The following is a 55,867-nucleotide window of genomic DNA, read 5'->3' on the forward strand; positions in this document are numbered from 1 at the left end:
GGCCAGATCCAGGATCGGGTTGTCCGCCTCCTGCCGGTGGATACGGTTCAAAACCAGCTTGCGCGACTCGGGCAGGCCGTCAAAGACCATGGCACCGGACTGGTTCACCGGCGCCAGCTGGGCCGGATCGCCAAACAGCAAAAGGGTCGGGAAAATCTCTTTCAGATCCTCGAACTGGCGGTCATCCAGCATCGAGGCCTCATCCACGAAACCGACGTCCAGGGGTTCTTCGCGGCGTTTCCAGCCGGTGATGAAATCCGAGCCGCGCAGGCCCGCGGCCGCCAGGGCACCGGGGATCGATTTGTTGCGCTCGTAGAAGGCGGCAGCGCGGGCCAGGGCCTCGGGCGTGAGACCCTCGATCTCGGGCTCATCGCCATTGCCCGCCAGCCATTCGGCGATGCGTTCGAATTCGGGGTCATAGACGGGGGTATAGAGGATCCGGTGGATCGTGGTTGCTGGCACGCCGCGCAATCGCAGCACGCTTGCGGCCTTGTTGGTGGGCGCCAGGATCGCCAGGGTCCGCTTGCCGCTTTTCTTGCGGCTTTCGTAATCGCCCGAGACCACCTCGACACCGGCCTGTTCCAGCGCCTTGTAGAGTTCGGCCAGAAGCAAAGTCTTGCCCGATCCCGCTTTGCCGATGACCGCCATGACTCCGGCGTCGCCACGTGGCGGATGCAACAAGCCATCGTCCAGATCCACCCCGGCCTGACGCAAAAGCTCGGCCACGCTGTCATAGGCGGAGGCCTGGTCATCGGAGAATTGGATAGGCGGCTGTGTCATGCCGCGACCCTACATCCCAAGGGTCGGCTGCACCAGCGGCAACCGACCCAGGAACAAGCAGGGATACTGATACAGGCGGGACCTCAGCCGGTCATCGCCATCGGTGTTACCGGGCCGGATTCGCCAAAGGCACGGTCGAACCACAGGCGCGACAGTTCCGGCGCAATCCCGGCGCGCTTGGCCACCACCTCGTAGCTTTCCGGCGTGAACTCCCACAGGCCGACACTGATCTGGTCGCGGCCTTCGCCTTCGCTGCCCAGGACCTCGGGGCTGGAGCCGATGGCACGATAGATCCGGATCATCCGCTTGTCGAAGACACCGACGAAATGGCGCACCCCGAAGTTGCGCATCAGCTCGCCGCCGCCCAGCATCAGGGCCCCGGCCACCTTGGACGGCGCATTGCGTGACAGGCAGAAGCGGGTGCATTCCCAGATCAGCGGGCTGACGACCGGGCAGTCGCCCGTCAGATGGCCGAAGATCTCGTTCACCATCACCCGCCCGGTGGTGGGCAGAAACCGCATGGAGCCACCGTGGCTGCCATCGGGCATCTCCCAGATCACATAGAGTGGATCCAGCGCGTCATACTGGTCGCGCTCCTCACCATTGGCATCCACATTGACCTCCCACCCCAACCGGGTGCGGAACTGGTCGGCACGATCCGTGAACATGGAGTGGGCCAGTTCCGGGTGTTTGTGAAGATCATGTCCGTAGATATAGCGCAGCATTTGCATTGTCCCCTTTAGCTTGAAATGCAGCACCAGACTACGCGTTTAGGTCAGCATGCCAAAGAGTTTAGATAAATTTTAGAGGCAAGAATCCGCTTATTTTTCAGTCGCTTAAACGACAATCAGGCCGCAGCTGAGCGCCCTCGCAATCGCATGCGTGGTGTTCAGCGCGCCAAGCTTAAAACGTGCACTTTCAATGTAGACACGCAAAGTATGTTCGGAAATTGACAAGGTTTGTGCGACCTGCGCACGACTGTAGCCAATGGCCAGCAGCGTCAGTGCATCAATTTCACGCGGCGATAGGGTTTGTGCTTTTTCTGGTCCGCGATCCGGTTCGAACTCCAGCGCCTTGCGGTTGAAGTAATGCGCCATGAGAATCAGTTCGCGGCTGTGGTCGTCGGTAAATTCAGCCCATTCTTCGTCCTCGCAGTTGTGATTTACGGTAAACAGCGCGAACTGGCCGTTGGGACCGCGAATCGGGATCGAGTACCCCTGATTCCCGACGCCATGCGCCAGTGCATCCTTGAGGAAAATGCGCGCTGATCTTGTGGACCAGTCCAGCCGCTTCCAATCGACCGGATGGAACCTCTGGTAGCAGCCGATGATGACCGGATCGGTGCGCAGGTAGCCCTGTTCGAGATAGCGCTGGACCCAGACATCGTCGTAGGTGCCGACGCCATATTGCTCGCCGGCGCTGTCGACCCAGTGATAGACGATATGATCGATCCCGAAGGCATCGCGCACGCGTTCGGTGATCTGTTGCAGACCCTCATGTGTCGTGGTGGCATCCAGATCCTCCAGAATGCCGTCCAGATCTACCTTCTTCGCCATAAGATCGCGCACCGTTGTCGTCAGTCTGAGGAGAAATCTCCGCATAAGCGACATCCCAAGCTGTATCCAGCTGGTCGCTCAGCCCCCTCAAACCTTTTGCAGCGGCAACCTCCCTCAGGTCAACGAGAACGTCCAAAATCCATTCATTTTCTCCCATTGCGGCCCCCTGAGGCTTTCCAAGTGATGACCGCATCGTAATTTCATAACAAAAACACGCATATTCGCGGGTTCATCTTCCCCCAAAATGGGGAGGCCCGCGCCCGTAACAGATTGAATTGTCTATATTTGATGTTTCAACACGAAAAAAGGAGCGAACCATTGGAAATGATTCGCTCCTTCAAATGTCACTGATTCGACCGTTGGTCGGCCGGGCTTATTTGCCCGCGTCGAGGACCTCGCCCAGGGTCCGCATGCCGGTTTTCGGCGCCTGCACCAGTACCGACATATTGCCCGGCAGGTGTTCGTTGCGCAGCATTTTCATGTGGGCTTCGGGCAGGTCGTTCCAGGTAAAGACCTCGGACATGCAGGGATCAAGGCGACGCTCGACCATCAGCTTGTTGGCCGCCGAAGCCTGCTTCAGGTGGGCAAAGTGCGAGCCCTGCAGACGCTTCTGGTGCATCCACATGTAACGCACGTCAAAGGTCAGGTTGTAGCCGGTGGTGCCGGCGCAGATCACGACCATGCCGCCCTTTTTCACCACGAAGGTCGAGACCGGGAAGGTGGATTCACCGGGGTGTTCGAAGACCATGTCCACGTTCACACCCTTGCCGGTGATGTCCCAGATCGCCTTGCCGAACTTGCGGGCTTCCTTGAACCACTCGTTGTATTCCGGGGTGTTCACCGTGGGCAGCTGGCCCCAGCAGTTGAAGTCCTTGCGGTTCAACACGCCCTTGGCGCCCAGGCCCATCACGAAGTCGCGCTTGCTCTCGTCCGAGATCACGCCAATGGCGTTGGCGCCGGCGGTGTTGATCAACTGGATCGCATAGGAACCGAGGCCACCGGAGGCGCCCCAGACCAGAACGTTCTGGCCCGGCTTCAGGTCATGCGGCTCGTGGCCGAACAGCATCCGGTAGGCGGTCGCCAGCGTCAGCGTGTAACAGGCGCTTTCTTCCCAGGTCAGGTGCTTGGGGCGCGGCATCAGCTGCTGAGCCTGCACATTGGTGAACTGCGCGAAGGAGCCATCGGGGGTCTCATAGCCCCAGATGCGCTGGCTGGGGGAGTACATCGGATCGCCACCGTTGCATTCCTCGTCGTCGCCATCGTCCTGGTTGCAGTGGACCACGACTTCGTCGCCCACTTTCCAGCGGGTCACCTTGGAGCCCACCGCCCAGACGATGCCCGCGGCATCGGAACCGGCGATGTGATAGGGGGCCTTGTGGCCGTCGAAGGGCGAGATCGGCTTGCCGAGGGAGGCCCAGACGCCGTTGTAGTTCACACCGGCGGCCATCACCAGCACCAGCACCTCGTGGCTGTCCAGCTCGGGCACGTCCACCACTTCCTCGACCATGGCGGTGTTCGGCTCGCCGTGGCGCTCCTTGCGGATGGTCCAGGCGTACATTTTCTTGGGGACGAAGCCCATCGGGGGGATTTCGCCCATCTCATAGAGATCCTTCTCGGGCGCCTCGTAGGACATAACGTCGGTCTGCGTGTCCAGAGCCATGATGGCCTCCTTCGTATGAAACATTTCGCCGCAATGCAGAATCGCGGGCCTTTCTAGGAGATAGAAATGTGAGGGTAATAATGCAACCCCATTTGAGGTTGTTTTGAAATTTTATGACCTCGCGGACGCAGAATACCCCTTAGCATCCGCAGCATTTGTAGGCAAAGAGGCCGCCGGAACCAGGTGCCGGATGGAGTTGGCGTAGTAGATCAGCAGGTCCCGTTTGGCGGGCACGGGCAGGTAGTACCCCCGCTCGAGCTGCACCAGGCCACGCTGGAGGAGCAGCCGCAGCGCCGCTTCCACCGCATAGGCCAGGCTGTGGCGCGGCAGATGCACATGCGCCATCGGCATCCGCTCCAGCAAGGCGCCCAGCCGGTGCTCCAGCGCGCTGCGTGACATCGCCCCTTCGGACAGCAGCAGCCAGGCTACCGCGGGTACCGGCAGGACCGGCACGATCTCTCCGATCCGCCCCATCAGCTCCTGCGACAGCGGGGCGGGCAGATCCTCGGCCCCCTGCCCTTCGACCGGTTGCGCTGCCGTGAACTCCGCCAGGCTCAGCGGGCGGCCAAAGTTCACCGCCGCATAGCCAAAGCGGTGATAGCGGCCGGTCATCCACAGCCACAGCTGCCGCAGCATCCGCGCCATGATGACCCCGATGCGGGCCTTGAACCGGCGTTCTCCGGCGCGCCCGGCAGAGGTCAGGATCTTGTCCTCCAGCACCCAATCATAGTTCAGCCCCACCGGGATGAAGATCACATCGCGGCTGGGACCTGCCGCGTCCTTGGCCGCGACGATGTATTTCAACAGCCCCATGCGCGGCTCGGCCAGCGCCCCGTCCAGGCTCAACCCCCCTTCGGGGAACAGGGCCTGGGTGGCGCCGCCCTGCGTGGCCAGGCGCACATAGGTGGCCAGCACCCGGCGATAGAGTTCGTTGCGGGATTTGCGCCGGATGAAATAGGCGCCCATGGCCCGGATCAGCCGCGACAGGGGCCAGACCCGCGCCCACTCCCCCACCGCATAGGACAGGGCCGAGCGCCGCGCCGCCAGATAGGTGATCAGCACGTAGTCCATATTGCTGCGGTGGTTCATCACGAAGACCAGCGTCGCCTCCGGGTCGATCCGGCGCAGGGCCTCTTCATCCTGATGACCCAGCCGCACCCGGTAGATCGCGTTGGACAGCCAGCGCGTGACGCGAATGGCAAAGCTGAAATAGGTGAAGGCGGAAAAGGAGGGCACGATCTCGCGCGCATAGCGGCGCGCCTCCTCAAAGGCGACATTATCAGGAATACCCTGGGCCGCCGCGTGATCGGCCACCGCCTGCGCCACCTGCGGATCGTAGATCAGCCGCTGGATCATGTCATAGCGCCGCGCCAGCCGGAACGGCTCGATCGGGCGCTCCAGCCGCCGGTTGAGCCGCGCCACCGCCCGCTCTAGCCGCCGTCGGAAGAACCAGCGCACAGACGGGAACAGGAAATGCGAGGCAAAGGTGACCGCCGCAAACAGCAGGATCAGCACGAAGAGCCAGAGCGGGATCTCGACGGTCGCGGTCATGGGATGACTGTGGCAGCAAAGCGGGTTTACGGCAATTGTGACGCAGGATCAGAGCCGCCCGCGCGCCTTCGCCGCGTTGCAGCGAATTGACATGGGTTTATTATTCCGCTTTACATCGCCGCAGCGAAATAAAATTACCCATCTCAGAATCGTGAGGCCCGCCCATGTCGCAGACGCAGAATGACCGCAAAGCCGACCGTCCCTGGCTGATCCGCACCTATGCCGGCCACTCCACCGCCGAGGCCTCCAACGCGCTTTATCGCTCGAACCTGGCCAAGGGTCAGACCGGCCTGTCGGTCGCCTTCGACCTGCCGACCCAGACCGGCTATGACAGCGACCACGTGCTGGCGCGCGGCGAAGTCGGCAAAGTGGGCGTGCCCGTCTGCCACCTGGGCGACATGCGCACCCTGTTCGACCAGATCCCGCTGGAGCAGATGAACACGTCCATGACGATCAACGCGACCGCGCCCTGGCTCTTGTCGCTTTATATCGCCGTGGCCGAGGAACAGGGCGCCGATGTCAGCAAGCTGCAGGGCACCGTTCAGAACGACCTGATCAAGGAATACCTGAGCCGCGGCACCTATATCTGCCCGCCCAAGCCCAGCCTGAAGATGATCGCGGATGTGGCTGAATACTGCTACACCAACGTGCCCAAGTGGAACCCGATGAACGTCTGTTCCTACCACCTGCAGGAAGCCGGTGCGACACCCGAGCAGGAACTGGCCTTTGCCCTGGCCACCGCACAGGCGGTTCTGGACGAGCTGCGCCCGCGCATTGCGCCCGAAGATTTCCCGGCGCTGGTGGGGCGGATCTCCTTCTTTGTGAACGCGGGCATCCGCTTTGTCACCGAGATGTGCAAGATGCGCGCCTTTGTCGATCTCTGGGATGAGATCTGCGAGAAACGCTATGGCGTGGACAACCCGAAATTCCGCCGCTTCCGCTATGGCGTGCAGGTGAACTCCCTCGGCCTGACCGAGCAGCAGCCGGAAAACAACGTCTACCGGATCCTGATCGAGATGCTGGCGGTGACCCTGTCGAAAAAGGCCCGCGCCCGCGCGGTGCAGCTGCCTGCCTGGAACGAAGCCCTGGGTCTGCCCCGCCCCTGGGATCAGCAGTGGTCCATGCGCATGCAGCAGATCCTCGCCTATGAAACCGACCTTCTGGAATACGAAGACCTGTTCGACGGCAACCCGGCAGTGGACCGCAAGGTCGAAGAGCTGAAGGAAGGCGCCCGCGCCGAGCTGGCGAACCTCGATTCCATGGGCGGCGCCGTGGCCTCCATTGAGTACATGAAATCGCGCCTGGTGGATTCCAACGCCGAGCGCCTGAACCGGATCGAGCGCAATGAAACCGTCGTGGTCGGCGTCAACCGCTGGACCGAGGGCGAGCCCTCGCCGCTGCAGACCGAGGATGGCGGCATCATGGTTGTCGACCCGGCGGTGGAGCAGCAGCAGATCGGTCGCCTGAACGACTGGCGCGCCCAGCGCGACAATGCGGCAGTCCAGGCCGCCCTGGCCGCCCTGCGCAAGGCCGCCGAAGAGGGCAGCAATATCATGGAGCCCTCGATCGCGGCGGCCAAGGCAGGCGTCACCACCGGCGAATGGGCCGAGGAGATGCGCCGCGTGCATGGCACCTATCGCGGCCCGACCGGCGTGTCCGGCTCGCCCTCGAACAAGACCGAAGGGCTGGATGATCTGCGCGATGCGGTCAACGCGGTCAGTGACCAGCTGGGGCGGCGCCTGAAATTCGTGGTGGGCAAGCCGGGCCTTGATGGGCACTCCAACGGCGCCGAACAGATCGCCTTCCGCGCCCGCGACTGCGGCATGGACATCACCTATGACGGCATCCGCATGACCCCGCAGGAACTGGTGGATCAGGCCAAGAAGGACGACGCCCATATCGTCGGCCTGTCGATCCTGTCGGGCAGCCACCTGCCCCTGGTCGAAGACATGATGAACCTGATGCGCGATGCGGGCCTTGGCCACATCCCGGTGGTGGTGGGGGGAATCATTCCCGATGACGACGCCGCGCGGCTAAAGGAAATGGGCGTTGCCCGAGTCTATACGCCGAAGGATTTTGAGCTGAATACAATTATGGGAGATATTGTGGAACTCGCCAAACCTCCGGCGATTGCGTCGTAAAGGCGAAATCACAGTATTTTTCCCGCAGGTCAAAATTCCCCCTAATACTTTTGGGTGAAAGCTTGCATATTCCAGTATCGGGGTCGCGCGGAGAATTCCGCGTGACCCATAATGCACCGGAGTATCAAAATGAGCATCGATCTGTCTTCCATGTCCCGCAGTGAACTCGTTCAGCTAAAGGCGGACGTTGAAACTGCAATTAAATCAGCCGAAGTGCGCGAGCGTCAGGAAGCCCTGAAAGCCGCCGAAGAAGCAGCCGCCAAATTCGGCTTCTCGCTGGAAGAGATTGCCGGTGCAGCCCGCAGCGGCGCGAAAAAGCAAAAAGCGGCCGCAAAATATCGCAATCCCAACAATCCGGAAGAAACCTGGAGCGGCCGCGGACGCAAACCTCATTGGGTTCATGCAGCCTTGACCGCCGGCATGGATATTTCCGATCTGGAAATCTGATCAGTCTCAGATTGGAATGGGATCATGACAATTCATATTGGTGCCGAAAAGGGCGATATTGCCGAAACGGTTTTGATGCCCGGCGATCCATATCGAGCCAAATGGGCCGCAGAGACCTTTTTACAAGACGCACGCCTTGTAAATAACGTGCGCGGCATGCTCGGGTTTACCGGCCACTGGAAAGGCAATCCCGTCACCATTCAGGGCAGTGGCATGGGAATGCCGTCGCTTTCCATTTATGCCAATGAATTGATCCGTGATTTCGGGGCAAAAACCCTGATCCGGATCGGCTCCTGTGGCGGCATGCAGAAAAGCGTTGCGGTCCGTGATGTGATCCTTGCCATGACGGCCACGACTGCAGGCTCACCCTCGGCCAGCATCTTCAAGGAGGTGAATTTCGCCCCCTGCGCTGACTGGTCCTTGCTCCAGGCCGCCGCCAAGGCCGCTGGCTTGCGCGATGTCACCACCCATGTGGGCGGCATCTATTCCTCCGACACCTTTTATGACGAACGCCCCGATCTCAATGAACAGATGGTGCGTCACGGCATCCTGGGCGTCGAAATGGAGGCGGCCGAGCTTTACACCCTCGCCGCCCGCTATGGCTGCCGCGCCCTGGCGGTGCTGACCGTCTCGGATCACCTGCAGACCGGCGAGGCCCTGCCCGCTGACCAGCGGGAACGCAGCTTTGGCGACATGGTGGAGATCGCTCTGGAAGCCGCCTTCAGCTGAACCAGCGCTGATAGCTGAAACAAGACCGGGCAGTGGAAACCTCCGCTGCCCGTTTTCATGTCCATCCCACAAGCGGTGACACAGCGCGCCGCAGGCGCGCTGCCGGGCCCAAGGCTCTGTGCCGCCCCTTCTAGGGGCGGGCGCACAGGCGCGGGAGCCTCCACGCTATCGTCCGCCCCTATCGTCCGTGACTGCGATCGTAGCCGTTGACGGCGGGGCTCTGCCAAGGGTCAAGCGCATCGGGGGCAGGCGCAAAGACCTCCACCAGCAGCGGATAACACGCTGCCGCGTCGCTGGAGTGCTCCGCCGAACAATCCCCGCCCGGACAGGCGCTCAGCGCACCCAAAAGATCGATCTCGGCAAAGAACTCCAGATAATCACCGGGGCGCACCGGGCTGGCCTTCATGAAATACTGGCCGGTATCGCGGGTGAAGCCCGTGCACATGAAGACGTTGAGCACGTCATGCACATGAGCTTCGGCCTCTTTGAGGCTCAGCCCCCTATGGTCCGCCAATGCGCGCGTCAGGTTGGAGTGGCAGCACTGGTGATACTGGCTGCCTGCCAGCAGGTTGCCGGTGTAGGGATCGCAGCGGGTGCCGATCACATCGTGGACCGACCCGCCAAATTCATCCATACCGTACCAGCCCAGGGTATCCTCGGTGATGGTGGCCATCGGGCGCAGATACGGAAAGCTGGTCCACATGCGCTCGCCGGTGCTCAGATGGGTGCCATGCAGCGCGCGGCTCTTGCCGGAATAGAAGCGTTCGGACAGGTCATTGCGGTTCCACAGGTTCAGATCGCCCACCTGCGGCCCTTCGGCCGAGGAGATGCGGAAGAAATGTCCGGCGGGCACCTCGAAACAGGCCGCATCCCGGGGCGGCACCAGCACCTCGCCGGTCTTCGTGGCCGCCTGCCGCACCGCCCGGTACAGCGCCAGGTCCGGCACTGGCAGGGTCTCGTTCGGGTAGCAGATCACCGGTTTGACGGCCCTGCGCTCTGCCGCGTCTGCCGGGGTGGGAGGGTGGGGGTGCGTCATGGCAGCAACCTGTCCTTCTGTTTCAGGGTCGGGTGAGAGGGTCGTCCCCGAAAAGGCCAAATAGGAAAAGAGACCCCATAAAGAGACCGACGCTGTTATCGGCGCAAGCAAATGCGCAAAGGCGTCCGGGCACAAGTCCCGAACGCCTTTGCTGTCATCAAAATCTGCTGAGCGGATCTGCTCAGATCACCACCACATCCAGCGGCGGGAAGCCGTTGAAGCCGACCGAGGAATAGGTCGAGGTATAGGCGCCACAGGCGTGGATCACCACGCGGTCCCCAGCCTTCAGGCCCAGAGGCAGCTGGTAGGGGTGTTTTTCATAAAGCACATCGGCGCTGTCGCAGGAGGGACCGGCCAGCACGCAAGCGCCGGTGGGCTCATGGTCGCGCTCGGTGGTGATACGGTAGCGGATCGCCTCGTCCATGGTTTCCGCAAGACCCGAGAATTTGCCGATATCGAGGAAAACCCAGCGGTGCAGGTCATCCGCGTGCTTTTTCGAAACCAGCAGAACCTCGGCCACGATCGCGCCTGCCTCGGCCACCAGGCCGCGGCCCGGCTCGGCCATGACTTCGGCGGCATCGGGGAAACGGGCATTGACCTGCGCCATCACCGCGCGGGCATAATCGGTCGGGCCCATCACGGTATTGACATAGGAGGCCGGGAAGCCGCCGCCGATGTTCAACAGGCGCATGGTGTGACCGGCATCCTTGGCGGCCTGCCAGACGGTCTGGACCTGATCCAGCGTCACGCCCCAGGTCATCGGATCGCGGGTCTGCGAGCCGACGTGGAACGAGAGGCCATCGGCCACCAGTCCCAGATCGCGGGCGCGGTCCATCAGGGTGAGGGCCATATCCGGGGTGCAGCCAAACTTGCGGCTGAGCGGCCAGTCGGCGCCGGTGGCATTGACCAGCAAGCGGATGCAGACATGGGCACCGGGGGCGTGTTCGGCCAGTTTCTCCAGCTCTTCCATCGCATCCGCGGCAAAATGGCGGATGCCGATCTCATAGGCAAAGGCGATGTCGGCGGGGCGTTTGATGGTGTTGCCAAAGGTGATCTGATGCGGCGCGGCACCGGCGGCCAGGCACATTTCGATCTCCGCACGGCTGGCGGCATCGAAGTTGGACCCCGCACGCACGAGGCGACGCAGCAGGGCGGCTTCGGGGTTGGCTTTCACCGCATAGTGGATGCGGGCGCGGCCCAGACCGGCGGCCAGCGCCTGGTACTGGCGCGCCACGGCGGCGCCGTCGACCACCAGGGTCGGACGTGCGAAAGCGGTGTTCGCGATATACTCGATGTGGCGTGCTGCAGGTACGACTTCACAACCGCGGGCGATTTGCCCGGTTACGTATGCGTTCATGGTCATCTCCAAAAGACCCGGCCATCTATGACCGCTCACTTCAATCAGAGACGTTACCGTCGCTACGTAACCCTAGGGCTGTTAGCCCTTTCGACAGAGGCGCGTGCGTTGGCGTCTTATTCGCGCATATCGGGCAAAGTTTTGAGTCGTGCAAGAGGTTTTCTGCGCCCGGACTCATTTTTCTGGCCATGGCAAACAGGGGGCAAAACGGGGAAGAGACAAAACGGGGGGCTCCCGCGCCTGCCTGGGTGCATCAAAGATGCCCCCGTCCGCCTTGGGCCCAGCGCCGCGCTTTGCGCGGCGCCACGCCCAACCGCGACCGGCAGCCTTTGGCTGTCAGGGAGTGGGCGGGAGCGCCCCCGTCAGCGATACAGTCAGAGCAACTCTCAGTGCCCGCCCCTGCGTGATCCAGCAGGGTTCAGACAGTGGCGCGGCTGCGCCTCACCAGGCTGCACGGCGCCACAGGAGGTGCAGCGCCACTGGCCCTTGCTGCGCTCGGCGCGCCAACGGCAATGGCGCGTCAGGGTGGAGGTCCGGTTTCGCCAGATGAAATAGGCAAGGACACCGGCCAGAAGGATCAGGAGCAGAATGGGCATGCGCGCTGTCTAGCGACCGCGCGCAGCAAGGGTCAATGGCTGGGTACCGACCCGGCTACCCGGTGTCAGGCTGCCTGGTAGTAAGGGGCATAGCCCAGAACCGGCTGCTCCTCCGGGGTCTGAGGCAGCGGGGTCGGCGTGTAATAGGCCCAGGCCTGTTCAAGATCCTTCAGGGCGGCAGCGGCCTTGTCCTGGGATGGCTTGGCGGTGTGTTCGACAGAATGTGTCATGGAAACATGTCCTTGTCTTCAGGATGTTTCCTCCCTGCCGCCGAAGATAGGCGCGCCGCGGTGCAATGTGCAGCATGCATTTCTGCAGTCTCGCCATGCAGGAAATGCAAGCCTGGCCGCATCGTGCAAAAGAAAACCGCCCCGAAGGCAACCCTCCGAGGCGGCATTGGTTCTGTCAGGCCATCAGGCCGGGATCAGACCACGCGTTCCACCATCATATGCTTGATATGGGCAATCGCCTTCGCCGGGTTCAGACCCTTCGGGCAGGTCTTGGCGCAGTTCATGATCGTGTGGCAGCGATAGAGCTTGAAGGGATCTTCCAGCTGATCGAGACGCTCACCGGTGGCCTCGTCACGACTGTCGATGATCCAGCGGTAGGCGTGCAGCAGGGCGGCAGGGCCGAGGTAGCGATCACCGTTCCACCAGTAGCTCGGGCAGGAGGTGGAGCAGCTGGCGCACATCACGCATTCATAGAGACCGTCCAGTTTCTTGCGGTCCTCGATGGACTGCTTCCACTCTTTCGCGGGGCGGTTGGTCTTGGTTTCCAGCCAGGGCATGATCGAGGCGTGCTGGGCATAGAAATGGGTGAGATCGGGGATCAGGTCCTTCACCACCGGCATATGCGGCAGCGGGTAGATCTTCACGTCGCCCTTCACCTCGTCCAGGCCATAGATACAGGCCAGCGTGTTGATCCCGTCGATGTTCATCGCGCAGGAACCACAGATGCCTTCGCGGCAGGAGCGGCGGAAGGTCAGCGTGGGATCGATCTCGTTCTTGATCTTGATCAGCGCGTCCAGAACCATGGGACCGCATTTGTCCATGTCCAGGAAATACGTATCCACCTGCGGGTTCTTGCCGTCATCCGGGTTCCAGCGATAGATCTGGAACTTACGGACATTGGTTGCGCCTTCAGGCTTGGGCCACGTCTTACCCGTGGTGATCTTGGAGTTTTTCGGAAGTGCGAATTCGACCATAGATCTGTCTCCTTGCTTAGCCGCCCATCGTCAGGGACCAAAGCGGTGCCTGCAGACAGGAGATCGGATGAACCGGCGAGAGGCGGGTGCCCTGCCGGAAAGCGAGTGCGGCGCCGAAACCGGCGCCTGGGTTCAGGGGTGCGGGGGCCATCATGCCAGCCCTCCGCGTATCATTGGGGTTTCAGCCGCGACACGGGCCAGCAGGGCCGCATCACCCGGGAACAGCCGCGACAGCCGGTCGGTCAGCGCGGTATCGCGCGCGGCCAGGTGCAGGACGGACTGATATTCGGCATCCGTCGCCATCTGGCGCCAGCGTTGATCGGTCTGAAGATCCTCGGCGCCCTTGGCATTCTTCTGGAAGGAAGAGCCACCGCCATAGCGCTGCACCGTGCCAAGGCTGTTGTCCTGCGCCTCAAGGCCCAGCTCCTCAAGCAGATCCGCGCGATAGGCATCCTCCCGGCACCAACGATCATAGGAAATGCAGGTAACCGCAAGATCCTTTGCCAGTTCCACCATGCCCAACAGGCGGGTGTAGGTGTCCATGGCGCGCAGCAAGATAGCGTTGCGGCGCACCAGGCTGTAGCTGGGGTTGCCTTGCATCTTCTTCAGAAGCGAGGCCGACCAGTTGAGGAAGCTGCGATAGATCAGCACGTTGCGGCTCAGACGGCTCTCATCGAAGCCGCCGGACACCTGTCGGTCTCCGGTGAATTCCGCGGGCGATGTATCCTCGTAGGACATCACCAGAAGCGCGCCGTCACCGGCCGCGCCCGCCACCGAAGCCATATCCCGCAGCGCCTTGTGCTGGGGGGCATGGGCGCCATTGACCTCGATCCCGCGAAAGCTGCGCAAGGGATCCTGGCCCGGCTTGCAATTGTTGAGGAAGACCGAGCGCCCGCCGGGCGCATTGCGCTGCAGCCAGCCCACGATGGCATGGTTGCCCGAGCGGCGCATACCGAACAGGCGCAGGGCAACACCGGGCACGAAGCCCAGTGGTTGCCATGCGGTCTGTTCGATATGCGCTGTGGCCATGCTCAGAAGGTCCGCGCCTTGGGCGCGATACGCTTGAGGCTGATACCGCCCTCGTCCTCGGTGGTGAGCGGATCGACGATCACCGGACGATAGCTGAGGTCCACCTTGTTGCCCTCGACGCGGGCGACCGAGTGGACGCGCCAGTTTTCGTCGTCACGGGAAGTGAAATCCTCATGCGCATGGGCGCCACGGCTTTCCTTGCGGGCCTCGGCGCCAACGATGGTGGCCAGCGCGTTCGGCATCAGGTTGGTGAGCTCCAGCGTTTCCATCAGGTCCGAGTTCCACACCAGCGAGCGGTCGGTGACCTTGAGATCGCCCATCTTGGCGGCGATCGCGGTCATCTTCTCGACGCCCTCGGCCATGGTTTCCGAGGTCCGGAACACGGCGGCATCGGCCTGCATGGTGCGCTGCATTTCCAGACGCAGATCGGCGGTCGGAATGCCGCCATTTGCGTTGCGCAGCCCGTCAAAGCGATCAAAGGCCTTGTCGATCTGGGACTGGTTCAGCTCGGGGTTGGGGGTCTCGGGGTTCACAACCTTGCCCGCGCGGATTGCAGCGGCGCGGCCGAACACCACGAGGTCAATAAGCGAGTTCGATCCCAGACGGTTGGCACCGTGTACCGAGGCACAGCCCGCTTCGCCCACGGCCATCAGACCCGGCACCACGGCGGTGGGATCCTCGGCGGTGGGGTTCAGCACTTCGCCCCAGTAGTTGGTGGGAATGCCGCCCATGTTGTAGTGCACCGTCGGCAGAACCGGGATCGGCTCCTTGGTGACATCGACACCGGCAAAGATCTTGGCGCTTTCCGAGATGCCCGGCAGGCGTTCGGCCAGGGCTTCGGGCGGCAGGTGGGACAGGTTCAGGTGAATGTGGTCACCATGTTCACCCACACCGCGGCCTTCGCGGATCTCCATGGTCATGGAGCGGGAGACATAGTCACGCGGCGCGAGGTCCTTGTACTGGGGCGCATAGCGCTCCATGAAGCGTTCGCCTTCGGAGTTGGTGAGATACCCCCCTTCGCCGCGCGCACCTTCGGTGATCAGGCAGCCCGAGCCATAGATGCCGGTCGGGTGGAACTGCACGAACTCCATGTCCTGCAGCGGCAGGCCCGCACGGGCCACCATGCCGCCACCGTCGCCGGTGCAGGTATGGGCCGAGGTGGCGCTGAAATAGGCACGGCCATAACCGCCGGTGGCCAGCACGACCATCTTGGCGTTGAAGACATGCATGGTGCCGTCGTCGAGCTTCCAGCAGACAACGCCCTGGCACTGCCCGTCTTCGGACATGATCAGGTCGATGGCGAAATACTCGATGTAGAACTCGGCGTTGTTCTTGAGGCTCTGACCATAAAGCGTGTGCAGAATGGCGTGGCCGGTCCGGTCGGCGGCAGCACAGGTGCGCTGCACCGCGGGGCCTTCGCCGAATTCGGTGGTGTGACCGCCAAAGGGACGCTGGTAGATCTTGCCTTCTTCGGTGCGGGAGAAAGGCACGCCATAGTGTTCCAGCTCGTAAACCGCCTTGGGCGCTTCACGGGCCAGGTATTCCATCGCGTCGGTGTCACCCAGCCAGTCCGAGCCCTTGACGGTGTCATACATGTGCCACTGCCAGTGGTCCGGTCCCATGTTGCTGAGCGAGGCGGCGATACCGCCCTGTGCCGCAACCGTGTGGGAGCGGGTCGGGAAAACCTTGGTCACGCAGGCGGTGCGCAGACCCTGTTCGGCCATGCCGAGGGTGGCGCGCAGACCGGCGCCGCCGGCGCCCACAACCACGACATCATATTCGTGGGTTTCATATTCATATGCTGCTGTCATTGTTCTTGTTCCTTACCGCGCAGGTTCACAGGGCCGGTTCACAGGGCCAGCTTGACGAGGGCAAAAAGGCTCGCCGCGATCAGCGTGAAGGCAAAGGCCTTGACCGCCACCAGGGTCAGCTTGCCCTTGGTGCCGTGCACATAGTCCTCGATCGCTTCCTGCGCTTCGCACATCAGGTGGTAGATCCCCACAACCAGCGCCAATCCCATGACGATGGCCGGGAAGGGACGGCTGAAATAGGCCAGCACCTCTTCGTAAGAGCCGCCAAGCCCCATGCCGAAGGTGATGACGAACAGCGGCACCAGCACCACCATGATGATGGAGCGGACCATCATCTGCCAATGTTGCTGGGTTCCACTTCCCCCGGAGCCCAACCCCTGGGCTCGCTTGCGGTCGGTCAGATAACGCATGGCTGTCTCCTTACACCACGAGCACGGTAATGATGGTCAGAACGGTGGCGCCGACGAACATGCCGATGCCGAGCTTCTCGGCCACCTTGACCTCAAGGCAATGGCCGAAATCCCAGATCACGTGACGCAGGCGGCCCAGCGTGTGATACCAAAGCGCCCAGGTCGCCCCCAGCAGCACCAGATCTCCGAACCAGCTGGTCAGCACCGCATTGGCGATGGCAAAATACTCGGCCGAGGTCGCGGCAGCCACCAGCCACCAGACCACCAGAAGCGCCACGCCCAGAACCGCGAGGCCTGAGATGCGCACCATGATCGAGGAGATGGAGGTGAGTTGAGGCCGGTAATACGGCCCAATCATAAAGGGCGAAAGCGGGCGATTGCCCCGATTGACATCGGCCATGTTGGCTCCTTTCCGGTTAGCTGACCACGTTTTAGCGGTTTTTTGCGCGCTGTCACGCAAAGGAGCGGTAAAAATCGCGCCATATTTTCACTGCGGTGCAGAAAAGACGAGAATTGTGATCACGGCGGTCAGTTAAGTGATCACAAAACCTTCACTTGCCACAAAAGGCGCAGAATCACTGCGCCGCACAGCTCTGTCCGCTTTGGCGCCACTCTGACCGCATTGCCCCAACCACAGCCTGCCCGGCGCCCTCCCGGATATCCTGGAAAGGCGCCAGAGGTGGCCTGTTACTTGGGCATCAGGGCCCAGTAATCGAGGTCCAGCAGAACCTCGGGCAGGTATTTGCCATCCTCGCCCTTCAGCGCGAAGGGCGCGCCGCCGCTGGTCGCGACCAGACGCAGGCGGATGGCGCCGACGCCCGGGGCCTCGGTATCGGCCTTGTCCAGCACCTCGGACCAGGCGCGGATGGTGGTGCCCGACAGGCAGGGGTTGGCATGCGCCCCGCCATTGAGGCCAACGATCATCTGCGCATTGGCCAGACCGTTGAAGGACAGTGCCCGCGCCATCGAGATCACATGGCCGCCATAGATCAGCCGGGTGCCATCGGGGCGCGCGGTGGCGTCGAAATGCACCTTGGCGGTGTTCTGCCACAGGCGGGTGGCCAGCATATGCTCGGCCTCTTCCACGGTGACGCCATCGACGTGGTCGATGGTCTCGCCCACCTCGTAATCGCCCCAGCGATGGCCCTCACCGGCAAGGGTGAAATCGTAATTGCTGAAATCCAGACCACCAGGGATTTTCAGATCCGAGGCCGGGATCACCTTGCTGAGTTCGGGGATCACGGTTTCGGGCGCAGGCGCATCGAGGTTGTTCTTGCGCACCATCACCCAGCGCACGTATTCCATCACGATCTCGTCGTTCTGGTTCAGCCCGCGGGTGCGCACATAGACCACGCCCGATTTGCCGTTGGAATTCTGCTTGACCCCGATCACCTCGGATTCCGAACGCAGCGTATCGCCTTCATAGACCGGGAGCAGCCAGCGCCCCTCCGCATAGCCGAGGTTTGCGACGGCGTTGAGCGAGATATCCGGCACAGTCTTGCCAAAGACGATGTGGAAGGCCGCCAGATCATCCAGCGGCGATGCGGGCAGACCACAGGCGCGCGCAAATTCATCCGAGGAATAAAGCGCATGGCGCGCCGGATAGAGCGCGTGATACAGCGCCCGTTCGCCCCCCGAAACGGTGCGCGGCACCGCGTGGGCGATCACATCCCCCACCTTGTAGTCTTCGAAAAAGCGCCCCGGATTGGTTTTTGCAGCTGTGGTCTTGGCCATCAGTGCTCTCCTAGTTTTGTGTCAGGTGTATAGGTGCCCTCCACCTCTTTCACCACGGATTGACCACAGCGCATGATGCCCTTGACCGGGTCAAAGGTCTGGGTGGGGGAGCCATAAAGCTCCCATCCCTTGTTCAGCGCATCGGTCACCTTGTGACAAAAGGCGGAAGTGTCGTCTTCGCTCAGGAAGCGGTAGAGTTTCATGGCTCAGTTACCCCGGAAATGGTGAGGGGCCGATCAGCCCGTGTATATAGCCGATCACTGCCAAGAGCACGATCGAGGCGACAAAGAACATGCCATCCTTGGCGATGCTGCCCTTGGGCCCCGGGGTCCAGTCCGGTTCGGCGCGGTTGATCACGATCTTCTCCACGATCGACCAGGCCCAGAGCCCGCCAAAGAGCACGAAAGAGGCCGGATCCCAGTTGACCAGCAGGTGGGCAATCGCCCAGAGGCCAAAACCGGTGAGCATCGGGTGGCGCATCTTGTAAAAGAGCGCGCCCTTGCTGGGTCCGGGGCTGGTGAAGTAGAGCGCAAGCAAGATCAGGAGATTGTTGATATGCTGGAAGAACGGGGGGTAGATCCCCAAGTCATAGCTTTCAGCCGAACGATAGCCGATCACCATCAACACGATGCTGACAACCAGAGCAACGGCGACAATGCCCTTGCCCTTGTCGCCCAGGGATGCGCGCGCACCGGGGGCGATGCGCTTGAACAGATGCGCAGCCCACCACAGTAGGATGCCTAGGACCAAAAGTGCCATATCAGTCTCCGATCAAGGTGTTAAACGTTGTTAACACCTAGGCCGAAATGGCTGCGATTGCATCCGCTTTTGCAAGAATTTCCCGCGCGGTGGCGACGTGCAGGTTCTCGACGATCTTGCCATCGACAACCGCAACGCCCTGCCCCGAGGCTTCGACCTCTTCAAAGGCGGTGATCTGGCGGCGGGCGAGATCAATCTCGGCCTCCGACGGCGCAAAGGCGGTGTTGGTCACATCGACCTGCGCCGGGTGGATCAGGGTCTTGCCGTCAAAGCCCATGTCGCGGCCCTGATCGCATTCCACCTTCAGGCCCTCGTCATCCTTGAAGGCATTGTAGACGCCATCGACGATGATCTTGCCTTCCGCCTTGGCGGCCAGCAGACACAGGCCGAGGCCGGCCATCATCGGCAGGCGGTCGGGGCGGAAGCGGGTCTGCAGCTCCTTGGCCAGATCGTTGGTGCCCATCACCATGCCCTGCAATTTCGGGTGCGCCGCGATCTCACTCGCGTTCAACATGCCGCGCGGGGTTTCCATCATCGCCCAGAGCGGCTTGTCACCGGTGATTTCAGCCAGCGCGTCCAGATCGGCAGGGGAGGAAACCTTGGGCAAGAGGATCGCATCGCAGTCCATCTTGGCAGCGGCTTCGGCATCGGCACGCCCCCATGGGGTGTCCAGCCCGTTGATCCGCACGATGCGCACGCGGGCGCCATAGCCGCCCGTCGCCAGCGCCTCTGCCAGGGTGTCGCGCGCATTGTCCTTTTCCTCGAGCGACACCGCGTCCTCCAGATCGAAGATCACCGCGTCCACCGGCAGGGAACGCGCCTTGTCCAGCGCGCGCGGCTTTGAGCCGGGGATGTACAATACCGAACGATAGGGGCGGGTACGCGGGTCCATCTGAAGTCTCCAAGTCATTTTGTTGCGCAAACCGGTACAGATTCGAATAGATACTTTCAAGATAATTCCCGCCGCAGCGCAGAAACGCCTGCATTTCGCGCAAAAATCGCAAAATCCCCACAAAGAACCACTTGAAATCTGAAGCGAATCGTGAATGCGCACCGGATTAACCAGTTGTCAGCACCTCTTTGGCAGAGTTTTTCTATCGCGCAGCCGGTCCGGGACACAGCAAATCCCTCCATGATCCGCCTGCCCGGGGGCCAGGACGGTCCGTACAGAACGCCGCAAGCCACAGGTGCTGCGGCACTCCTCTGGGCCAAAGGCCCGCATAACGATTACGTCACGCAAAACCGGCCCAGTGTTAGGGACTTCGGAGGAAGGCAGCTTATTGCCTCCTTCCCTGTCAGGCCGTTCGGGAAAGGGTAAAACCCATGAAGAAGACGATGTTCAAAACAGCAGCAGGCCTGGCCGTTCTGGTCCTGACCGCAACCAGCTCCTTTGCACAGGGCCGCAACTGCGCCCCGCGCGAGGTGGTCGTGGAACGACTGGCCGAGAAATACGGCGAAAGCCGCCAGAGCATTGGTCTGGGCGGCCAGGGCATGGTGATGGAGACCTTTGCCTCTCCCGAATCCGGCACCTGGACCATCACCGTCACGATGCCGAACGGGCTGACCTGCCTGATGGCCTCGGGCCAGTCGTATGAGGTTCTGGCCGAAGCCCTGCCCAACACCGACAACGACGCCTGATCCCGGATCCCTACTCGGGGCTGTGTGTGCATCCCATGGATCGGACCGCCTGATGTGCGGCCCGCTCCGGGGTCACGCCAGCCCGTCCCAGATCAGCTTGGCACCGGTCACGGTCAACAGCACATAGGCGATGGCGAAAAACACGCCTTCGGGGATGTGGTGGTGCAGCCGGACCCCGGCCCATGTGCCAAACAGCGCAAATGGCGCCAGCATCAGCCCAAGTGTCAGCGTTTCGGCACTGAACAGGCCAAGGCTCGCATAGGGAACTGCCTTGGCAAGGTTGAGCACCCAGAACACCAGGACCGTTGTCGCCTGGTATTCGGTCTTGGCCCGCCCCCGGCTGAGCAGGTAGACCGCCACCGGCGGCCCGCCCGCGTGGCTGACAAAACTGGTGAAACCGGCAGTCGCCCCTGCGCTCAGCCCGGTGATCCGCCGGGCAATTCCCCTGCCCGATCCCCGCATGTGTGGATCTGACCTTGCCACCCAGCCAAGACGGGCACGCAGCTGCCAGATCACAAATGCGACAGAAAGACCGCCGATCAACAGCCGCATTGCATCGCCATCGATGGCCGAGAACAGCCAGGCGCCCAGGGCAACCCCCGGCAGCCCGCCCAGGATCAGCAGCAGCGCATCGCCTCCATTCCAGCGCCGCCAATAGGGTTTGAGCGCCGCCACATCGATCAACATCAACAGCGGCAACATCAGCGCAAGCGCTTGGCCCGGCTCGACAATCAGCGCCAGAATCGAAACGCCGGCAAAGGCCGCGCCCGAGCCGAAGCCCCCCTTCGACACCCCGGCAAAGACCACCGCAGGCACCGCAAAGGCAAAAAACACCGGACCGGCCTCCAGGATCTGCACGGCAAGGAACTCCCTTATTTCAAAACCATTTAGCCGAAGGCCTCAAAAGGCGGCAAGCGGCGCAAAACCCGTGCCGCAGCGCAGAACACTTGCGCGAAGCAGCGTTAAGGCTTAGGCATCGCTGCAAATTCAACCGGACCGGAGAGATTTCCCCATGGCACGACCCAAAATCGCCCTTATCGGCGCAGGTCAGATCGGTGGCACCCTTGCCCATCTTGCAGCTCTGAAAGAACTCGGCGACGTCGTTCTGTTCGACATTGCCGAAGGCACCCCGGAAGGCAAGGCGCTGGACATCGCAGAATCCGGCCCCTCCGAAGGTTTTGACGCCTCGCTGAAAGGCACCCAGAGCTACGCCGATATCGCGGGCGCAGACGTCTGCATCGTGACCGCAGGCGTGCCGCGCAAGCCCGGCATGAGCCGCGATGACCTGCTGGGCATCAACCTGAAAGTCATGAAATCCGTTGGCGAAGGCATCCGCGACAACGCCCCCGACGCCTTCGTGATCTGCATCACCAACCCGCTGGACGCGATGGTCTGGGCGCTGCAGAAATTCTCGGGCCTGCCCGCGCACAAGGTCTGCGGCATGGCCGGCGTTCTGGACTCCGCCCGCTTCCGCCACTTCCTGGCCGAAGAATTCCAGGTCTCCATGAAAGACGTCACCGCCTTCGTTCTGGGCGGCCACGGCGACACCATGGTGCCGTCGGTGCGCTACTCCACCGTTGCCGGTATCCCGCTCCCCGACCTGGTCGAGATGGGCTGGACCACGCAAGAGAAAATGGACGCCATCGTTCAGCGCACCCGTGACGGCGGCGCCGAGATCGTGGGCCTGCTGAAAACCGGCTCCGCCTTCTACGCCCCGGCGACCTCGGCGATCGAAATGGCCGAAGCCTACCTCAAGGACCAGAAGCGCGTCCTGCCCTGCGCCGCCTATTGCGACGGCGACCTCGGCGTCAAAGACATGTATGTGGGCGTACCCACCGTGATCGGCGCTGGCGGCATCGAGAAGATCGTCAACATCAAGCTGAACAAAGCCGAGCAGGAGATGTTCGACACCTCCGTCAAGGCCGTTCAGGGCCTGGTCGAAGCCTGCAAGGGCATCGACGCCTCGCTGGCGTAAGATCAGCCCCAAGCGATTTCCAAAAGGGTCCGGTTCTCCGGGCCCTTTTTCTTTGGGGGTGTCAGCAGGTCGTGTTGGTCAGCTATGCGGACGAAGCCGACTTTCGCCGCGACGGTGCCAACGACTGTTTTGATGCATTCGGCGACAGAAGTTCGGACCAAAAGCTTGGGGGCTGATCATTATCAGAAACAACTAATACCTACCAATTACCAAGAACTACGACTAGCTTTCCACGGGTTACTTGAGAAGAGCCGTCGGGGAGAAGGTGAAAATGCGACCTCTGATAAACCTATGTGTTAGTGCACTTTTGGCGCTTGTGGCTGGTCCAGCTCTTTCGAACTGCATCGACCTCACAAAGGGCAGCTCGTTCAACCTGACACGTGAAGAGCCACGCTTCACCGTTACAAATACGGTTTTTGACGACGGTACCGTCCTTGAACAAAGAGAGATTATCAGAAGCGGCAAAGTAGAAACAGTTATCACGACATATTGGAATGGCGTGGTGCCGGTTGACCGCAAATCCTCATCCAGCCGCGTCCAGTTAAAGATAAACGCAGATGTAAAGCGGTCTGAGTTGGGAAAAGCGGGCAAGTCCTACAGTTTTCCCGTTGCTATCCTTGTAAATGGGAACGAGGTCGACCGTGGTACGTACGTGATCGAGACGATCAGAAAGACCTATTTAGAAATAGCTGGCTGTCGCTATAGCGTTATGGTGGTGCGCAAAACCATAGATCGAAACAATGGCGATCCGATAAACGAAGAGGCTTTGCTCAGCTTAGATGCAGGCATACTGTTGGGAAATGTTGCCATGACGCCAAAGTGGCAAGCCAAACACGGAGTGTTTTTCGACAAGATCGAAGCTAACTAGTACACGGTGACGTCCGATACGAGTCACTCATACTACGTGGCCTAGGCATGGTATTGACACATAGGCAGCGGGTATCTTGTGGACTGCTAACAATGCGGTCATTGATGCGGGCCGCAACATCCGTTGAAATGGGCTCAAACCGGACCAACGCCTTGCAGACATGACCTTTTCTTACCCATTCAGTCTTTGACCAGCGCCAGGGAAATCACCCGCTGCATTTCCATTAGATACTCCTCGGCACCCCAGCCGCTGTCCAACACGCAGGCCGCCCAGCTGTCCATGTTCAATAGCGCAAGATACAGATCCGCCGCCCGATCCACCGTCAGATGGTCCAGCAGATCCCCATCCGCCTGCAGCGCCGCCACCGCAGCACGGCAGCCGTCCTTCATGGCGCCCATACGGTTGGCCCAGGCGGATTTCGCCTCTTCATCGCCCTGCCCCATCGCCATCAGCGCCTGTTTCAGCGGGTAGATCTGCGGGTAGAACTCCAGCATTGCGCGGGTATAGGCCGCAAGGCGGCTTTTGCCGTCCGGCGCGGTGCGGCTGGGGGCAAGCCGGGCGTCGATCTTTAGCCCATCCCCGAAATGCAGGATCGCCGTGATCAGCATCTCCGAACGGTTGGAGAAGTGATCATAGACCGTCTGCCGGGTGACGCCCGCCGCCCGAGCCACGTCGATCATCCGCAGCGGCGATCCTTCGGGCGCAAGCAGCAGGGACAGAACCGTATCCAGCAGCAGGTGACGGGTTTTTTCGCGCTTATTTGACATGATGTAAGATTTTGCTTGACTCGACGTAAGATTTTGAGCCATCCAATCAGCAATCTTACACAATGTAAAGCGATCGAAACCATGTCCTATCTCATCAAACCCTTCCTGTTTCTCTCTGCCGCCGTTCTCATGATGGTGGGCGTCATGCTCAGCTTCGCGCCCGAAGTGCTTTACGCCAGTTCGGGGCAGGTCCTGCAGGACTCCGTGCTGATCCGATCCGATCTGCGGGCGGGCGGAATGCTCTTGCTTCTTTCGGGCGTCTTCGTGCTTTGGGCCGCGCTGCGGGGCAACCAGATCCGGCCTGCGCTGCAGCTCTCTGCGCTGATCTACCTGGGCTACGGTCTGGGCCGTATCGTCAGCATCGCGCTGGACGGCGCGCCGGATGCAACGCTGGTCACCGTCACGGCGATCGAATGGGCGCTTGGCCTTGGCGCGCTGGCCCTGATGCGGCAGGGCAAGACCGCAGGCACAGGGCAGGCCTTGGCCGCAGGCTGAGGCCGCCTCCGGAACCGGGAAAAATTGGGCCTCACCCTGTCCCGGATGGGGCCCTTTTCGTGCAAGATCCGCCGCCCGGCCACCTGGCCATTTCCCCGATCAGCCAGCACTCAGCACGCAGGCGGCAAACCGCAGCCACGGGGCATTGGCACAACGCCTGACAACATTCGATGATTTGAATAAAATTCGAGGCGGCACTCGAATCAATCGACTGGGTGACGAAATTTGTGATCACGCTTTTCAAACGTGTGATCACAAAACCGAAAAATCTTCATCATTTCCCGGACAGCGATCAAAAAACCCTTTAATCCTTTGCCCTATGACGGCGTTATACCAAAGACAAAATTAGCCAGACGGGACAGTTTCTCATGAACATCCACGAATATCAGGCCAAGGCCCTCCTGCGCAGCTATGGCGCTCCGGTTTCGGACGGGCGCGTTGTGCTGAAAGCAGACGAAGCCAAAACCGCCGCGGGCGAGCTTGACGGCCCGCTTTGGGTGGTGAAGGCGCAGATCCACGCGGGCGGCCGCGGCAAGGGCTCCTTCAAGGAAGCCGACGCCGGTGAAAAAGGCGGCGTGCGCCTGACCAAATCGGTGGAAGAAGCCGCCGAAGAAGCGAAAAAGATGCTGGGCCGCACTCTTGTGACCCACCAGACCGGCCCGGCGGGCAAGCAGGTCAACCGCATCTACATCGAGGCCGGCTCCGGCATCGAGACCGAGCTGTACCTGGCGCTGCTGGTGGATCGTCAGACCTCGCGCATTTCCTTCGTCTGCTCCACCGAGGGCGGCATGGACATCGAGGAAGTCGCGGCAGAGACCCCGGAAAAGATCCTGTCCTTCTCGGTTGACCCGGCCACCGGCTACCAGGCCTTCCACGGCCGCCGCATCGCGTTTTCGCTGGGCCTCAAGGGCGCGCAGGTCAAGCAGTGCGTGCAGCTGATGGGTCAGCTCTACAAGGCCTTCGTCGAAAAAGACATGGAGATGCTGGAGATCAACCCGCTGATCGTGACCGATAGCGGCGATCTGAAGGTGCTGGACGCCAAGGTCGGTTTCGACGGCAACGCGGTCTACCGCCACCCCGATATCGCCGAGCTGCGCGACACCACCGAAGAAGACCCCAAGGAACTGGAAGCCTCCAAGTACGACCTGAACTACATCGCGCTGGACGGTGAGATCGGCTGCATGGTGAACGGCGCGGGGCTGGCGATGGCCACCATGGACATCATCAAGCTTTACGGTGCTGAGCCTGCCAACTTCCTCGATGTGGGCGGCGGCGCCACCAAGGAGAAAGTGACCGAAGCCTTCAAGATCATCACCTCTGACCCCAACGTCAAAGGCATCCTGGTCAACATCTTCGGCGGCATCATGCGCTGCGACGTCATCGCCGAGGGCGTGGTCGCCGCGGTGAAGGAAGTCGGCCTCAAGGTTCCGCTGGTCGTGCGTCTGGAAGGCACCAACGTCGAAGCGGGCAAGGAGATCATCAACACCTCCGGCCTGGACGTGATCGCGGCAGACAACCTGTCCGACGGCGCCGAGAAGATCGTGAAAGCCGTCAAAGGCTAATCCTTGGGGTGGGTGACAACCCACCTTTCCCCAAAGCTCAGAATTCTAAGGAGAACGCCAAATGGCAGTCCTCATCGACGAAAACACCAAGGTCATCTGTCAGGGCTTCACCGGCTCGCAGGGCACCTTCCACTCTGAACAGGCCATCGCCTATGGCACCAAGATGGTCGGCGGCGTGACCCCCGGCAAGGGCGGCCAGGACCACCTGGGCCTGCCGGTCTTCAACTCGGTCCACGAAGCCAAGCACGTGACCGAAGCCAATGCATCCGTCATCTACGTGCCGCCCCCCTTTGCAGCCGACTCGATCTTGGAGGCCATCGACGCCGAGATGGAGCTGATCGTCTGCATCACCGAAGGCATCCCGGTTCTGGACATGATGAAGGTGCAGCGCGCGCTGGAAGGCTCCGCATCGCGCCTCATCGGCCCGAACTGCCCCGGTGTCATCACGCCCGACGCCTGCAAGATCGGCATCATGCCCGGCCACATTCACAAACGCGGGAGCGTGGGTGTTGTGAGCCGTTCCGGCACCCTAACTTATGAAGCCGTGAAGCAGACGTCCGATATCGGCCTCGGCCAGTCCACCGCAGTGGGCATCGGCGGTGACCCCATCAAGGGCACCGAGCATATCGACGTGCTCGACATGTTCCTGGACGATGACGAAACCACCTCGATCATCATGATCGGTGAGATCGGCGGCTCTGCCGAAGAGGAAGCAGCCGCCTTCCTCGCCGAGCAGAAGAAAAAGGGCCGCTGGAAGCCGACCGCTGGCTTCATCGCAGGCCGCACCGCCCCTCCGGGCCGCCGCATGGGCCACGCGGGCGCGATTGTCGCCGGCGGCAAGGGCGGCGCCGAGGACAAGATCGAAGCCATGAAATCGGCCGGTATCGTGGTCGCCGACAGCCCGGCGGGCCTCGGTGAAGCGGTGCTGAAAGCGATCGAGCTGGGCTAAGATGACTGTGGCTGATCATATCAGCCACGGGCAGCGCCCGACCTTCCCAATCGGAAGGTCGGGCGCCGCACTGCATGTGCGCCCCATCCAGGATTTGAACACCTCCCGTTTTCCCGGCCCCCTCACCCGGCCGTTTCACCCGGACTGTGTTGCAAAGGCGGCCCCTTGGGCAGTTTTTGCAGCAGAGTCCCCTTCCGGTTTCACCTTTCGGAAACCTCCAAGCGCCAGTCTGCCCCGAATGACCAAAGGTCACGACGTACACGGTCCGAACCCACAAGAGGCACCCAAATGACCGAACAAAGCCCCAACGATCTCTTCCATGCGTCCTCCTTCATGCAGGGACACAATGCGGAGTATCTTGAGCAGCTTTATGCCCAGTATGCCAATGACCCCAGCGCGGTGGATGCCGCCTGGGCCGAGTTCTTCCGCCAAATGGGCGATGCCGAGCTTGACGTGAAAGCAGAGGCCCAGGGCCCTTCCTGGGCGCGGGGCGACTGGCCGCCTGCGCCGAATGACGATCTGACCGCCGCGCTGACCGGCGAATGGCCGGCCCCCGTGGAAACCAAGGCCGCAGGCAAGAAGATCGCCGAAAAGGCCGCCAAGGCCGGTGTCGAGGTCTCGGACGAGCAGATCCAGCGCGCGGTTCTGGACTCGGTCCGTGCCCTGATGCTGATCCGCGCCTACCGGATCCGGGGCCATCTGGCCGCTGATCTGGACCCGCTGGGGATGCGCGCCGATGAGCCTCACCCCGAGCTGGATCCCAAGAGCTATGGCTTCATGGAAGCCGACATGGACCGCCCGATCTTCATCGACAACGTGCTGGGGCTTCAGGTCGCCACCATGCGCCAGATCGTGGACATCGTGAAGCGGACCTACTGCGGCACCTTTGCGCTGCAATACATGCATATCTCCGACCCCGAACAGGCCAGCTGGCTGAAAGAGCGGATCGAGGGCTATGACAAGGAAATCACCTTCACCCGCGAGGGCCGCAAGGCGATCCTGAACAAGATGGTCGAGGCCGAGGGCTTCGAAAAGTTCCTGCACGTCAAATACATGGGCACCAAGCGCTTCGGCCTTGATGGCGGCGAAAGCCTGATCCCGGCGATGGAGCAGATCATCAAGCGCGGCGGCAATCTGGGTGTCGAGGAAATCGTCATCGGCATGCCGCACCGGGGCCGCCTGTCGGTTCTGGCCAACGTGATGCAGAAACCCTATCGCGCCATCTTCAACGAATTCCAGGGCGGCAGCTTCAAGCCCGAGGACGTGGATGGATCGGGCGATGTGAAATATCACCTCGGTGCCTCTTCCGACCGCGAATTCGACGGCAACGAGGTGCACCTCAGCCTGACCGCCAACCCCTCGCACCTGGAGGCGGTGAACCCGGTTGTGCTGGGCAAGGTCCGCGCCAAGCAGGACCAGAAGAACGACCCCTCCCGCACCAAGGTGATGCCGATCCTGTTGCACGGCGATGCGGCCTTTGCCGGTCAGGGTGTGGTGGCGGAATGTTTCGCCCTGTCGGGTCTGCGCGGTCACAAGACCGGCGGCACCATCCATATCGTGGTGAACAACCAGATCGGCTTCACCACCGCACCGCATTTCTCGCGCTCCTCGCCCTATCCCACCGACAACGCGCTAGTGGTCGAGGCGCCGATCTTCCACGTCAACGGTGACGACCCCGAGGCGGTGGTGCACGCGGCCAAGGTGGCGACCGAGTTCCGCCAGAAGTTCGGCAAGGACGTGGTCATCGACATGTTCTGCTACCGCCGCTTCGGTCACAACGAGGGCGACGAGCCCATGTTCACCAACCCCTTGATGTACAAGAGCATCAAGGGCCACAAGACCACGCTCAGCCTCTATACCGAGCGTCTGGTCAAGGACGGTCTGATCCCAGAGGGCGAGATCGAGGACATGAAGGCCGCCTTCCAGGCCAAGCTGAACGAGGAATTCGAGGCCGGCAAGGACTACAAACCCAACAAGGCCGACTGGCTGGACGGGCGCTGGTCGCACCTCGATCGCCAGAAAGAAAACAAGTACCAGCGCGGCAAGACCGCCATCGCCCAGGAAACCTTTGACGAGGTCGGCGCGGCCCTGACCCGCCTGCCCGAGGGCTTCCCGGTGCATAAGACCATCGGCCGGTTCCTCGATACCCGCGCCAAGATGTTCGAAACCGGCAGCGGCATCGACTGGGCCACCGGTGAAGCGCTGGCCTATGGCTCGCTTCTGACCGAGGGCTTCCCGGTGCGTCTGGCTGGCCAGGACAGTACCCGCGGCACCTTCTCGCAGCGCCATTCCGGCATCGTGAACCAGGAAACCGAGGAACGCTATTACCCGCTCAACAACATCCGCGCGGGCCAGTCGCAGTATGAAGTCATCGACTCCGCCCTGTCGGAATACGCGGTTCTGGGTTTTGAATATGGCTATTCGCTGGCGGAACCCAATGCGCTGACGCTCTGGGAAGCCCAGTTCGGCGACTTCGCCAATGGCGCGCAGATCATGTTCGACCAGTTCATTTCCTCGGGCGAAAGCAAATGGCTGCGGATGTCCGGCCTGGTCTGCCTGCTGCCACACGGTTTCGAAGGCCAGGGCCCCGAGCACTCCTCGGCGCGTCTGGAACGCTTCCTGCAGATGTGCGGCCAGGACAACTGGATCGTTGCCAACTGCACCACGCCCGCGAACTACTTCCACATCCTGCGCCGTCAGCTGCACCGCACCTTCCGCAAGCCGCTGATCCTGGTGACCCCGAAATCCCTGCTGCGCCACAAGCTGGCGATCAGCAAGGCCGAGGAATTCACCACCGGATCGAGCTTCCACCGGGTGCTGTGGGATGATGCGCAGCAGGGCAATTCGGACACCAAGCTGGTCGCCGATGACAAGATCAAGCGCGTCGTGCTGTGCTCGGGCAAGGTCTACTATGACCTCCTGGAAGAGCGCGACGCCCGTGGCATCGACGACATCTACCTGATGCGGATCGAACAGTATTACCCCTTCCCGGCGATCAGCCTCGTGAAGGAGCTCGAACGCTTCAAGGATGCCGAGGTCGTCTGGTGCCAGGAAGAGCCCAAGAACCAGGGCGCCTGGACCTTCATCGAACCCAATATCGAATGGGTGCTGACCCGCATCAAGGCCAAGCACACCCGGCCCACATATGTCGGCCGCGCCACATCGGCTTCGCCCGCGACGGGCCTGGCCAGCCAACACAAAGCCCAACAAGCCGCGCTTGTGAATGAAGCGCTGAGCATCTGAGGAAGAGACACATGACCACTGAAGTGCGCGTACCCACCCTGGGTGAATCCGTCACCGAAGCCACCGTGGCCACCTGGTTCAAGAAGCCTGGCGATGCGGTTGCCGTGGATGAAATGCTCTGCGAGCTGGAGACCGACAAGGTTACCGTCGAAGTCCCCGCCCCCGCCGCCGGCACCCTAGGCGAAATCGTCGCCAGCGAAGGCGATACCGTGGGCGTCGATGCGCTCCTCGCCACAATCACCGAGGCCGGCGCCGCAGCCGCAGCGTCCCCGGCGCCTGCCGCACCCGCTGCCGCGGCTGCGCCCGCAGGTGATGCAGGCGGCGCCACCGACGTGATGGTGCCCACCCTTGGCGAATCCGTGTCTGAGGCCACCGTCTCCACCTGGTTCAAGAAGGTCGGCGACACAGTCGCACAGGACGAGATGCTGTGTGAGCTGGAAACCGACAAGGTCTCCGTCGAAGTGCCCGCGCCCGTGGCTGGCGTTCTGGCTGAAATCACCGCGCCCGAAGGCACCACGGTTGATGCCTCGGCGAAACTCGGCGTGATCTCGGGCTCCGGGGCAGCGGTGGCGGCGGCCCCGGCTGCTGCGCCCGCTGCTGCTGCGGCACCTGCCGCCGCGGCCAAGGACGTCGCCAATGCGCCATCGGCGGAAAAGGCGATGGCCGAAGCCGGGATCTCTGCCGCGAACGTTGAAGGAACCGGCCGCGATGGCCGCATCATGAAGGATGACGTCGCCCGCGCCGTGGCCGCAGCCGCTGCTGCGCCCGCACCGGCCCCTGCCCCCGCCGCCCCGCGCGCGCCGGTCGCAGCCGACGATGCCGCCCGCGAAGAGCGGGTCAAGATGACCCGCCTGCGCCAGACCATCGCCAAGCGCCTGAAAGACAGCCAGAACACCGCCGCCATGCTGACCACCTACAACGAGGTGGACATGACCGAGGTGATGGCCCTGCGCAAGGAGTACAAGGACCAGTTCGAGAAGAAGCACGGCGTGCGTCTGGGCTTCATGTCCTTCTTCACCAAGGCCTGCTGCCACGCGCTGAAGGAAGTGCCTGAAGTGAACGCCGAGATCGACGGCACCGACATCGTCTACAAGAACTTCGTGCATATGGGCGTTGCCGCCGGCACGCCGACCGGCCTTGTGGTTCCGGTCATCCGCGATGCGGATTCGATGTCCTTTGCCGAGATCGAAAAGGCGATCGCCGAGAAGGGCAAGCGCGCCCGTGACGGCAAGCTGTCGATGGCAGAGATGCAGGGCGGCACCTTCACCATCTCCAACGGCGGTGTCTATGGCTCCTTGATGTCCTCGCCCATCCTGAACCCGCCGCAGTCGGGTATCCTTGGCATGCACAAGATCCAGGACCGCCCGATGGCCATCAACGGTGAGGTGGTGATCCGCCCGATGATGTATCTGGCGCTCAGCTATGACCACCGCATCGTCGACGGCAAAGGCGCCGTGACCTTCCTGGTGCGCGTCAAGGAAGCGCTGGAAGATCCCCGCCGTCTGCTGATGGATCTGTAAGAAACATAGGGCAGCGCCCGACCCTGGGTGGGTGCGAAAGCGCCCTCCCGGGGGGAGGGTCGGGCGCTGCCCGGCGTTGCCGGGCAATGAAAGAGGCCAATAATGACCGCTGAACTCACCGCCCTCACACTCGCCGCTCTGCTGCAGGTTCTGCAGTTCTTCGCCTATTCCATCACGGCCAACCGGCAGGTGGGCCCCAAGGTGGCGATGGGTCCGCGTGACACGCCGGTACAACTGACCGGCACAGCGGGCCGCTTGCAACGGGCGCTGAACAATCACTTCGAAGGGCTGATCCTCTTCACCATTGCCTGCCTTGTGGTGACGCTTGGCGGCCAGTCCACGGAATTCACCGCCGCCTGCGGCTGGGTCTATCTGCTGAGCCGGGTGCTTTATGTGCCCGCCTATGCCTTTGGCCTCACGCCCTGGCGGTCGGTCGTCTGGTCGGTCGGCTTCCTTGCCACCGTTCTGATGCTGCTCGCGGCGCTGATCTGATGGTCCGCGCCCTGCCTCATATCCCCGAACACGGGCCAGGGCCGTGCACAGGCGGTGTACGCCCGGTGCACGGGGGGTGTACGGGGGGTGTACGGATGTCCCCCCCGGTTTCCGCCCCCTGTTTTCACCCCGGCCCCACTCTCATTCTCAACGAAAGGACCTCCCATGGCTTCCTATGACGTGATCATCATCGGCGCAGGCCCCGGCGGCTATGTCAGCGCCATCCGCTGCGCCCAGCTGGGCCTCAAGACCGCCATCGTCGAAGGGCGCGAAACCCTTGGCGGCACCTGCCTGAACGTGGGCTGTATCCCCTCCAAGGCGCTGCTGCACGCGACGCACTCCCTGCACGAGGCAGAGCACAACTTTGCCAAGATGGGTCTGAAGGGCAAAAGCCCCTCTGTCGACTGGAAGCAGATGAAGGCCTACAAGGACGAGGTCATCGGCCAGAACACCGGCGGCGTCGAATTCCTGATGAAAAAGAACAAGATCGACTGGCTGAAGGGCTGGGCCTCGATCCCCGCGGCCGGTCAGGTAAAGGTCGGCGACGATGTGCATGAGGCCAAGAATATCGTGATCGCCTCGGGTTCGGTGCCCTCCTCGCTGCCGGGTGTCGAGGTCGACAACGACAAGGGTATCGTGGTTGACAGCACCGGCGCGCTGGAACTGCCCAAGGTCCCGAAAAAGATGGTCGTCATCGGTGCCGGCGTCATCGGGCTGGAGCTTGGCTCGGTCTATGCCCGCCTGGGCGCCGAGGTCACCGTGGTCGAGTACATGGACGCAGTTTGCCCCGGCATGGACAAGGACGTGCAGCGCACCTTCAAGCGTATCCTTGAAAAACAAGGCCTTAACTTCATCATGGGCGCCGCCGTTCAGGGCGTCGAGACCAGCAAGACCAAGGCGAAGGTGACCTATCAGCCCAAGAAAGGCGGCAATGCCGAGGGGCTGGACGCCGATGTGGTGCTGGTTGCAACGGGCCGCAAACCCTATGCCGAGGGGCTGGGCCTCGATGCGCTGGGTGTCAAACTGACCGAGCGCGGCCAGATCGCCACCGACGCGCACTGGGCCACCAACGTCAAAGGTATCTACGCCATCGGCGACGTGATCGAAGGCCCGATGCTGGCCCACAAGGCCGAGGACGAAGGCATGGCGGTGGCCGAGGTGATCGCGGGCAAGCATGGCCACGTGAACTATGGCGTCATTCCCGGCGTCGTCTACACCACGCCTGAGGTTGCCACCGTCGGCGCCACCGAGGACGCGCTCAAGGCCGAGGGCCGCAAGCTGAAGGTCGGCAAGTTCAACTTCATGGGCAACGGCCGTGCCAAGGCCGTGCACCAGGGCGAAGGTTTCGTGAAACTGATCGCAGACGCGGAAACCGACCGTATCCTGGGCGCCGCCATCATCGGCCCCGGCGCGGGCGATCTGATCCACGAGGTCTGCGTCGCCATGGAATTCGGCGCCTCGGCCGAGGATCTGGCGCTGACCTGCCACGCGCACCCGACCTATTCCGAAGCGGTCCGCGAAGCGGCCCTCGCCTGCGGCGACGGCGCGATCCACAGCTGATTGCCGGAATATCGAATGCAAAAGGGGGCGCCTTCACCGGCGCCCCCTTTTTATATCGGCTCAAGGGTCGGCTCCGCTACCACATGGTCTTTGCCGCCCGTGCCCCCCAGGCATCGTCATAGGGTTTGCCGCCCTCCTCGCCATCCGTCTGTTCGGCAAGGATCTCTCCCATACTGGGCAAGCCTTCGCTTTGATCACCGGCGGTCCATGTGCCTGCCCGCATCAGGGCGCGGGCGCATTGGCTGTAGATCTCGTCGATGGCCACCACCAGCACCGTGGCGGGCTGCTTGCCGTTCCGGTCAAAGCGGGCGCGCAGGGCTTCATCTGCGGTGATCCGCGCCTGCCCGTTGAGGCGCACAACGTTGTTCGATCCGGGCACGAAGAACATCAGCGACACCCGCGGATCCCGCACGACATTGCGCAGGGAATCGATCCTCTGGTTGCCGCGCCAATCGGGCAGCGCGAGGGTGCCGGGGTCCAGTTCCAGCACGCAAGGCCCATCGTCGCCGCGCGGGCTGGCGTCGGTGCCTTCGGGGCCGACGGTCGAGAGGACGCAGAGGCGCGAGGCCATGATCCACTTGCGATAAAGCGGCGTCATCCGCCGCGCCACTTTTCGTAAAGAAGGCGCTCCCGGTTCCCCGTAAAGCGCCTCAAGATCTTCAACTGTTTCGATGTACTCCATCCGGATCAAACCCCGCTTCGCGCATCAATGCATCGGATCGTTTCTCGACCCGTTCTTCCAATATCTTCATAAATTCCTGCCGCTCCATGCCCGGCGTGATCGGGTCAAGGAACTCCACCACGGCGACGCCGGGACGCCGCATGATCCCCTTGCGGGGCCACAACACGCCGACATTGGTGGCCACCGGCACGCAGGTCTGATCGAGCTGCTCGTATAGAACGCCGGTACCGACCTTGTACTCCGCCTTGACGCCGGGGGCGACGCGGGTGCCTTGCGAATAGATCACCAGTTGGCCAGCCTCCTGGCGCCCGGCATGGACCTCTTCCACCATCTTCTGGATCGCGGCACCGCGCTTGCCCCGGTCCACCGCCACGCAGTCCAACAGCTTGGCATATTGGCCGATCACCGGCGTGCGCAGGATCTCCTTCTTCATGATGAACTTGGCCGTGGGCAGGGCGGTGAAGATCATCATGATGTCCAGGAACGACTGGTGCTTCGCCGCGATCAGCGCCTCCCCTTCTGGCGGGGTGCCGCGCACCTCGCAGCGGATGCCGACCATCCAGCGTGCACTCCAGAACACCCAGCGCGAATAGGTCTTGCAGCAGGTCCGCGCACCGCGCTTGCTGAAGATCGCCCAGGGTGCGAAGGCAAGGCCGATGATCGGCATCATCAGGTAGATCTGGCCCACGAAGAACAGCGAGCGCAGCCATTGAATTGCGTCTTTCACGTAAGATCCCCCAGACGTTTCTTTGCAGCGCGACGGGTCGCGACATAGGCCACAAGTGCCCCCAACAGCGGAATGGCAAGCGGCAGGAGCCAGCCAAAGCCCTGAAAGCCGAGACCGGTCAGAAAGCCCCCCTCTTCGGAGGCGGCAGGCATCAGCCAGACCCCCAGCATGCCAAACACCATGCCCACCAGGGCGCCGCTAAGTGCGCGCAGGGTGAAGCGGCGGATAAAGGCCTGGGCGATATAGCTGTCCTGCGCCCCGACAAGGCGCAGCACCTCGATCACCTGGGCATTGGCGGCAAGGGCGGCATTGGCGGCCAGGGTGATCATCGCCCCCATGGCGCCCGTGATCAGCAGGATCGACACCACCGCCAGCAGGCGCAGGGAGTGCGCCGCATCCACCAGGGGTTCGCGCCAGCGGGTGTGATCGTCCAGCACCGCCCCCGGCACCTCGGCCTGCAGGCGCAGGCGCAGACCGGTTGCATCATAGCCGGGGTCATCCTCGATCACCTCGATCAGCTGCGGCACCGGCAAGGCATCCAAGGGCACAGTGGCGCCGAACCAGGGCGCCAGCAGGGCTGCCTGTTCCTCGGCCGTGAAGGCGCGGGCCGAGGCCACCCCCGGCGTTTGCCGCAGGATCGTCAGCGCCGCCTCGGTCTGGGCGGCACGCTGTTCGGCGGGCGCATTGATCCGCAGGGTGGCCGCGCGGGCCAGCTCATCCGCCCAGCGATCCGCCAGCCGCCCCGAAGCCAGGGAAAGCGCCAGTGCAAAGACCGCAAGAAAGGCCATCGCCCCGGCGGCAAACAGCGTCAGCTGCGCGGTGAACCCGCTGGGGGGCACCACCCGATCAGCCTGGGCATCGCCGATGATCAGCGCCCGCAGGCGCCCGCCAAAACCGTCCGCGCTCATAGGTCCGCCCCCGCCAGATGCAGCTGCCTGTCCCAGATCCTCAGCACCCGCGCCTGCACCTGGTTCTTGGCGGCGCGGATCAGCGACAGATCATGGGTGGCCACCAGGATGGTCTTGCCCATCCGATTGAGTTCCACCAGGAGCTGCAGCAGCCGTTGTGACATTTCCCAATCCACATTGCCGGTGGGCTCATCCGCGATGATCACATCCGGCGACAGGATCACCGAACGCGCCAGCGCCGCCCGTTGCCGCTCACCGCCCGACAGTTCCGGCGGCAGCGCGTCAGCGCGCTCTGCAAGGCCGACCCAGTTCAGAAGCTCGCGCAGGTTGGCCTCTTCCTGGCTCAGATCGCGCCCCGAGACGATCAGCGGCAGGGCAATATTCTCGATCACCGGCAGATGATCCAGGAACCGGCAGTCCTGATGCACCACCCCCACCCGGCGCCGCAACAGCGCCATCTGATCGCGATCCAGCCCTTTGACATCCATGTTGAAGGCCCGCACCCGGCCCGAGGTCGGGGTCAAGGCGCCGTAGCAGAGTTTCAGCAAGGTGGTCTTGCCGGCCCCGGACGGGCCGGTCAGGAAATGAAACGACCCCGGCGCCAGTTTGATCGACAGGTTGCTCAGCAGCTCACCGCCGCCATAATTGTAGCCTACATTGTCCAGCTCGATCACGGCGGCCCCCTGGTTCTGCCTGCTCGTTTTGCCCCAGAGCACCGACAGTTTCAATGGCCCAAGGTCCATCACGGTCGTGCCCGCCGGGCCACCCCCATGGGCGCGGCTGCAATTGCCCCTTCCTTGACTCCCCGGAACTGCCTATGGTCATTTGGAAATACCGCCCAACGGCACCCGGAAAACTCCGGGCCCAAGGAGAGCCTGAATGCGCCTGACATGTCCGAATTGCGCTGCCCAGTACGAAGTGCCGGATGACGTTATCCCGGAAGAAGGGCGCGATGTGCAATGTTCCAACTGCGGCACCACCTGGTTTGAACCGGGCGCAGGCGCGCCCCCCGCCAGTCATGATGCCAGTCACGATGTCGGCGACGACGCGGGTGACGATGCAGAGGGTAACCTGACGCCGCATGAGGCCGAGGAAGAGATCAGCGCGTCCCCTCATCCAGAAGAGGCAGATCACGCCGAAGAACCGGAAGAGGCCCCCGTGGCAGAGCCTGCCGCCCCCCGTACCCAGCGGGGGTTGGATCCTGCGCTGTCGGATATCCTGCGCGAAGAGGCCGAGCGCGAAGCCAGTCTGCGCGCTGCAGCGGCATCGTCAGAGGGGCTGGAAAGCCAGCCAAATCTCGGCCTTGATGACCTCCCCGAAAGCGAAAGCGCCCTCAGGGCGCGGCAGGCCAAGGATCGCATGGCCCGGCTGCAGGGGCAGGATCCGCGTCAACTGGCGGCCGAGGAAAGCGGCCAGCGCCGCGACATCCTGCCGGATATCGAAGAGATCAACTCCACCCTGCGCGCCAGCGATGGCGTCGCCGCGGCCCAGCCTGCTGCCGAAACACCTGTCGCCCCGCGCAAGGGCGGCTTTGCCCGTGGGTTCTCGCTAACGATCCTGCTGTTCCTGGTCCTGTTGATGGTCTACACCAATGCGGCCAAGATTGCCGAAACCGTGCCGCAGGCGGATCCCTATCTCAGCACCTATGTCACTTGGGTCGATCAGGCACGCCTCTGGCTGGATGCAAAGGTCAAGGCGCTGCAAGCGCCATAACGCTGCCCCCAGATTATTCCCCTACCAGAGTAATCCCCTATAGGAACACGGTAAGCCGCGATCAGAAGCGGTCGAACAGCCGTTCCAGATAGCCGCGCTCGTCCTCGCTGCGGCTGCGGTCTTGCGAACGGCGCCGGATTTCCTCCATCAGCTCCCAGGCGCGCCCATGGGCCGTACCCCTGTCCGGCACGGCGCCGCTCTGGCCCTCGTTGACACCGGAGGCGCGCCCCAAGGGATCCACACCTCCGGCCGAGGCATTGGGCTGGGCCTCGCCCTGGCCCTGGTTCTGCCCGGGTTGCTGGCGCTGCGCCATGGCTTCGCCCAGGGAGCGCATGCCTTCGCGCAGGGCCTCCATGGCGTCAGACTGCTGGTCGATCGCCTCGGCCAGATCACCCTGGCGCAGGGCCTCCTCGGCGCCCTCCATGGCGCGGCCTGCGCGATCCAGCGCCTCGCGGGCCTCGCGTCCTTCTTCACCGCCAAAGGGCAGCCCGCCCTGCTGGCGCTCCAACTCGTTGCGCAAGGCCTGTTGCCGGTCTGCAAGGCTTTCTGCGTCTTCGCCCTGCTGCGCTCCGCCCTGCCCCTGACCAGAGGGATCACCGGCTTGCCCGGAGCCGCCAGAACCTTCGTGGCTTTGCCCGCGGCCCTGACCGCCATTGCGGCCCTCATTGCCCTGGCTTTCGCCGCGTTGAGCGTCCGAGTTGAACTGTTCCTGCAGGTCACGGAAGGCCTGGTCCGACAGGCCCTGCTGTTCGCGCAGGGTCTCGGCAAGACCCTCCATCGCCTCGCGCCCCTCGCTGCCGCCACCCTGGCCCTGCTGGCCCTGGGTCATGCGCATGTTTTCCATCATCTGCTGGAATTCGCGCAAGGCCTGTTCCGCCTCGGCCATGCGGCCCTGCTCCATCAGCTCCTGGATGCGGTCCATCATCGCCTGCAGATCATCCTGGCTGAGCTGCATCATGTTCTCGGGCATCTCGCCCTGCTCCATCATCTCGCCGTTCTGCTCGGCCTGGCGTTGCAACTGGCGCAGGTAATCCGCTGTCGCCTCGCGCAGCTCCTGCATCAGGCGGGCGATCTCCTGATCGCTGGCGCCCTCGCGCATGGCCTGGCTGAGCCGCTCCTGCGCCTGGCGCATGCGGTCCAGCGCATCGCCCACATCACCCTCTTCCAGGACGATCGCCAGATCCCACAGGGCGGCGGCGATTTCCGCCTGCTGCGGAGCGGTCAGACCGCCAGCCTGCAGATAGCTTTCCATCCGCCGCAGGATGCCACGCAGGCGCAGGTAGCTGCCCGCATCGCGGAACACCTCGTCCGGGCGATGGGACAGCGCCCGCAGGATCTGCGCCACCCGCGCGCCATTGCTGCGCGCCCACAACAGATCCCGGCGCTGCTCAATGACCGCGGCCGCCAGCGGATCGAAGAAGCGCCTTGCGGTCAGCATTCCACCAAAGGGTGCCGCACTGCCTCTCTGCGCCGCCGCATCACGGGCGGTGAAGGTATAGGTCACCGGCAGGTTGGCCCAGGGGTGCTGGGCAAAATCCTCCACCAGGCTTTCGGTAAAGGCCTGGCGGCTGCCGGTCAGCGGCAGCGGCAGGTCCAGAACGATATCCTCGCGCGGGTCAGGATCCGTGGTCAGGCCATGGCGCCGCTCCAGCGCCAGAATGTCCAGCGCGATCGTCACCTTGCCGCCAACAATACCATAGTCATCCTCGGCCGCGAAAGGCAGGGTCAGCGCCCCATCCGGCCCCATGTCCGGGCTGCCTGCCACCGAAATGGAGGGCGGCACGTCAGGCGCAAGAGTCACCTCCCAGCTGCGCCCGCCCTGCCCCTGGATCGCCAAACGACCGCCCTGGGCGACATCGAATTCCTGTTCAGGGTCGGTGGCCGGAGGCAGCTCCTCGGTGCGCGCCGAAAGGGTTTCATCCAGCGCCAGCGCGCCGATCTCGCCATAAAAGCGCAGGGTAATCCGGCTGCCTTCGGGCAGGGTCAGCCCCCCCTGTGGCTGGTCGTTGAGGTACAGAACCGGCAGGCCGGTGTAGCGCGGCGGTGCAATCCAGCCCTCCCAGGTTGGCCCGCTCATGGCAGATGCCGCGCCGGGCGTCATGCCAGACAGGCTGCCCACCCGCCAGAGGGAGCCGAAGACCAGTCCGACGACCAGCGCCAGTAGCGCCATGTAGCGCAGCGCAAAAGGATCCGCCGCGGCAATCCTCAGGTTCGGCTTGGGGGCGCGGGCGGCAGCGGCAGCCTGTGCCATGCGCCGCTGATGCGCCTGCCAGAGCGCGATGGAGGCCGGATCGGAGGCGCCAATCGCCTGAGCATCCAGCAGCGCGCTGACCGGGCGGCCCGGCAGGGTCGCATCCAGCCGGATCAGCGCGTCGGCCTGGCTGGGCAAGGACAGTTGGCGCAGGCCCCAGATCAAGGCAAGGCAAAGGCCCAAGAGGCTCAGCACCGCGAGGGACCAGACCAGTTCCACCGGCATTTCGTCCTGCAGCCCCAGCATCACCGCAGCCATCGTGGCCATCAGCACCGAGGCCGCAGGCCAGAAGGCACGCAACAGGCGCTCTGCCACCAGCCCGGCGCGGGTCAGGCGCAGCGGCCAGCGCAGTGGCTTCAGACGCGGGTCCGAGCCTTTGAGTGCAAGATCATGTGCGGCCATTGCGGCAATGCCTCCTGGTCCCCCATGCGGGCGCGGTTTCGGGACGGCCCCAACCGCGCGCAATCCGCAGGAGCGATCAGAGCCATTCGGGAATGGTATCGCGGTTTATCATTTCGTCAAAGGTCGGACGTGGGCGGATAACCGCGAATTGATCCCCGTGCACCAGAACCTCGGGGATCAGGGGGCGCGAGTTATACTCGCTCGCCATCACCGCGCCATAGGCGCCGGCGCTGCGAAAGGCGATGAGATCCCCCGCCTGAAGGGGCGGCATCTCGCGCTGCTTGGCGAAGGTGTCACCGGTTTCGCAGACCGGGCCAACGATGTCATAGGGCTGGCTTTCGACACCGGGCGCAGGCTCGATCACCGGCACGATATCATGGTGGGCTTCATACATGGCAGGGCGGATCAGGTCGTTCATCGCCCCGTCCAGGATCAGGAAATTGCGGTCCTCGCCGGATTTCAGGTAGATCACCTTGCTGACCATCAGTCCTGCATTGCCCGCGATCAGGCGGCCCGGCTCGATCTCGATCTCGCAGCCAAGATGTCCCAATGTGCGCTTGATAAGCGCGCCATAGTCGACCGGCAGCGGCGGTGCCTCGTTCGATCGGGTGTAGGGGATGCCCAGGCCCCCGCCCAGATCAAGACGGCGAATGTCATGGCCTTCGGCGCGCAGGGTCTGGGTCAGTTCCGCGACCTTCCGATAGGCGGCCTCGAACGGCGCCAGTTCGGTCAGCTGCGAGCCGATGTGAACGTCGATGCCGACCACCTCCAGCCCCGGAAGGCTGGCGGCATGGGCATAGACCTCGCTGGCGCGAGAGATCGGGATGCCGAACTTGTTCTCCGACTTGCCGGTGGCGATCTTGGCGTGGGTCTTGGCATCCACATCGGGGTTGATGCGGATAGTGATCGGCGCACGGGTGCCAAGCTCCAGCGCGACGGCGTTGATCACCTCCATCTCGGGCTCGGATTCCACGTTGAACTGGCGGATGCCGCCCGACAGGGCGCAGCGGATTTCATCTGCCGTCTTGCCAACCCCGGAAAAGACGATGCGATCCCCCGGCACGCCTGCGGCCTTGGCGCGCAGGTATTCGCCCTGGCTGACCACATCCATGCCCGCGCCCGCCTGCGCCAGCGTCTTCAGGATGGCCTGGTTGCTGGCCGCCTTCATCGCGTAGCAGACAAGGTGGTCTGTGCCTTCCAGGGCCTCGTCGAACAGGCGGAAGTGCCGCAGCAGCGTCGCTGTGGAATAGACGTAGAAAGGCGTGCCAACGGTGGCGGCGATTTCGGCCAGCGGCACATCTTCGGCACATAGGGCGCCATCGCGATAGAGAAAATGATCCATGCCCGGCGATTAGACCAAAAGAGGGCGGCGGATCAATGGAATTGTCTCACCTCGCCGCCCGCATCCCGGTCGCCGCGCCCTCTGCGCCGCGCAATCCTGTCGCAATCAACGTCAGCGCCGCTTCGCGCCGCGCCGTCGCGATGTCGCTGTCGGGATCGAACAGGGTCAGATGCAGGAACAATCCGTCCAGCATGGCGATCACCGCCCGAGCCAGCGCCCGCGGATCACTGCCGCTGCGGATCTGCCCCCTCCGGGCCAGATCGGCGAACTGCTCGGCCCAGTGCCCTGCCAGCCAGTCAAAGAAGCCATCGATGATCTGGGTGCCGCGCGGATCCGTGAAGCCGGGGCCAAGCACCTCGAAAATCAGCGCGGTCATCTCCCGCTGCTGCATGGTCACCGCCTGGCGCAGGATCTCCACAAAGGCCTCGGCGGTTTGTGGCCGGGGCAGCACCGAGATTTCCTGCCTGATCCGATCAAAAAACACCTGCACCAAGGACAGGATCAGCTCATCCTTGCTGTCAAAGTACAGGTACAGGGTGCCCTTCGCGAGGCCCGCAGCCTTGGCCACATCACTCATCCGGGTGGCGTGATAACCCTTCTGAATAAAGCAGCTCCGCGCCGCCGCCTGGATCTGAGCCCGCATTTTTTCCTTGTCGACGATCTTCGGCATCGCGGGTCCTTCAACCTTGTTGCGCTTGCTGCATAGCGGAATTGTGCCGCCCGGGCAGGTAAATGACTTGCGGGTCAGCAAAGGAGTTCTTACATAGCCCGCCAGAAACTGACCAATTGGTCAAAAATGGATTTGAGTCAATGTTACAAATGGGCAAAACTGTATTTGTTGCCGGAGCCACGGGATATCTGGGACGCCACCTGGTGGCACAACTGGTGGCGCGCGGCTACCGGGTGCGTGCGCTGGTGCGTGCGGAATCGGATCGCTCGGGTTTTGCCGAAAGCGTGCAGCTGGTCGAAGCCAAAGCCACGCAGCCAGACAGCCTGAACGGGATCATGGAAGGGGTCGATCTGGTGATCTCGGCCCTGGGGCTGACCCGGCAGACGGACCGGCTCAGCTACATGGATGTGGACTATCAGGCCAATCTCAACCTGCTGAAAGAAGCGGTCAACGCAGGTGTGGCGCGCTTTGCCTATGTGCATGTGCTGACCCGAGGCGCGCCTGCCTCTGATCTGGTGGCGGCCAAGGCGCGCTTTGTGGCCACGCTGCAGACGGCGCCGCTCAAGAGCTGCGTGATCCGCCCGAATGGGTTTTTCGCCGACATGGAAGAGATCCTGGAGATGGCCCGCCGCGGCCGGGTCTGGCTGATCGGCGACGGGGCGGTACGCATCAACCCGATTGACGGCTGCGACCTGGCAAGATCCGCGCTCGACTACATCGAGGCAGGCGCCGAGGATGTGGAGATCGGCGGCCCCCAGATCCTGAGCCTCGACCAGATCGCCGATCTTGCCTTTCTCGCGCTGAACAAGCACTCGAAGATCACCCACCTGCCCCTGTGGCTGGGCAAGGCCGTGTTGTCGGCGATGAAACGCTTTGCCCCGCGCCACGTCTGGGGGCCGTTCGAGTTTTTCCTGACCTCCTGCCAGCAGGATGCCATCGGCCCCTGTCATGGTCAAAGGCTGCTGGAAACGCATTTCCGGTCCTCATGCGCGAACGATCAAGCCGCTCGGCTGGTGGCGCTCAATCCCCGATAGAGATGCCGACCCTGGCATAGCCGGACACCGACACACCGCCACTGGAGGAAGCCTTGTTCTCAGGCCCGGGCGGGGATCTATGACCCTGGGGTTCACAAGCCGCCAAGGCACAGAGCCCAAGGACCAGAAGAAACTGTTTCCTGCATCTGCGGTCTGTCATGACGCCGCTCCTTGAAGGTCCGCACCACCGCAACCGAACCTGTCACATTTCAGGTCGCGGCGTCCACAGGTCCAGGTCACAGTCCTATTTCACAGGCCCGATTCAAAGGCCCAATAGCAGGCGGAAAGGCCCCTTTTGGACACCGACATTGCCACCGGCATGAACGCCACTGTTGGATATGGAAACACCGGCATTGAGCGACGGGCGCACCGGCTCTCCATCAACGCCACAGGCCGCAAGCGCCGTGGCCGAGATCAGGCTGAGAAAAAGCATGCGCATCGGATCGGTCCTTTGGCTCAGGTGGGCGGCCTCAGTATGGTCGCCCACCGGTTCAATCGCAAGCGCCCCTGCGGCGCTGATCGGCAGATCCGTGCTTAACCTGCCAGCATCGTGGTCCAGCGGGCGACCTGCGCCCGCACCTGTGCCGGTGCGGTGCCGCCGTAGGACATGCGCGAGTTGACCGAGTTCTCGACGCCCAGCACGGTGAAGATATCCTCGGTGATCCCGGCATGAACGCCCTGCATGTCCTCAAGGGAAAGGTCCGGCAGATCGCAGCCACGGCTTTCGGCCATGGCAACCAGGGTGCCGGTCACATGGTGGGCATCGCGGAAGGGCACTTTCAGCACCCGCACCAGCCAGTCGGCCAGATCGGTGGCGGTGGAGAAGCCGGACCCGGCAGCGGCGGCCAGCGAGTCGCGGTTGGCGGTCATGTCCTTCACCATGCCCTCCATCGCGGCCAGCGCGAGCATCCAGTTGTCGGCGGCGTCAAAGACCTGTTCCTTGTCTTCCTGCATGTCCTTGGAATAGGCCAGCGGCAGCCCCTTCATCACCATCATCAGCGCAGTGTTGGCACCATAGATCCGGCCCACCTTGGCGCGGATCAGTTCCGCCGCATCGGGGTTCTTCTTTTGCGGCATGATCGAGGAGCCGGTGGAGAAGCGATCCGACAGGGTCACAAAGCGGAACTGCGCCGAGGACCAAATCACCAGCTCTTCGGCAAAGCGGCTGAGGTGAACCGCGCAGATCGAGGCGGTGGACAGGAACTCCAGCGCGAAATCGCGGTCCGATACGGCATCGAGCGAGTTTGCCGCCGGACGGTCAAAGCCCAGCGCCTGTGCCGTCATCTCCCGGTCGATGGGGAAGGAGGTGCCCGCCAGCGCCGCAGCCCCCAGGGGGGATTCATTCATCCGGGCACGGGCATCGCGCACGCGAGACAGATCGCGGCCGAACATTTCTACATAGGCCATCATGTGATGGCCCCAAGTGACGGGCTGCGCCGTCTGCAGGTGGGTGAAACCGGGCATCACCCAATCCGCACCCGCCTCGGCCTGGGCCAAAAGCGCGCGGATCAGGGCCAGCAGGCCGCTTTCGGCCGCGTCAAACTGATCGCGCACCCAGAGTTTGAAATCGGTCGCCACCTGATCGTTGCGGCTGCGGCCGGTGTGCAGACGTCCGGCGGGTTCTCCGATGATCTCCTTCAGGCGCGCCTCCACGTTCATGTGGATGTCTTCCAGCGCGGTGGAGAACTGGAAGCTGCCACTTTCGATCTCTGACAAGACCGTGAGCAGCCCTTCCCGAATGGCCTCCGCGTCGTTATCCGTAATGACGCCTGTTGCGGCCAGCATCGCCGCATGGGCCCTTGAGCCTGCGATGTCCTGGGCCGCCATACGCTTGTCAAACCCGATCGAGGCATTAATTGCCTCCATGATCGCGTCAGGGCCAGCGGCAAAGCGGCCGCCCCACATCTGGTTTGAGGATTGATCTGTCATGGCTGAACCCCGGAGATAACATGCGTCTGTTTCGTCACCTCACCCTTTATATGGCCCTGAGCTTGGGTGCAAATGCCGCCTTGGCCGCAGATGTTGCAACGCTGGAAGCCCTGCGTGCAGACAGCCTGAAACGCCTGGTGGTGCACAGCGAACCCCGGCCCGTGTCGGATGCGGAATTCTTCCTCGAAGATGACGGCGGCACCGCCACCCTGGCCGATTACAAGGGTAAGATCGTGCTGTTGAACTTCTGGGCCACCTGGTGCGCGCCCTGCCGCAAGGAAATGCCCCAGATCGCCGAACTGCAGGAAGAATTCGGAGGCGAGGATTTCGAGGTGCTGACCATCGCCACCGGGCGCAACACGCCTGCAGGCATCGTCAAGTTCTTTGAGGAGAACGGCATCACCAATCTGCCCCGGCACACCGACCCCAAACAGGCGCTGGCCCGTACCATGGCGGTGATCGGTCTGCCCATTACCGTGCTGATCGACCGCGACGGGCAAGAGGTCGCGCGCCTCTTGGGAGATGCGGAGTGGAACAGCGACAGCGCCAAGGCGATCATCGCGGAACTGATCGCCACCCCCTGATCCGCCACAACCGCCCAGCTTGACCTAACGCAACCTTTGACAGCTCCCTCCCGACCGATTCATTCTGAGGGCCGGGAGGAGACAATGCCGTTAGAAATCCTGCTGATCATGGTTGTCAGTGGTGTCAGCCTGGTCATCCTGATCCTACACCTGTCGGGCCGCTCGGCGCAGACCGTTCTGTCGCCGGAAGATGCGCGCTCTGCCTGGCACCGCCATTTCCCCGATGACGACGTCCGCCAGATCCTGGTGGCGGAAAACACCCATGCCGCCCTGGTGCAAACCGACACCGGCACCGGCCTGTTGTGGTCCTTTGGCGCCGATACCGTGGCGCGTCACCTCATTGATTTCGACGTGATGGAGACCCCAAAGGGCCTGCGGCTGGATTTCCATGACTTCGGCACCCCCGGTGTCTCTCTCACGCTTGCGCCGCCCGAGCGCGCCCGCTGGCAACAGCTGATGACATCCCCCTGAAAGGCGCCCCATCATGAGCAATACGATCTCCTATCCCGACGTGACCCAATATGCGGTGCCCTTCTTCATTGCCGCGATCCTGGCAGAGTTCCTTTGGATCGCCATCAAGGGGCGTGGCGGGCGTTATGAAACCCGCGATTCCCTGACCTCGCTGATCATGGGGGCCGGCAGCGTCGCCGTGGGGCTGGTGCTGGGCTTCATCGCCTGGGGGTTCTTCATGCTGCTGTGGCGCCTGACGCCGCTGGACATGGGCACCTCGATCTGGGCGATCGTGGCCTGTTTCGTGCTGGATGATCTGCGCTACTACTGGGTGCACCGGTTCGGTCACCGGGTGCGCTGGGTCTGGGCCAGCCATGTGAACCACCATTCCAGCCAGCACTACAACCTGACCACCGCGCTGCGGCAAACCTGGACCGATACCTTCACCTTCATGATGGTGGTGCGCGCGCCGCTGGTGCTGATCGGCTTTCACCCGGCCCTGGTGCTGTTCGTGGGCGGCATCAACCTTGTCTACCAGTTCTGGATCCACACAGAGGCGATCGGCAAGATGCCGCGCTGGTTCGAGGCGGTAATGAACACCCCCAGCCACCATCGCGCCCACCACGGGCGCAACCCGCGCTACCTGGATTGCAACTATGCCGGCGTCTTCATCATCTGGGACAAGATGTTCGGAACCTTCGTGCCGGAACAAGAGGACGACCGGGTCGATTATGGCCTTGTCCACAACATCGGCAGCTTCAACCCGCTGCGCGTCGCCTTTCACGAATGGGTCGGCATTTTCCGCGATGTGACCCAGCCCGGCATCACGCTGAAACAACGGCTGCTTTATGCCTTTGCCCCGCCCGGCTACAGCCACGATGGCAGCCGCGACACCAGTGCCACGATCAAGGCCAAGCACCTGGCCCGCAACCCCCAGGACCGAGGCACGCCGGGGTTTGAACAGCACAGCGACCCGGCCTGACCCGAAGGTGCGTTCCAACCACCACCAGGCAATTGATAAAATTGTAACCTTAAACCTCGATTCACCCTTTTGCCCGAAAGTGCGATCCAAAGCATTATTTGCTCAGATACGGATCAAGCCGGGGGAATCACGGTGTCACAAAATCGCTGGAAAAAGGCGGACTTGCCGGAAGGTTCGGAAAATCCTCTCAATGCCGCAGTGGTCTCCCGTGACCGCTCTACCATGGACATGGTCACCGAGGCGGTGCTGCACGACCAGACCATGCTGGCCTTCCAGCCGGTCATGCAGGCGCTGCCGCCGCATCAGACCGCCTTTTACGAAGGCTATATCCGGGTGCTTGATTCCACCGGCCGGGTGATCCCCGCGCGGGACTTCATGCATGTGGTGGAAGAGACCGAAACCGGCCGCGCCCTGGACTGTCTGGCGCTGCAGCACGGGTTGAGAGCGCTCGTCAAATCGCCCCAGATCCGCCTGTCGGTCAACATGTCGGCCCGCTCGATCGGCTATGGCCGCTGGATGGATGTGCTCAAACGGTTCCTGAAGAAGGACGCGACCATCGGTGAGCGCCTGATCCTGGAGATCTCCGAAGCCTCGGCCATGGCGACCCCGGAACTTGTGATCGATTTCATGGAGCGCATGCAGAAGCACGGTATCGCCTTTGCGCTTGATAACTTCGGCGCGGGCACCACGGCGATCGGGCATTTCCGCAACTTCTTCTTCGATGCGGTGAAGATCGACGGGCAGTTCATCCGCGGCGTCAGCGCCAGCTCCGACAATCAGGCGGTGACCTGCGCCCTGGTCGGGATTGCGAAACAGTTCGACATGCTGGTGGTGGCCGAGTCGGTGGAATCCGAGGCCGATGCGGAATTCCTGGTCTCCATCGGGGTCGACTGCCTGCAGGGCTTCCTCTTTGGCGCCCCCACCGTCCGCCCGCCCTGGCTGGAAGAGTTGAAAGAACGCAACCGCGCCTGATCCGGCAGCCTGCGTTCCTTGCGGCAATGCTGCACAGCAGCTTTCTGCCAGTATCCTGCACAACATGGTCAAAGGCCCGCATTTACGCCGGTTGACTTTCCATAGCTGCCTGAGACACCCTGTCGATTGCTGCAGGTGCAGCAATGCGCTATGCCTGCCCAGGAATAAGGGAGGGACGTCGGCCATCGCGGGGTTTTGATTTCATCAGCGCCCTTTTGGATGTGACTGTCCCGGAGACATTTGTTGGCAGAGGACCATATCAATGACCAATGTTGTAATCGCATCCGCAGCGCGGACCGCCGTCGGTAGCTTTGGCGGCTCGTTCGCCAATACCCCGGCTCATGATCTTGGCGCCGCCGTGCTGGAGGCCGTTGTCGCCCGCGCCGGTATCGACAAGAGCGAAGTGTCCGAGACCATTCTCGGCCAGGTGCTGACCGCGGCGCAGGGCCAGAACCCCGCCCGTCAGGCGCATATCAACGCGGGCCTGCCCATCGAAAGCGCCGCCTGGGGCATCAACCAGGTCTGCGGTTCGGGCCTGCGCGCCGTGGCCCTGGGGGCTCAGCACATCCAGCTGGGCGATGCCGCCATCGTCTGCGCGGGTGGTCAGGAAAACATGACCCTCAGCCCCCATGCCGCCCACCTGCGTGCCGGCCACAAGATGGGCGACATGAAATATATCGACACCATGATCCGCGACGGTCTGTGGGATGCCTTCAACGGCTACCACATGGGCCAGACCGCCGAGAATGTTGCCGAGAAGTGGCAGATCTCCCGGGATCAGCAGGACGAGTTCGCCGTCGCCTCCCAGAACAAGGCTGAAGCGGCCCAGAAGGCAGGCAAGTTCGCCGACGAGATCACCCCCTTCACCGTGAAGACCCGCAAGGGCGACATCGTGGTGGACAGTGACGAATACATCCGTCACGGCGCCACCATCGAAGCCATGCAGAAACTGCGCCCCGCCTTCACCAAGGACGGCTCGGTCACCGCGGCTAACGCATCCGGCCTCAATGACGGCGCCGCCGCCACCCTGCTGATGAGCGCCGATGAGGCCGAAAAGCGCGGCATCGAGCCGCTGGCCCGCATCGCATCTTACGCGACCGCAGGTCTGGATCCCTCGATCATGGGTGTCGGCCCGATCTACGCCTCGCGCAAGGCGCTGGACAAGGCAGGCTGGAGCGCATCGGATCTGGATCTGGTCGAGGCCAACGAAGCCTTTGCGGCACAGGCCTGCGCCGTGAACAAGGAAATGGGCTGGGATCCCGCCATCGTCAATGTCAACGGCGGCGCCATCGCCATCGGCCACCCCATCGGGGCCTCGGGCTGCCGGGTTCTGAACACGCTGCTGTTCGAAATGAAGCGGCGCGGCGCCAAGAAGGGTCTTGCCACCCTGTGCATCGGGGGCGGCATGGGCGTCGCCATGTGCGTGGAACGTCCGTAAATTGTTGCACAGTTTGACATAGAACAGGGCGCCGGTTTGGCGCCCTTTTTATTGGTTCAGCCAGCTCTTGCCGCATGTGCGACAATTTATGCGGCAGTGCGGCAAAAATTCATTGCGCAACATTGTTGCGTACATCTATACCAATCTGTAGCAAGATTACCGAGAGAATCTCGAACTGGAGGAAGACTTAATGGCACGTACTGCACTCGTCACCGGCGGCTCCCGCGGCATCGGCGCAGCAATTTCCAAAGCCCTGAAGGCCGAAGGCTACAACGTCGCAGCCACCTATGCCGGCAATGACGAAGCCGCGGCCAAATTCACCGAGGAAACCGGCATCCAGACCTACAAGTGGAATGTCGGCGACTACGAGGAAAGCAAGGCAGGCATCGAAAAGGTCGAGGCGGAGCTGGGCCCGATCGACGTTGTCGTCGCCAATGCAGGCATCACCCGCGATGCCCCCTTCCACAAGATGACGCCCGAACAGTGGCACCAGGTCATCGACACCAACCTGACCGGCGTGTTCAACACCATCCACCCGATCTGGCCCGGCATGCGCGAGCGCAAGTTTGGCCGCATCATCGTGATCTCCTCGATCAACGGTCAGAAGGGCCAGTTTGCCCAGGTGAACTATGCCGCCACCAAGGCCGGCGATCTGGGCATCGTGAAATCCCTGGCCCAGGAAGGCGCGCGCGCAGGCATCACCGCCAACGCGATCTGCCCGGGCTACATTGCCACCGAAATGGTGATGGCGGTGCCGGAGAAGGTCCGCGAATCGATCATCGGCCAGATCCCGACCGGCCGCCTGGGCGAGCCCGAGGAAATCGCCCGCTGCGTCAGCTTCCTGGCCTCCGACGATGCCGGTTTCATCAACGGCTCGACCATTTCGGCCAACGGCGGTCAGTTCTTCGTCTGATCGACGCCCGCCACAACCAAACAAGCAAGGGCCGGTCCATCAGGACCGGCCCTTTTCTAATCCCGTAAGGACATGCGCGCTATGCCCAGCGGGAAACTCCTGTGCGAACCAGACCGGGCTTGCGGCGGTGAAACAGCAGCGCCCAGAAGGATTTCAGAACCTGACCGCGCTCCGCATGGGCACGCTGCATGGCCAGTTTGATATCGGCATTGGCTGTGTATTCCATCTTGCAAACCTCCGTTTCGGATCAGCATCTTTAACCTGATACCTATATGGAACACGCAAACAAAACTGACAAACGAGACTTTTCACCACTTCAATTAAGTATTACTTATCTGACATGCCTGATCGCCTGCCACCTTTGACCGCCCTGCGTGCCTTTGATGCCGCTGCCCGCCACATGTCCTTTGCCAAGGCGGCAGAGGAACTGAACGTCACCCCCGCCGCCCTGTCCTTTCAGATCAAATCACTTGAAGAGCACCTCGGCGCGCCGCTGTTTCGCCGCCTGAACCGCGCGGTGGAACTGACCGAGGCCGGGCGCACCCTGGCGCCGGGCGCGTCGGAAGGCTTTGAAATCCTGGGCGACGCCTGGCGCGCCACCCGGCGGCTTCAGGACAACAGCACGCTGACGGTGACGGCCGGGCCTGGCTTTACCGCCAAATGGCTGGCGCCGCGGCTTTACGAATTCGCCCGCGCCCACCCCGAGATCGACTTGCGGTTCTCCGCGACACTCAGGGTGATGGATTTCCAGCGCGACGAGGTGGATGTGGCGATCCGCTTCGGTGTCGGCCCAGATGAAGGTCTCTGGTCCCTGCCCCTGCGCAAGGAGTGGATGACGCCGGTGATGACGCCGGAACTTGCCGAGAAATACACCACCCCCGAAAGCCTGACCGAGGCGCCGCTCTTGTTTGACGAGTCGCTCAGCTTTCTGGAGCCGCCCTGTGACTGGCCCGCCTGGTTTGCCAGCGTCGGCATCGATTTCGCCCCTAGCCACGGCGCGCATTTCTCCCAGGCCGATCACGCGGTGGATGCGGCCCTGACCGGCGCCGGTGTCGCTCTTGGGCGCCGCGCCATGGTGGTGACCGATCTGCACGCCGGGCGCCTGGTCGCCCCCTTCAAGACCGCCATCGAATCCCAGGGGCGGTTTCGCTTTGTCTGCGCCCATGGCACAGAGGGGCGCCCGCAGATCAAGGCCTTCCGCGACTGGTTCATGGGCGAGATCGAGAAAACCTCTTACGTCTCGGACAGTTTCGACATCATCCCGGTCGAAGAGATCCCCCGTCGCTGATCCCGTTCTGCGCGATGGCGCTCAAGAATACAAAAGGGCCGCCAGATATGGCAGCCCCAGCTTCAATTCCGTCTTCCGATCAGCGGCGTATCAATGCGCCAGTTCTGCCGTCGACAATCGCTCAATCTCTTCCTTGAGCTTCAGTTTCTGCTTTTTCATGGCGGCGACTTCCAGACCATCGGCGCTGGGTGCGCGTTGGGCCTGTTCGACTTCCATGCTGAGGTGCTCGTGCTTCTTCTTCAGTTCAGTCAGATGAGAGCTGAGGCTCATGCCGTTCCTCCTTATAAGCAAGATGCGCCCTGCACACGCAGGACAGTTCGAGTGGAGCATAAGAAATTGCTTCTGTCACGCCGCAGACGCATGGTTTTGTCATCAAATTGTCGCATAGGCCAAAGACCGCCAAAATCGGGCGCGGAAAACGGCAAAAAGGGCGCAATCGCCTCGTAAAACGCATAGGCAGCGCTTGAAAGGAGGGGGCGGCATATCCATATGCGCGATCTCTACGAACCGGGTCAGATGGCCTGTCTGGCCGGGCTTGCGCTGACATCACAGCGTTTGAATCACGGCCGCTCCTGCGGCCAGCGCAAAGGCGCCCCCTGTCGCAGCACAGCGGATATCTTCGCCGTATAACTGTCGCCATCCCTTTCGTGGCGGGCGCCTTCGTGCAGGATCACGGGCGCATGCAGGCGAAACGCCGCCCTCCCTCCCTTGCGGGCCCGCAGGATCACCAGTTCGGCGTCTTTCCCGTGCCGTGGCGCCAGTGGCAGCACCTCTAGCGCGCCAAGCCGCCCCGCGCAGGCCTGCAGCATATCCGGCAAACGGTCCGCGCGCTGGATCATATGCAGGTAGCCACGCGGAGCCAGCCGTTTGGCCGCGACTTCGATCCAGGCGGCAAGCGGGGTTTCCTCCCCGAGCGCAATGCGCCGCCCGGCATCCTGTGACGGGCTATGCCCCCCGGCGCGGTAATAGGGCGGGTTTGCGATGACATGGGAAAACTGGCGCTGCCGCAGGGGGGCGGGCAATGCGGCCAGATCTGCCTCGATCACCTCGACCACCTGCCCGTTCAGCGCCCCGTTGCGGCGGGCAAGATCCGCATAGGCCGCCTGCAGTTCGACCCCTGTCAGCGACAGCCCCGCCACCCGCGCACCGAGGCAAAGCAGCCCCTGCCCCGCACCGCAGCCCAGTTCAAGCACGCTATCCCCTTCTGAGGCGCAGACACTGGCAGCCAGAAGCACAGGATCAACGCCCGCGCGATAGCCTTTGACTGGCTGATAGAGCCGCACCCGCCCGCCCAGAAAATCGTTGCAGGTCAGATCGCTGTCGGCAAATCCGCTCATCGTCCCAACGGGATATCATTGTCCCGCATGACCCGCAGTGCCGGATCGTAATCGTCCGGATGCACCAGCAGCCGCCGCGGAATAGCCCCGATCCCACCGGTGAGGATGCTCATGTTTACGTCCACCTGAAAGCAGTCTATATCCTCTCCCTCAAGAAGGGCGGAGGCAAAGGCCAGGACGGTTGGATCTGTGCTGCGCAGAAGTTCCTTCATGGGGATGGATCTAAGAGCAAGGGTACACCCTTGTCGAGCGTGAAAGCCGGGAATGTGATGGACCAAGTCATGACGCAGAAGCCGCACGAGATGCTGGCAGCGACCCTCAGCGACGAAATGGATGCGGTCAATGGGCTGATCCGCACCCGCATGGCCTCCGAACATGCGCCACGCATTCCGGAAGTGACCGCGCATCTGGTCGAGGCCGGCGGCAAGCGCCTGCGCCCCATGCTGACCCTGGCCGCCGCGCGCCTGTGCGGTTATCAGGGCGACAATCACGTCAAACTGGCCGCCACGGTGGAATTCATCCACACCGCGACCCTCTTGCACGACGATGTGGTCGACGAAAGCGGCCAGCGTCGCGGCCGCCCCACGGCGAATCTTCTGTGGGACAACAAGAGCTCGGTCCTGGTGGGCGACTATCTCTTTGCCCGCAGCTTCCAGCTGATGGTCGAAACCGGATCGCTGCGCGTGCTGGATATCTTGGCCAACGCCTCGGCCACCATTGCCGAGGGCGAAGTGCTGCAGATGACGGCGGCCACCGACCTCAAGACCGACGAGGCCATCTATCTGCAGGTGGTACGCGGTAAGACAGCGGCGCTGTTCTCGGCAGCAACCGAGGTCGGCGGCGTCATCGCGGGGGTGGATGAGGCCCAGATCAAGGCGCTGTTCGACTATGGCGATGCGCTTGGAATTGCCTTCCAGATCGCCGACGATCTGCTGGATTACCAGGGCGACAGCAAGGCGACCGGCAAGAATGTGGGCGACGATTTCCGCGAGCGCAAGCTGACCCTGCCGGTGATCAAGGCGGTCGCACAGGCCAGCGAAGACGAACGTGCCTTCTGGACCCGCACCATTGAAAAGGGGCGTCAGGAAGACGGCGATCTGGATCACGCCCTGTCGCTGATGGCGAAATACGGCACGCTTGACGCCACCCGACGCGATGCGGTTGCCTGGGCCGACAAGGCCAAACAGGCGCTCACCACGCTGCCAGAGCACCCGATCCGGCAGATGCTGCACGATCTGGCCGATTACGTGGTCGCCCGCCTGCACTAAACTCCCTGCCTGCACAAAATCCACAGTGAAGCGCTGAAATGGCGGCCCTCGGGCCGCCTTCCTTTTCCCATGGATCGGGTCAAGGGAGGCGTCAGCCTCCGCGCATCGCGCGGCTTGCCCTTGAGGCGAGCCATGGGGGTTTACCCTCGAACGGGCACCTGAGGAGCAGACCTGTTCCTCAGGTGCCTCTCAGCACACTCCAAGACAGCGCGCCGCAGGCGCGCTGCCTGGCCCAAGGCTTTGTGCTGCATCTTCGATGCTGCGCCAAAGGCACGGGAGGGCCACCGCTTTCACTGCGACAACACCCGACCAGACATCACCCACCAGTCCGGATAGGCGGCGCGAATGGCCTCTGCTGCCCGCCCAGCCTGTCCACTCTCCGCATCATAGAGCGCAAAACAGGTGGCACCGGAGCCGGACATGGCTGAAAACAGGGCTTTGCTCGCCTGCAAGGCCTGCAGCACCGTCGCGATCACCGGCTGCGCCGAAATCGCAGGCGCCTGTAAATCGTTGCGCTGCATCGACAGCCAGCCCGCCAATTCCGCCGCATCCCTCCAGCGCGGCAAGACCTGCGGCATGGGGTCATTCTGTCGGCTGGTCAGCCCTCGAAACACCGACGGGGTGGCAACCGACACGCCCGGATTGACCAGAAGGATCTCGCAAGGCGGCAAAGCGGGCAGCCGGGTCAGTTCCTCGCCAATTCCCTGCATGCGCCAGGCCCCGGGCGCCATACAGACGGGGACGTCGGCGCCAAGGGACAAAAGCGCCTCCTGCCCTGGCAGTTCCACCCGCCAAAGCTGCGCCAGCGCCCGCAGGGCCGCTGCCGCATCGGACGAGCCACCGCCGATTCCGGCTGCGGCAGGCAGGTGCTTTTCCAGGGTGATCTCCGCGCCTTGGCCCGCAGGCCGTATCAGTTCGGCCGCGCGCAGCACCAGGTTCGCTCCATCCGTCGGCACGCCTGCGGCCCGCGGCCCGGTGACCTTCAACGACAGATCATCGGCAGGGCGAACGCGGATCACATCGCCCAGATCGCAGAACCCCACCAGGGAATCGAGCAGGTGGTAGCCATCGGCGCGCTGGCCGGTCACATGCAGGGTGAGGTTGATCT

General features: G+C 62.8%; 56 protein-coding genes and 1 pseudogene (2 of these 57 only partly in view). 23 read left to right on the forward strand and 34 right to left on the reverse strand.

The annotated features are described in order from the left end of the window. The 5 genes from PXK01_RS11265 to PXK01_RS11285 all read right to left on the reverse strand — a co-directional run. Positions 1–780, reverse strand: partial view of an ATP-dependent DNA helicase gene (locus PXK01_RS11265; RefSeq protein WP_274860093.1) — the 5' portion only. The gene continues 756 nt to the left of window position 1, outside the view; only the first 780 of its 1,536 coding nucleotides appear in the window; the start codon lies at positions 778–780; its stop codon lies off the left edge, out of view. An 83-nt stretch (positions 781–863) separates the two neighbouring features. After that, positions 864–1,505, reverse strand: coding sequence for an acyl-homoserine-lactone synthase (locus PXK01_RS11270; RefSeq protein ID WP_274847345.1), 642 nt, complete (start codon positions 1,503–1,505; stop codon positions 864–866). 111 nt (positions 1,506–1,616) lie between these two features. Further along, positions 1,617–2,336, reverse strand: coding sequence for a helix-turn-helix transcriptional regulator (locus PXK01_RS11275; protein WP_274847524.1), 720 nt, complete (start codon positions 2,334–2,336; stop codon positions 1,617–1,619). A gap of 373 nt (positions 2,337–2,709) precedes the next feature. Beyond that, positions 2,710–3,996 (reverse strand): crotonyl-CoA carboxylase/reductase, encoded by a 1,287-nt coding sequence (gene ccrA / locus PXK01_RS11280; RefSeq protein WP_274860095.1) that lies wholly within the window; start codon positions 3,994–3,996, stop codon positions 2,710–2,712. A gap of 111 nt (positions 3,997–4,107) precedes the next feature. Continuing rightward, the gene (locus PXK01_RS11285; RefSeq protein ID WP_274860096.1) at positions 4,108–5,547 is read right to left on the reverse strand and encodes a 1-acyl-sn-glycerol-3-phosphate acyltransferase; all 1,440 of its coding nucleotides are present in this window, start codon (positions 5,545–5,547) and stop codon (positions 4,108–4,110) included. A 164-nt stretch (positions 5,548–5,711) separates the two neighbouring features. Between PXK01_RS11285 and PXK01_RS11290 the strand changes: the two genes are divergently transcribed. The 3 genes from PXK01_RS11290 to deoD all read left to right on the forward strand — a co-directional run bounded on the left by PXK01_RS11290 (position 5,712) and on the right by deoD (position 8,864). Continuing rightward, positions 5,712–7,688 (forward strand): protein meaA, encoded by a 1,977-nt coding sequence (locus tag PXK01_RS11290; protein ID WP_274847342.1) that lies wholly within the window; start codon positions 5,712–5,714, stop codon positions 7,686–7,688. A 129-nt stretch (positions 7,689–7,817) separates the two neighbouring features. Continuing rightward, positions 7,818–8,135 (forward strand): H-NS histone family protein, encoded by a 318-nt coding sequence (locus tag PXK01_RS11295; protein ID WP_274847341.1) that lies wholly within the window; start codon positions 7,818–7,820, stop codon positions 8,133–8,135. Positions 8,136–8,159: 24 nt separating this feature from the next. Next, positions 8,160–8,864, forward strand: a complete 705-nt coding sequence (gene deoD / locus PXK01_RS11300) for a purine-nucleoside phosphorylase (RefSeq protein ID WP_274860098.1) — start codon at positions 8,160–8,162, stop codon at positions 8,862–8,864. 178 nt (positions 8,865–9,042) lie between these two features. On the opposite strand, the gene PXK01_RS11305 is transcribed toward deoD, so the two are convergent. The 13 genes from PXK01_RS11305 to PXK01_RS11365 all read right to left on the reverse strand — a co-directional run bounded on the left by PXK01_RS11305 (position 9,043) and on the right by PXK01_RS11365 (position 19,692). Beyond that, positions 9,043–9,900: an urea carboxylase-associated family protein gene (locus tag PXK01_RS11305; RefSeq protein WP_274860100.1), complete on the reverse strand. Its 858-nt coding sequence runs from the start codon at positions 9,898–9,900 to the stop codon at positions 9,043–9,045. A gap of 181 nt (positions 9,901–10,081) precedes the next feature. After that, a complete protein-coding gene (locus PXK01_RS11310) occupies positions 10,082–11,263 on the reverse strand; it encodes a type III PLP-dependent enzyme (protein ID WP_274847338.1) in 1,182 nt (393 codons plus the stop codon). A 380-nt stretch (positions 11,264–11,643) separates the two neighbouring features. Continuing rightward, complete coding sequence (locus tag PXK01_RS11315; RefSeq protein ID WP_274860102.1) at positions 11,644–11,853, reverse strand: hypothetical protein; 210 nt, start codon at positions 11,851–11,853, stop codon at positions 11,644–11,646. Positions 11,854–11,918: 65 nt separating this feature from the next. Next, on the reverse strand, positions 11,919–12,083 hold the full coding sequence (locus PXK01_RS11320) for a hypothetical protein (RefSeq protein WP_274860103.1): 165 nt from the start codon (positions 12,081–12,083) through the stop codon (positions 11,919–11,921). Positions 12,084–12,277: 194 nt separating this feature from the next. Next, positions 12,278–13,057, reverse strand: a complete 780-nt coding sequence (locus tag PXK01_RS11325; RefSeq protein WP_274847336.1) for a succinate dehydrogenase iron-sulfur subunit — start codon at positions 13,055–13,057, stop codon at positions 12,278–12,280. A 150-nt stretch (positions 13,058–13,207) separates the two neighbouring features. After that, positions 13,208–14,086 carry a hypothetical protein gene (locus PXK01_RS11330; RefSeq protein ID WP_274860105.1) on the reverse strand — a complete coding sequence of 293 codons (879 nt, stop codon included), beginning with the start codon at positions 14,084–14,086 and terminating at the stop codon, positions 13,208–13,210. Between the two features lie 2 nt (positions 14,087–14,088). Continuing rightward, the gene (gene sdhA / locus PXK01_RS11335) at positions 14,089–15,897 is read right to left on the reverse strand and encodes a succinate dehydrogenase flavoprotein subunit (RefSeq protein ID WP_274860107.1); all 1,809 of its coding nucleotides are present in this window, start codon (positions 15,895–15,897) and stop codon (positions 14,089–14,091) included. 38 nt (positions 15,898–15,935) lie between these two features. Further along, a complete protein-coding gene (gene sdhD, locus PXK01_RS11340; protein WP_274847333.1) occupies positions 15,936–16,307 on the reverse strand; it encodes a succinate dehydrogenase, hydrophobic membrane anchor protein in 372 nt (123 codons plus the stop codon). A gap of 10 nt (positions 16,308–16,317) precedes the next feature. Continuing rightward, the gene (sdhC, locus tag PXK01_RS11345; RefSeq protein ID WP_274847332.1) at positions 16,318–16,707 is read right to left on the reverse strand and encodes a succinate dehydrogenase, cytochrome b556 subunit; all 390 of its coding nucleotides are present in this window, start codon (positions 16,705–16,707) and stop codon (positions 16,318–16,320) included. 287 nt (positions 16,708–16,994) lie between these two features. After that, a complete protein-coding gene (locus PXK01_RS11350) occupies positions 16,995–18,041 on the reverse strand; it encodes a MaoC family dehydratase (protein WP_274860108.1) in 1,047 nt (348 codons plus the stop codon). Continuing rightward, positions 18,041–18,244 (reverse strand): DUF1737 domain-containing protein, encoded by a 204-nt coding sequence (locus PXK01_RS11355; RefSeq protein ID WP_065272517.1) that lies wholly within the window; start codon positions 18,242–18,244, stop codon positions 18,041–18,043. The genes PXK01_RS11350 and PXK01_RS11355 overlap by 1 nt, the downstream gene beginning before the upstream one ends. A 7-nt stretch (positions 18,245–18,251) precedes the next feature. Further along, positions 18,252–18,800, reverse strand: a complete 549-nt coding sequence (locus PXK01_RS11360) for an NnrU family protein (RefSeq protein WP_274847330.1) — start codon at positions 18,798–18,800, stop codon at positions 18,252–18,254. 37 nt (positions 18,801–18,837) lie between these two features. Next, positions 18,838–19,692 carry an HpcH/HpaI aldolase/citrate lyase family protein gene (locus tag PXK01_RS11365; RefSeq protein WP_274860109.1) on the reverse strand — a complete coding sequence of 285 codons (855 nt, stop codon included), beginning with the start codon at positions 19,690–19,692 and terminating at the stop codon, positions 18,838–18,840. Between the two features lie 431 nt (positions 19,693–20,123). On the opposite strand from PXK01_RS11365, the gene PXK01_RS11370 reads away from it, so the two are divergent. Next, on the forward strand, positions 20,124–20,438 hold the full coding sequence (locus tag PXK01_RS11370) for a hypothetical protein (RefSeq protein ID WP_274847328.1): 315 nt from the start codon (positions 20,124–20,126) through the stop codon (positions 20,436–20,438). Between the two features lie 72 nt (positions 20,439–20,510). Here PXK01_RS11370 and PXK01_RS11375 read toward each other — a convergent pair whose 3' ends face one another. Further along, the gene (locus tag PXK01_RS11375; protein ID WP_274860190.1) at positions 20,511–21,290 is read right to left on the reverse strand and encodes a sulfite exporter TauE/SafE family protein; all 780 of its coding nucleotides are present in this window, start codon (positions 21,288–21,290) and stop codon (positions 20,511–20,513) included. Positions 21,291–21,450: 160 nt separating this feature from the next. Between PXK01_RS11375 and mdh the strand changes: the two genes are divergently transcribed. Further along, positions 21,451–22,413, forward strand: a complete 963-nt coding sequence (gene mdh / locus PXK01_RS11380; RefSeq protein ID WP_274847327.1) for a malate dehydrogenase — start codon at positions 21,451–21,453, stop codon at positions 22,411–22,413. A gap of 271 nt (positions 22,414–22,684) precedes the next feature. Continuing rightward, positions 22,685–23,281 carry a hypothetical protein gene (locus PXK01_RS11385; RefSeq protein ID WP_274860110.1) on the forward strand — a complete coding sequence of 199 codons (597 nt, stop codon included), beginning with the start codon at positions 22,685–22,687 and terminating at the stop codon, positions 23,279–23,281. 179 nt (positions 23,282–23,460) lie between these two features. Here the strand turns inward: PXK01_RS11385 and PXK01_RS11390 are convergent, their stop codons facing one another. Then, positions 23,461–24,048, reverse strand: coding sequence for a TetR/AcrR family transcriptional regulator (locus PXK01_RS11390; RefSeq protein WP_274860111.1), 588 nt, complete (start codon positions 24,046–24,048; stop codon positions 23,461–23,463). Between the two features lie 81 nt (positions 24,049–24,129). Between PXK01_RS11390 and PXK01_RS11395 the strand changes: the two genes are divergently transcribed. From PXK01_RS11395 to lpdA, 7 genes are all read left to right on the forward strand, one after another. Beyond that, the gene (locus PXK01_RS11395) at positions 24,130–24,543 is read left to right on the forward strand and encodes a DUF4345 domain-containing protein (RefSeq protein ID WP_274860112.1); all 414 of its coding nucleotides are present in this window, start codon (positions 24,130–24,132) and stop codon (positions 24,541–24,543) included. A 368-nt stretch (positions 24,544–24,911) separates the two neighbouring features. After that, on the forward strand, positions 24,912–26,105 hold the full coding sequence (gene sucC / locus PXK01_RS11400; RefSeq protein ID WP_274849136.1) for an ADP-forming succinate--CoA ligase subunit beta: 1,194 nt from the start codon (positions 24,912–24,914) through the stop codon (positions 26,103–26,105). Between the two features lie 61 nt (positions 26,106–26,166). Next, positions 26,167–27,054 carry a succinate--CoA ligase subunit alpha gene (sucD, locus tag PXK01_RS11405; protein WP_274849135.1) on the forward strand — a complete coding sequence of 296 codons (888 nt, stop codon included), beginning with the start codon at positions 26,167–26,169 and terminating at the stop codon, positions 27,052–27,054. A 288-nt stretch (positions 27,055–27,342) separates the two neighbouring features. Next, the gene (locus tag PXK01_RS11410) at positions 27,343–30,297 is read left to right on the forward strand and encodes a 2-oxoglutarate dehydrogenase E1 component (RefSeq protein WP_274860113.1); all 2,955 of its coding nucleotides are present in this window, start codon (positions 27,343–27,345) and stop codon (positions 30,295–30,297) included. 11 nt (positions 30,298–30,308) lie between these two features. After that, complete coding sequence (gene odhB / locus PXK01_RS11415) at positions 30,309–31,817, forward strand: 2-oxoglutarate dehydrogenase complex dihydrolipoyllysine-residue succinyltransferase (protein WP_274860114.1); 1,509 nt, start codon at positions 30,309–30,311, stop codon at positions 31,815–31,817. Positions 31,818–31,919: 102 nt separating this feature from the next. After that, complete coding sequence (locus PXK01_RS11420) at positions 31,920–32,309, forward strand: MAPEG family protein (RefSeq protein ID WP_274860115.1); 390 nt, start codon at positions 31,920–31,922, stop codon at positions 32,307–32,309. A gap of 165 nt (positions 32,310–32,474) precedes the next feature. After that, on the forward strand, positions 32,475–33,869 hold the full coding sequence (gene lpdA, locus PXK01_RS11425) for a dihydrolipoyl dehydrogenase (RefSeq protein WP_274860117.1): 1,395 nt from the start codon (positions 32,475–32,477) through the stop codon (positions 33,867–33,869). A gap of 76 nt (positions 33,870–33,945) precedes the next feature. Here the strand turns inward: lpdA and PXK01_RS11430 are convergent, their stop codons facing one another. Genes PXK01_RS11430 through PXK01_RS11445 form a run of 4 tightly spaced genes read right to left on the reverse strand, consistent with a single transcriptional unit; the run spans position 33,946 to position 36,860 of the window. Further along, positions 33,946–34,551: a pyridoxamine 5'-phosphate oxidase family protein gene (locus PXK01_RS11430; protein ID WP_274860119.1), complete on the reverse strand. Its 606-nt coding sequence runs from the start codon at positions 34,549–34,551 to the stop codon at positions 33,946–33,948. Continuing rightward, entirely contained in the window at positions 34,529–35,278 is a 750-nt protein-coding gene (locus PXK01_RS11435; protein ID WP_274860121.1) for a lysophospholipid acyltransferase family protein, read from the reverse strand. Before PXK01_RS11435 ends, PXK01_RS11430 begins: the two co-directional genes overlap by 23 nt. Continuing rightward, positions 35,275–36,186 carry a cell division protein FtsX gene (locus PXK01_RS11440; RefSeq protein ID WP_274849128.1) on the reverse strand — a complete coding sequence of 304 codons (912 nt, stop codon included), beginning with the start codon at positions 36,184–36,186 and terminating at the stop codon, positions 35,275–35,277. The genes PXK01_RS11435 and PXK01_RS11440 overlap by 4 nt, the downstream gene beginning before the upstream one ends. Next, positions 36,183–36,860, reverse strand: coding sequence for a cell division ATP-binding protein FtsE (locus PXK01_RS11445; RefSeq protein WP_274849142.1), 678 nt, complete (start codon positions 36,858–36,860; stop codon positions 36,183–36,185). The genes PXK01_RS11440 and PXK01_RS11445 overlap by 4 nt, the downstream gene beginning before the upstream one ends. A 205-nt stretch (positions 36,861–37,065) precedes the next feature. Here PXK01_RS11445 and PXK01_RS11450 point away from each other — a divergent pair, with 205 nt between their 5' ends. Next, positions 37,066–37,899 carry a zinc-ribbon domain-containing protein gene (locus PXK01_RS11450; RefSeq protein WP_274860123.1) on the forward strand — a complete coding sequence of 278 codons (834 nt, stop codon included), beginning with the start codon at positions 37,066–37,068 and terminating at the stop codon, positions 37,897–37,899. 61 nt (positions 37,900–37,960) lie between these two features. Here PXK01_RS11450 and PXK01_RS11455 read toward each other — a convergent pair whose 3' ends face one another. The 3 genes from PXK01_RS11455 to PXK01_RS11465 form a co-directional block, all read right to left on the reverse strand. Beyond that, on the reverse strand, positions 37,961–40,552 hold the full coding sequence (locus PXK01_RS11455; protein WP_274860124.1) for a TIGR02302 family protein: 2,592 nt from the start codon (positions 40,550–40,552) through the stop codon (positions 37,961–37,963). Positions 40,553–40,628: 76 nt separating this feature from the next. After that, positions 40,629–41,894: a diaminopimelate decarboxylase gene (gene lysA, locus PXK01_RS11460; protein ID WP_274860125.1), complete on the reverse strand. Its 1,266-nt coding sequence runs from the start codon at positions 41,892–41,894 to the stop codon at positions 40,629–40,631. A gap of 46 nt (positions 41,895–41,940) precedes the next feature. Further along, complete coding sequence (locus PXK01_RS11465) at positions 41,941–42,564, reverse strand: TetR/AcrR family transcriptional regulator (protein WP_274860126.1); 624 nt, start codon at positions 42,562–42,564, stop codon at positions 41,941–41,943. A gap of 149 nt (positions 42,565–42,713) precedes the next feature. Here PXK01_RS11465 and PXK01_RS21980 point away from each other — a divergent pair. Next, a pseudogene (locus PXK01_RS21980) lies at positions 42,714–43,136 on the forward strand (NAD(P)H-binding protein); the annotation flags it as partial. A gap of 724 nt (positions 43,137–43,860) precedes the next feature. On the opposite strand, the gene PXK01_RS11475 reads toward PXK01_RS21980, so the two are convergent. Together PXK01_RS11475 and argH are read right to left on the reverse strand one after the other, a co-directional pair. After that, on the reverse strand, positions 43,861–44,037 hold the full coding sequence (locus PXK01_RS11475; protein WP_274860128.1) for a hypothetical protein: 177 nt from the start codon (positions 44,035–44,037) through the stop codon (positions 43,861–43,863). A 95-nt stretch (positions 44,038–44,132) separates the two neighbouring features. Then, the gene (gene argH / locus PXK01_RS11480; RefSeq protein WP_274860129.1) at positions 44,133–45,527 is read right to left on the reverse strand and encodes an argininosuccinate lyase; all 1,395 of its coding nucleotides are present in this window, start codon (positions 45,525–45,527) and stop codon (positions 44,133–44,135) included. A gap of 20 nt (positions 45,528–45,547) precedes the next feature. Between argH and PXK01_RS11485 the strand changes: the two genes are divergently transcribed. The 6 genes from PXK01_RS11485 to phbB all read left to right on the forward strand — a co-directional run bounded on the left by PXK01_RS11485 (position 45,548) and on the right by phbB (position 50,866). Beyond that, positions 45,548–46,111 carry a TlpA disulfide reductase family protein gene (locus PXK01_RS11485; RefSeq protein ID WP_274849120.1) on the forward strand — a complete coding sequence of 188 codons (564 nt, stop codon included), beginning with the start codon at positions 45,548–45,550 and terminating at the stop codon, positions 46,109–46,111. 84 nt (positions 46,112–46,195) lie between these two features. Beyond that, positions 46,196–46,582: a hypothetical protein gene (locus tag PXK01_RS11490; RefSeq protein WP_274849119.1), complete on the forward strand. Its 387-nt coding sequence runs from the start codon at positions 46,196–46,198 to the stop codon at positions 46,580–46,582. Positions 46,583–46,595: 13 nt separating this feature from the next. Beyond that, positions 46,596–47,543 carry a sterol desaturase family protein gene (locus PXK01_RS11495; RefSeq protein WP_274849118.1) on the forward strand — a complete coding sequence of 316 codons (948 nt, stop codon included), beginning with the start codon at positions 46,596–46,598 and terminating at the stop codon, positions 47,541–47,543. A gap of 132 nt (positions 47,544–47,675) precedes the next feature. Next, the gene (locus PXK01_RS11500) at positions 47,676–48,515 is read left to right on the forward strand and encodes an EAL domain-containing protein (protein WP_274849117.1); all 840 of its coding nucleotides are present in this window, start codon (positions 47,676–47,678) and stop codon (positions 48,513–48,515) included. Positions 48,516–48,777: 262 nt separating this feature from the next. Next, the gene (locus PXK01_RS11505) at positions 48,778–49,953 is read left to right on the forward strand and encodes an acetyl-CoA C-acetyltransferase (RefSeq protein ID WP_274849116.1); all 1,176 of its coding nucleotides are present in this window, start codon (positions 48,778–48,780) and stop codon (positions 49,951–49,953) included. Between the two features lie 190 nt (positions 49,954–50,143). Then, positions 50,144–50,866, forward strand: a complete 723-nt coding sequence (gene phbB, locus PXK01_RS11510) for an acetoacetyl-CoA reductase (RefSeq protein ID WP_274849115.1) — start codon at positions 50,144–50,146, stop codon at positions 50,864–50,866. Positions 50,867–50,945: 79 nt separating this feature from the next. On the opposite strand, the gene PXK01_RS11515 is transcribed toward phbB, so the two are convergent. Next, a complete protein-coding gene (locus PXK01_RS11515) occupies positions 50,946–51,092 on the reverse strand; it encodes a hypothetical protein (protein ID WP_274849114.1) in 147 nt (48 codons plus the stop codon). 114 nt (positions 51,093–51,206) lie between these two features. Here PXK01_RS11515 and PXK01_RS11520 point away from each other — a divergent pair, with 114 nt between their 5' ends. Next, positions 51,207–52,154: a transcriptional regulator GcvA gene (locus tag PXK01_RS11520; protein ID WP_274860130.1), complete on the forward strand. Its 948-nt coding sequence runs from the start codon at positions 51,207–51,209 to the stop codon at positions 52,152–52,154. A 90-nt stretch (positions 52,155–52,244) separates the two neighbouring features. Here PXK01_RS11520 and PXK01_RS11525 read toward each other — a convergent pair whose 3' ends face one another. The 3 genes from PXK01_RS11525 to PXK01_RS11535 all read right to left on the reverse strand — a co-directional run bounded on the left by PXK01_RS11525 (position 52,245) and on the right by PXK01_RS11535 (position 53,703). Further along, positions 52,245–52,424, reverse strand: coding sequence for a YdcH family protein (locus PXK01_RS11525; protein WP_274849112.1), 180 nt, complete (start codon positions 52,422–52,424; stop codon positions 52,245–52,247). 290 nt (positions 52,425–52,714) lie between these two features. Then, a complete protein-coding gene (locus PXK01_RS11530) occupies positions 52,715–53,491 on the reverse strand; it encodes a tRNA1(Val) (adenine(37)-N6)-methyltransferase (RefSeq protein ID WP_274860131.1) in 777 nt (258 codons plus the stop codon). Beyond that, positions 53,488–53,703: a putative signal transducing protein gene (locus PXK01_RS11535; protein ID WP_274849110.1), complete on the reverse strand. Its 216-nt coding sequence runs from the start codon at positions 53,701–53,703 to the stop codon at positions 53,488–53,490. The genes PXK01_RS11530 and PXK01_RS11535 overlap by 4 nt, the downstream gene beginning before the upstream one ends. 57 nt (positions 53,704–53,760) lie before the next feature. Here PXK01_RS11535 and PXK01_RS11540 point away from each other — a divergent pair, with 57 nt between their 5' ends. Further along, complete coding sequence (locus tag PXK01_RS11540) at positions 53,761–54,759, forward strand: polyprenyl synthetase family protein (protein WP_274860191.1); 999 nt, start codon at positions 53,761–53,763, stop codon at positions 54,757–54,759. Positions 54,760–55,049: 290 nt separating this feature from the next. Here PXK01_RS11540 and PXK01_RS11545 read toward each other — a convergent pair whose 3' ends face one another. Next, positions 55,050–55,867 carry the 3' portion of a 4-(cytidine 5'-diphospho)-2-C-methyl-D-erythritol kinase gene (locus PXK01_RS11545; protein WP_274860132.1) on the reverse strand. It continues 28 nt past the right edge of the window, so 818 of the gene's 846 nt are visible here — the last part of the coding sequence; its start codon lies beyond the right edge, outside the window — the gene reads right to left on this strand; it ends in the stop codon at positions 55,050–55,052.

It is taken from the genome of Phaeobacter sp. PT47_59 (genome assembly GCF_028890025.1).
In the GTDB taxonomy this organism is placed as follows: Bacteria; Pseudomonadota; Alphaproteobacteria; order Rhodobacterales; family Rhodobacteraceae; genus Phycobacter.

Coding starts and splice junctions, on each gene's coding strand:
- PXK01_RS11360 (WP_274847330.1), bottom strand. CDS start 18,800: ATGGCACTTTTGGTCCTAGGCATCCTACTGTGGTGGGCTGCGCATCTG.
- PXK01_RS11540 (WP_274860191.1), top strand. CDS start 53,761: ATGGACCAAGTCATGACGCAGAAGCCGCACGAGATGCTGGCAGCGACC.
- PXK01_RS11365 (WP_274860109.1), bottom strand. CDS start 19,692: ATGGACCCGCGTACCCGCCCCTATCGTTCGGTATTGTACATCCCCGGC.
- PXK01_RS11535 (WP_274849110.1), bottom strand. CDS start 53,703: ATGAAGGAACTTCTGCGCAGCACAGATCCAACCGTCCTGGCCTTTGCC.
- PXK01_RS11295 (WP_274847341.1), top strand. CDS start 7,818: ATGAGCATCGATCTGTCTTCCATGTCCCGCAGTGAACTCGTTCAGCTA.
- PXK01_RS11270 (WP_274847345.1), bottom strand. CDS start 1,505: ATGCTGCGCTATATCTACGGACATGATCTTCACAAACACCCGGAACTG.
- mdh (WP_274847327.1), top strand. CDS start 21,451: ATGGCACGACCCAAAATCGCCCTTATCGGCGCAGGTCAGATCGGTGGC.
- PXK01_RS11440 (WP_274849128.1), bottom strand. CDS start 36,186: ATGAGCGCGGACGGTTTTGGCGGGCGCCTGCGGGCGCTGATCATCGGC.
- PXK01_RS11505 (WP_274849116.1), top strand. CDS start 48,778: ATGACCAATGTTGTAATCGCATCCGCAGCGCGGACCGCCGTCGGTAGC.
- lpdA (WP_274860117.1), top strand. CDS start 32,475: ATGGCTTCCTATGACGTGATCATCATCGGCGCAGGCCCCGGCGGCTAT.
- PXK01_RS11465 (WP_274860126.1), bottom strand. CDS start 42,564: ATGCCGAAGATCGTCGACAAGGAAAAAATGCGGGCTCAGATCCAGGCG.
- PXK01_RS11430 (WP_274860119.1), bottom strand. CDS start 34,551: ATGGAGTACATCGAAACAGTTGAAGATCTTGAGGCGCTTTACGGGGAA.
- PXK01_RS11475 (WP_274860128.1), bottom strand. CDS start 44,037: ATGCGCATGCTTTTTCTCAGCCTGATCTCGGCCACGGCGCTTGCGGCC.
- PXK01_RS11390 (WP_274860111.1), bottom strand. CDS start 24,048: ATGTCAAATAAGCGCGAAAAAACCCGTCACCTGCTGCTGGATACGGTT.
- odhB (WP_274860114.1), top strand. CDS start 30,309: ATGACCACTGAAGTGCGCGTACCCACCCTGGGTGAATCCGTCACCGAA.
- sucD (WP_274849135.1), top strand. CDS start 26,167: ATGGCAGTCCTCATCGACGAAAACACCAAGGTCATCTGTCAGGGCTTC.
- PXK01_RS11275 (WP_274847524.1), bottom strand. CDS start 2,336: ATGGCGAAGAAGGTAGATCTGGACGGCATTCTGGAGGATCTGGATGCC.
- PXK01_RS11450 (WP_274860123.1), top strand. CDS start 37,066: ATGCGCCTGACATGTCCGAATTGCGCTGCCCAGTACGAAGTGCCGGAT.
- PXK01_RS11495 (WP_274849118.1), top strand. CDS start 46,596: ATGAGCAATACGATCTCCTATCCCGACGTGACCCAATATGCGGTGCCC.
- PXK01_RS11385 (WP_274860110.1), top strand. CDS start 22,685: ATGCGACCTCTGATAAACCTATGTGTTAGTGCACTTTTGGCGCTTGTG.
- PXK01_RS11490 (WP_274849119.1), top strand. CDS start 46,196: ATGCCGTTAGAAATCCTGCTGATCATGGTTGTCAGTGGTGTCAGCCTG.
- PXK01_RS11455 (WP_274860124.1), bottom strand. CDS start 40,552: ATGGCCGCACATGATCTTGCACTCAAAGGCTCGGACCCGCGTCTGAAG.
- phbB (WP_274849115.1), top strand. CDS start 50,144: ATGGCACGTACTGCACTCGTCACCGGCGGCTCCCGCGGCATCGGCGCA.
- PXK01_RS11530 (WP_274860131.1), bottom strand. CDS start 53,491: ATGAGCGGATTTGCCGACAGCGATCTGACCTGCAACGATTTTCTGGGC.
- PXK01_RS11395 (WP_274860112.1), top strand. CDS start 24,130: ATGTCCTATCTCATCAAACCCTTCCTGTTTCTCTCTGCCGCCGTTCTC.
- PXK01_RS11485 (WP_274849120.1), top strand. CDS start 45,548: ATGCGTCTGTTTCGTCACCTCACCCTTTATATGGCCCTGAGCTTGGGT.
- sdhD (WP_274847333.1), bottom strand. CDS start 16,307: ATGCGTTATCTGACCGACCGCAAGCGAGCCCAGGGGTTGGGCTCCGGG.
- deoD (WP_274860098.1), top strand. CDS start 8,160: ATGACAATTCATATTGGTGCCGAAAAGGGCGATATTGCCGAAACGGTT.
- PXK01_RS11520 (WP_274860130.1), top strand. CDS start 51,207: ATGCCTGATCGCCTGCCACCTTTGACCGCCCTGCGTGCCTTTGATGCC.
- PXK01_RS11515 (WP_274849114.1), bottom strand. CDS start 51,092: ATGGAATACACAGCCAATGCCGATATCAAACTGGCCATGCAGCGTGCC.
- PXK01_RS11525 (WP_274849112.1), bottom strand. CDS start 52,424: ATGAGCCTCAGCTCTCATCTGACTGAACTGAAGAAGAAGCACGAGCAC.
- PXK01_RS11330 (WP_274860105.1), bottom strand. CDS start 14,086: ATGGCCACAGCGCATATCGAACAGACCGCATGGCAACCACTGGGCTTC.
- sucC (WP_274849136.1), top strand. CDS start 24,912: ATGAACATCCACGAATATCAGGCCAAGGCCCTCCTGCGCAGCTATGGC.
- PXK01_RS11325 (WP_274847336.1), bottom strand. CDS start 13,057: ATGGTCGAATTCGCACTTCCGAAAAACTCCAAGATCACCACGGGTAAG.
- PXK01_RS11420 (WP_274860115.1), top strand. CDS start 31,920: ATGACCGCTGAACTCACCGCCCTCACACTCGCCGCTCTGCTGCAGGTT.
- sdhA (WP_274860107.1), bottom strand. CDS start 15,897: ATGACAGCAGCATATGAATATGAAACCCACGAATATGATGTCGTGGTT.
- ccrA (WP_274860095.1), bottom strand. CDS start 3,996: ATGGCTCTGGACACGCAGACCGACGTTATGTCCTACGAGGCGCCCGAG.
- PXK01_RS11320 (WP_274860103.1), bottom strand. CDS start 12,083: ATGACACATTCTGTCGAACACACCGCCAAGCCATCCCAGGACAAGGCC.
- argH (WP_274860129.1), bottom strand. CDS start 45,527: ATGACAGATCAATCCTCAAACCAGATGTGGGGCGGCCGCTTTGCCGCT.
- PXK01_RS11355 (WP_065272517.1), bottom strand. CDS start 18,244: ATGAAACTCTACCGCTTCCTGAGCGAAGACGACACTTCCGCCTTTTGT.
- PXK01_RS11410 (WP_274860113.1), top strand. CDS start 27,343: ATGACCGAACAAAGCCCCAACGATCTCTTCCATGCGTCCTCCTTCATG.
- PXK01_RS11370 (WP_274847328.1), top strand. CDS start 20,124: ATGAAGAAGACGATGTTCAAAACAGCAGCAGGCCTGGCCGTTCTGGTC.
- PXK01_RS11350 (WP_274860108.1), bottom strand. CDS start 18,041: ATGGCCAAGACCACAGCTGCAAAAACCAATCCGGGGCGCTTTTTCGAA.
- PXK01_RS11285 (WP_274860096.1), bottom strand. CDS start 5,547: ATGACCGCGACCGTCGAGATCCCGCTCTGGCTCTTCGTGCTGATCCTG.
- PXK01_RS11315 (WP_274860102.1), bottom strand. CDS start 11,853: ATGCCCATTCTGCTCCTGATCCTTCTGGCCGGTGTCCTTGCCTATTTC.
- PXK01_RS11305 (WP_274860100.1), bottom strand. CDS start 9,900: ATGACGCACCCCCACCCTCCCACCCCGGCAGACGCGGCAGAGCGCAGG.
- lysA (WP_274860125.1), bottom strand. CDS start 41,894: ATGGATCATTTTCTCTATCGCGATGGCGCCCTATGTGCCGAAGATGTG.
- PXK01_RS11290 (WP_274847342.1), top strand. CDS start 5,712: ATGTCGCAGACGCAGAATGACCGCAAAGCCGACCGTCCCTGGCTGATC.
- sdhC (WP_274847332.1), bottom strand. CDS start 16,707: ATGGCCGATGTCAATCGGGGCAATCGCCCGCTTTCGCCCTTTATGATT.
- PXK01_RS11310 (WP_274847338.1), bottom strand. CDS start 11,263: ATGACCATGAACGCATACGTAACCGGGCAAATCGCCCGCGGTTGTGAA.